The 56137-nt window shown below is 67.2% G+C and carries 55 protein-coding genes (1 of these 55 cut by a window edge); 44 read left to right on the top strand and 11 right to left on the bottom strand.

Going from position 1 to position 56137, the window contains the following annotated elements; all coding sequences use genetic code 11:
* Together groL and ASE70_RS06315 are read left to right on the top strand one after the other, a co-directional pair.
* On the top strand, nucleotides 1-649 hold the end of the coding sequence (gene groL / locus ASE70_RS06320) for a chaperonin GroEL (protein WP_056396342.1). Its footprint begins 995 nt before the window's first position; the window shows 649 of its 1644 coding nt (coding positions 996-1644); the start codon falls outside the window, past its left edge; its stop codon occupies nucleotides 647-649.
* Between the two features lie 206 nt (nucleotides 650-855).
* Complete coding sequence (locus tag ASE70_RS06315; protein ID WP_082450802.1) at nucleotides 856-2037, top strand: acyltransferase family protein; 1182 nt, start codon at nucleotides 856-858, stop codon at nucleotides 2035-2037.
* Here the strand turns inward: ASE70_RS06315 and ASE70_RS06310 are convergent.
* Nucleotides 2000-2410, bottom strand: a complete 411-nt coding sequence (locus tag ASE70_RS06310) for a DUF2147 domain-containing protein (RefSeq protein ID WP_056502600.1) — start codon at nucleotides 2408-2410, stop codon at nucleotides 2000-2002. The genes ASE70_RS06315 and ASE70_RS06310 overlap by 38 nt on opposite strands.
* Complete coding sequence (locus ASE70_RS06305; protein WP_056396358.1) at nucleotides 2407-2688, bottom strand: ETC complex I subunit; 282 nt, start codon at nucleotides 2686-2688, stop codon at nucleotides 2407-2409. The genes ASE70_RS06310 and ASE70_RS06305 overlap by 4 nt, the downstream gene beginning before the upstream one ends.
* 298 nt (nucleotides 2689-2986) lie before the next feature.
* Between ASE70_RS06305 and mdh the strand changes: the two genes are divergently transcribed.
* The 9 genes from mdh to ASE70_RS06260 all read left to right on the top strand — a co-directional run bounded on the left by mdh (nucleotide 2987) and on the right by ASE70_RS06260 (nucleotide 14565).
* The gene (mdh, locus tag ASE70_RS06300; protein ID WP_056502597.1) at nucleotides 2987-3949 is read left to right on the top strand and encodes a malate dehydrogenase; all 963 of its coding nucleotides are present in this window, start codon (nucleotides 2987-2989) and stop codon (nucleotides 3947-3949) included.
* A gap of 101 nt (nucleotides 3950-4050) precedes the next feature.
* Nucleotides 4051-4338: a GIY-YIG nuclease family protein gene (locus ASE70_RS06295; protein WP_056502595.1), complete on the top strand. Its 288-nt coding sequence runs from the start codon at nucleotides 4051-4053 to the stop codon at nucleotides 4336-4338.
* A gap of 38 nt (nucleotides 4339-4376) precedes the next feature.
* Entirely contained in the window at nucleotides 4377-5261 is an 885-nt protein-coding gene (gene sucD, locus ASE70_RS06290) for a succinate--CoA ligase subunit alpha (protein ID WP_056502591.1), read from the top strand.
* 76 nt (nucleotides 5262-5337) lie between these two features.
* Nucleotides 5338-8310, top strand: coding sequence for a 2-oxoglutarate dehydrogenase E1 component (locus tag ASE70_RS06285; RefSeq protein ID WP_082450800.1), 2973 nt, complete (start codon nucleotides 5338-5340; stop codon nucleotides 8308-8310).
* A 42-nt stretch (nucleotides 8311-8352) separates the two neighbouring features.
* A complete protein-coding gene (odhB, locus tag ASE70_RS06280) occupies nucleotides 8353-9621 on the top strand; it encodes a 2-oxoglutarate dehydrogenase complex dihydrolipoyllysine-residue succinyltransferase (RefSeq protein WP_056502587.1) in 1269 nt (422 codons plus the stop codon).
* 23 nt (nucleotides 9622-9644) lie between these two features.
* Entirely contained in the window at nucleotides 9645-10136 is a 492-nt protein-coding gene (locus ASE70_RS06275; protein ID WP_056396374.1) for a DUF1877 family protein, read from the top strand.
* 17 nt (nucleotides 10137-10153) lie between these two features.
* Entirely contained in the window at nucleotides 10154-11554 is a 1401-nt protein-coding gene (gene lpdA / locus ASE70_RS06270) for a dihydrolipoyl dehydrogenase (protein WP_056502581.1), read from the top strand.
* 288 nt (nucleotides 11555-11842) lie between these two features.
* A complete protein-coding gene (locus ASE70_RS06265; protein WP_056396379.1) occupies nucleotides 11843-13363 on the top strand; it encodes a CpaF family protein in 1521 nt (506 codons plus the stop codon).
* A gap of 32 nt (nucleotides 13364-13395) precedes the next feature.
* Nucleotides 13396-14565, top strand: coding sequence for an aspartyl protease family protein (locus ASE70_RS06260; protein WP_156356056.1), 1170 nt, complete (start codon nucleotides 13396-13398; stop codon nucleotides 14563-14565).
* 61 nt (nucleotides 14566-14626) lie between these two features.
* On the opposite strand, the gene ASE70_RS06255 is transcribed toward ASE70_RS06260, so the two are convergent.
* Nucleotides 14627-14818 carry a hypothetical protein gene (locus ASE70_RS06255; RefSeq protein ID WP_056001183.1) on the bottom strand — a complete coding sequence of 64 codons (192 nt, stop codon included), beginning with the start codon at nucleotides 14816-14818 and terminating at the stop codon, nucleotides 14627-14629.
* Nucleotides 14819-14844: 26 nt separating this feature from the next.
* Here ASE70_RS06255 and ASE70_RS06250 point away from each other — a divergent pair, with 26 nt between their 5' ends.
* Nucleotides 14845-15645 (top strand): class I SAM-dependent methyltransferase, encoded by an 801-nt coding sequence (locus ASE70_RS06250; protein ID WP_056396385.1) that lies wholly within the window; start codon nucleotides 14845-14847, stop codon nucleotides 15643-15645.
* Nucleotides 15646-15831: 186 nt separating this feature from the next.
* Here ASE70_RS06250 and phaR read toward each other — a convergent pair whose 3' ends face one another.
* Entirely contained in the window at nucleotides 15832-16413 is a 582-nt protein-coding gene (gene phaR, locus ASE70_RS06245; RefSeq protein WP_056396389.1) for a polyhydroxyalkanoate synthesis repressor PhaR, read from the bottom strand.
* A gap of 91 nt (nucleotides 16414-16504) precedes the next feature.
* On the opposite strand from phaR, the gene ASE70_RS06240 reads away from it, so the two are divergent.
* Nucleotides 16505-17494 carry an alpha/beta fold hydrolase gene (locus ASE70_RS06240; RefSeq protein WP_056502576.1) on the top strand — a complete coding sequence of 330 codons (990 nt, stop codon included), beginning with the start codon at nucleotides 16505-16507 and terminating at the stop codon, nucleotides 17492-17494.
* A gap of 29 nt (nucleotides 17495-17523) precedes the next feature.
* Nucleotides 17524-18696, top strand: coding sequence for an acetyl-CoA C-acetyltransferase (locus ASE70_RS06235; RefSeq protein WP_056502573.1), 1173 nt, complete (start codon nucleotides 17524-17526; stop codon nucleotides 18694-18696).
* A 64-nt stretch (nucleotides 18697-18760) separates the two neighbouring features.
* Here ASE70_RS06235 and ASE70_RS06230 read toward each other — a convergent pair whose 3' ends face one another.
* Together ASE70_RS06230 and ASE70_RS06225 are read right to left on the bottom strand one after the other, a co-directional pair.
* Nucleotides 18761-19744, bottom strand: coding sequence for a 2OG-Fe(II) oxygenase (locus ASE70_RS06230; protein WP_156356054.1), 984 nt, complete (start codon nucleotides 19742-19744; stop codon nucleotides 18761-18763).
* Nucleotides 19745-19817: 73 nt separating this feature from the next.
* A complete protein-coding gene (locus ASE70_RS06225; protein ID WP_056502570.1) occupies nucleotides 19818-23078 on the bottom strand; it encodes a TonB-dependent receptor domain-containing protein in 3261 nt (1086 codons plus the stop codon).
* 277 nt (nucleotides 23079-23355) lie between these two features.
* On the opposite strand from ASE70_RS06225, the gene ASE70_RS06220 reads away from it, so the two are divergent.
* From ASE70_RS06220 to ASE70_RS06170, 11 genes are all read left to right on the top strand, one after another.
* A complete protein-coding gene (locus ASE70_RS06220) occupies nucleotides 23356-24621 on the top strand; it encodes a glutamate-5-semialdehyde dehydrogenase (protein ID WP_056502568.1) in 1266 nt (421 codons plus the stop codon).
* Between the two features lie 31 nt (nucleotides 24622-24652).
* Nucleotides 24653-24916 (top strand): CopG family ribbon-helix-helix protein, encoded by a 264-nt coding sequence (locus ASE70_RS06215; protein ID WP_156356052.1) that lies wholly within the window; start codon nucleotides 24653-24655, stop codon nucleotides 24914-24916.
* A 50-nt stretch (nucleotides 24917-24966) separates the two neighbouring features.
* The gene (locus ASE70_RS06210; RefSeq protein WP_056502566.1) at nucleotides 24967-25188 is read left to right on the top strand and encodes a type II toxin-antitoxin system RelE/ParE family toxin; all 222 of its coding nucleotides are present in this window, start codon (nucleotides 24967-24969) and stop codon (nucleotides 25186-25188) included.
* Entirely contained in the window at nucleotides 25185-25808 is a 624-nt protein-coding gene (locus ASE70_RS06205; RefSeq protein ID WP_056396414.1) for a nicotinate-nucleotide adenylyltransferase, read from the top strand. The genes ASE70_RS06210 and ASE70_RS06205 overlap by 4 nt, the downstream gene beginning before the upstream one ends.
* A gap of 35 nt (nucleotides 25809-25843) precedes the next feature.
* Nucleotides 25844-26197 carry a ribosome silencing factor gene (rsfS, locus tag ASE70_RS06200; protein ID WP_056001157.1) on the top strand — a complete coding sequence of 118 codons (354 nt, stop codon included), beginning with the start codon at nucleotides 25844-25846 and terminating at the stop codon, nucleotides 26195-26197.
* 12 nt (nucleotides 26198-26209) lie between these two features.
* Nucleotides 26210-26632, top strand: a complete 423-nt coding sequence (locus tag ASE70_RS06195; protein ID WP_056001154.1) for a 23S rRNA (pseudouridine(1915)-N(3))-methyltransferase RlmH — start codon at nucleotides 26210-26212, stop codon at nucleotides 26630-26632.
* Entirely contained in the window at nucleotides 26629-27780 is a 1152-nt protein-coding gene (locus ASE70_RS06190) for a murein hydrolase activator EnvC family protein (protein WP_056502563.1), read from the top strand. The genes ASE70_RS06195 and ASE70_RS06190 overlap by 4 nt, the downstream gene beginning before the upstream one ends.
* 216 nt (nucleotides 27781-27996) lie before the next feature.
* A complete protein-coding gene (locus ASE70_RS06185) occupies nucleotides 27997-29343 on the top strand; it encodes a S41 family peptidase (protein WP_056396423.1) in 1347 nt (448 codons plus the stop codon).
* Nucleotides 29344-29347: 4 nt separating this feature from the next.
* A complete protein-coding gene (locus ASE70_RS06180; protein WP_056396426.1) occupies nucleotides 29348-29827 on the top strand; it encodes a disulfide bond formation protein B in 480 nt (159 codons plus the stop codon).
* Entirely contained in the window at nucleotides 29824-30363 is a 540-nt protein-coding gene (locus tag ASE70_RS06175) for a demethoxyubiquinone hydroxylase family protein (RefSeq protein ID WP_056502560.1), read from the top strand. Before ASE70_RS06180 ends, ASE70_RS06175 begins: the two co-directional genes overlap by 4 nt.
* A 35-nt stretch (nucleotides 30364-30398) precedes the next feature.
* Complete coding sequence (locus ASE70_RS06170; RefSeq protein ID WP_056502556.1) at nucleotides 30399-30797, top strand: hypothetical protein; 399 nt, start codon at nucleotides 30399-30401, stop codon at nucleotides 30795-30797.
* Nucleotides 30798-31120: 323 nt separating this feature from the next.
* On the opposite strand, the gene ASE70_RS06165 is transcribed toward ASE70_RS06170, so the two are convergent.
* Together ASE70_RS06165 and ASE70_RS06160 are read right to left on the bottom strand one after the other, a co-directional pair.
* Nucleotides 31121-32413 (bottom strand): homoserine dehydrogenase, encoded by a 1293-nt coding sequence (locus ASE70_RS06165; protein WP_056002264.1) that lies wholly within the window; start codon nucleotides 32411-32413, stop codon nucleotides 31121-31123.
* Nucleotides 32414-32629: 216 nt separating this feature from the next.
* On the bottom strand, nucleotides 32630-33583 hold the full coding sequence (locus tag ASE70_RS06160) for an isopenicillin N synthase family dioxygenase (protein ID WP_056502553.1): 954 nt from the start codon (nucleotides 33581-33583) through the stop codon (nucleotides 32630-32632).
* Between the two features lie 119 nt (nucleotides 33584-33702).
* Between ASE70_RS06160 and ASE70_RS06155 the strand changes: the two genes are divergently transcribed.
* Genes ASE70_RS06155 through ASE70_RS06140 form a run of 4 tightly spaced genes read left to right on the top strand, consistent with a single transcriptional unit; the run spans nucleotide 33703 to nucleotide 36400 of the window.
* Nucleotides 33703-34983: a multidrug effflux MFS transporter gene (locus ASE70_RS06155; protein WP_056502639.1), complete on the top strand. Its 1281-nt coding sequence runs from the start codon at nucleotides 33703-33705 to the stop codon at nucleotides 34981-34983.
* 54 nt (nucleotides 34984-35037) lie between these two features.
* Nucleotides 35038-35379: a hypothetical protein gene (locus ASE70_RS06150; protein ID WP_056502549.1), complete on the top strand. Its 342-nt coding sequence runs from the start codon at nucleotides 35038-35040 to the stop codon at nucleotides 35377-35379.
* Nucleotides 35376-36005, top strand: coding sequence for a hypothetical protein (locus ASE70_RS06145; protein ID WP_056502546.1), 630 nt, complete (start codon nucleotides 35376-35378; stop codon nucleotides 36003-36005). The genes ASE70_RS06150 and ASE70_RS06145 overlap by 4 nt, the downstream gene beginning before the upstream one ends.
* The gene (locus tag ASE70_RS06140) at nucleotides 36002-36400 is read left to right on the top strand and encodes an acyl-CoA thioesterase (RefSeq protein ID WP_056502545.1); all 399 of its coding nucleotides are present in this window, start codon (nucleotides 36002-36004) and stop codon (nucleotides 36398-36400) included. The genes ASE70_RS06145 and ASE70_RS06140 overlap by 4 nt, the downstream gene beginning before the upstream one ends.
* Nucleotides 36401-36537: 137 nt before the next feature.
* Here ASE70_RS06140 and ASE70_RS06135 read toward each other — a convergent pair whose 3' ends face one another.
* The gene (locus ASE70_RS06135; protein WP_200925601.1) at nucleotides 36538-37260 is read right to left on the bottom strand and encodes an SIMPL domain-containing protein; all 723 of its coding nucleotides are present in this window, start codon (nucleotides 37258-37260) and stop codon (nucleotides 36538-36540) included.
* 194 nt (nucleotides 37261-37454) lie between these two features.
* Between ASE70_RS06135 and ASE70_RS06130 the strand changes: the two genes are divergently transcribed.
* The 9 genes from ASE70_RS06130 to ASE70_RS06090 all read left to right on the top strand — a co-directional run bounded on the left by ASE70_RS06130 (nucleotide 37455) and on the right by ASE70_RS06090 (nucleotide 48200).
* Nucleotides 37455-38663 (top strand): efflux RND transporter periplasmic adaptor subunit, encoded by a 1209-nt coding sequence (locus tag ASE70_RS06130; RefSeq protein ID WP_056502541.1) that lies wholly within the window; start codon nucleotides 37455-37457, stop codon nucleotides 38661-38663.
* 4 nt (nucleotides 38664-38667) lie between these two features.
* Nucleotides 38668-41865: an efflux RND transporter permease subunit gene (locus ASE70_RS06125; protein ID WP_056502538.1), complete on the top strand. Its 3198-nt coding sequence runs from the start codon at nucleotides 38668-38670 to the stop codon at nucleotides 41863-41865.
* A gap of 101 nt (nucleotides 41866-41966) precedes the next feature.
* Nucleotides 41967-43232 (top strand): DUF445 domain-containing protein, encoded by a 1266-nt coding sequence (locus ASE70_RS06120; protein ID WP_235519633.1) that lies wholly within the window; start codon nucleotides 41967-41969, stop codon nucleotides 43230-43232.
* A gap of 463 nt (nucleotides 43233-43695) precedes the next feature.
* The gene (gene pdeM, locus ASE70_RS06115) at nucleotides 43696-44358 is read left to right on the top strand and encodes a ligase-associated DNA damage response endonuclease PdeM (protein WP_056398679.1); all 663 of its coding nucleotides are present in this window, start codon (nucleotides 43696-43698) and stop codon (nucleotides 44356-44358) included.
* A gap of 103 nt (nucleotides 44359-44461) precedes the next feature.
* Nucleotides 44462-45589: a homoserine O-acetyltransferase MetX gene (gene metX, locus ASE70_RS06110; protein ID WP_056502532.1), complete on the top strand. Its 1128-nt coding sequence runs from the start codon at nucleotides 44462-44464 to the stop codon at nucleotides 45587-45589.
* A complete protein-coding gene (locus ASE70_RS06105) occupies nucleotides 45586-46020 on the top strand; it encodes a GNAT family N-acetyltransferase (protein ID WP_056502527.1) in 435 nt (144 codons plus the stop codon). Before metX ends, ASE70_RS06105 begins: the two co-directional genes overlap by 4 nt.
* 32 nt (nucleotides 46021-46052) lie before the next feature.
* Nucleotides 46053-46640 (top strand): methionine biosynthesis protein MetW, encoded by a 588-nt coding sequence (gene metW, locus ASE70_RS06100; protein ID WP_056502634.1) that lies wholly within the window; start codon nucleotides 46053-46055, stop codon nucleotides 46638-46640.
* A gap of 29 nt (nucleotides 46641-46669) precedes the next feature.
* Nucleotides 46670-47362 (top strand): hypothetical protein, encoded by a 693-nt coding sequence (locus ASE70_RS06095; RefSeq protein ID WP_056502525.1) that lies wholly within the window; start codon nucleotides 46670-46672, stop codon nucleotides 47360-47362.
* 40 nt (nucleotides 47363-47402) lie between these two features.
* Nucleotides 47403-48200, top strand: a complete 798-nt coding sequence (locus tag ASE70_RS06090) for a DUF72 domain-containing protein (protein ID WP_056502523.1) — start codon at nucleotides 47403-47405, stop codon at nucleotides 48198-48200.
* Between the two features lie 3 nt (nucleotides 48201-48203).
* On the opposite strand, the gene ASE70_RS06085 is transcribed toward ASE70_RS06090, so the two are convergent.
* A complete protein-coding gene (locus ASE70_RS06085) occupies nucleotides 48204-49178 on the bottom strand; it encodes an NAD(P)H-dependent glycerol-3-phosphate dehydrogenase (RefSeq protein ID WP_056502521.1) in 975 nt (324 codons plus the stop codon).
* The gene (gene tsaD / locus ASE70_RS06080; RefSeq protein ID WP_056502518.1) at nucleotides 49175-50215 is read right to left on the bottom strand and encodes a tRNA (adenosine(37)-N6)-threonylcarbamoyltransferase complex transferase subunit TsaD; all 1041 of its coding nucleotides are present in this window, start codon (nucleotides 50213-50215) and stop codon (nucleotides 49175-49177) included. The genes ASE70_RS06085 and tsaD overlap by 4 nt, the downstream gene beginning before the upstream one ends.
* A gap of 300 nt (nucleotides 50216-50515) precedes the next feature.
* Here tsaD and hemC point away from each other — a divergent pair, with 300 nt between their 5' ends.
* The 6 genes from hemC to ASE70_RS06050 are packed head-to-tail and all read left to right on the top strand — an operon-like array spanning nucleotide 50516 to nucleotide 55860.
* Nucleotides 50516-51427 carry a hydroxymethylbilane synthase gene (gene hemC / locus ASE70_RS06075; protein ID WP_056502515.1) on the top strand — a complete coding sequence of 304 codons (912 nt, stop codon included), beginning with the start codon at nucleotides 50516-50518 and terminating at the stop codon, nucleotides 51425-51427.
* Nucleotides 51424-52095 carry a uroporphyrinogen-III synthase gene (locus tag ASE70_RS06070; RefSeq protein ID WP_056502512.1) on the top strand — a complete coding sequence of 224 codons (672 nt, stop codon included), beginning with the start codon at nucleotides 51424-51426 and terminating at the stop codon, nucleotides 52093-52095. The genes hemC and ASE70_RS06070 overlap by 4 nt, the downstream gene beginning before the upstream one ends.
* A 30-nt stretch (nucleotides 52096-52125) precedes the next feature.
* Nucleotides 52126-53043 (top strand): hypothetical protein, encoded by a 918-nt coding sequence (locus ASE70_RS06065; RefSeq protein WP_056502508.1) that lies wholly within the window; start codon nucleotides 52126-52128, stop codon nucleotides 53041-53043.
* 11 nt (nucleotides 53044-53054) lie between these two features.
* Nucleotides 53055-54239, top strand: coding sequence for an acyl-CoA dehydrogenase (locus ASE70_RS06060; RefSeq protein WP_056502506.1), 1185 nt, complete (start codon nucleotides 53055-53057; stop codon nucleotides 54237-54239).
* Entirely contained in the window at nucleotides 54239-54751 is a 513-nt protein-coding gene (locus ASE70_RS06055) for a GNAT family N-acetyltransferase (protein ID WP_056502503.1), read from the top strand. Before ASE70_RS06060 ends, ASE70_RS06055 begins: the two co-directional genes overlap by 1 nt.
* Nucleotides 54748-55860 (top strand): CaiB/BaiF CoA transferase family protein, encoded by a 1113-nt coding sequence (locus ASE70_RS06050; protein WP_056502502.1) that lies wholly within the window; start codon nucleotides 54748-54750, stop codon nucleotides 55858-55860. The genes ASE70_RS06055 and ASE70_RS06050 overlap by 4 nt, the downstream gene beginning before the upstream one ends.
* Nucleotides 55861-56137: the final 277 nt, after the last annotated feature.

Below are 56137 nucleotides of genomic sequence, written 5' to 3'. Positions count from 1 at the left end.
GGTCGACGGCGCCGGTGAAGCCGACGCGATCAAGGGCCGCACCGATGCGATCCGTCAGCAGATCGAAGTTACCTCGTCGGACTATGACCGTGAAAAGCTGCAGGAGCGTCTGGCGAAGCTCGCTGGTGGCGTCGCGGTCATCAAGGTCGGCGGTGCGACCGAAGTCGAGGTCAAGGAGCGCAAGGACCGCGTCGACGACGCGCTGCACGCAACCCGCGCAGCCGTCGAAGAAGGCATCGTCCCCGGTGGCGGCACCGCGCTGCTGTACGCGACCAAGGCCCTCGAAGGCGTCACCGGCGCGAACGACGACCAAACGCGCGGCGTCGACATCGTCCGCAAGTCGCTGACCTCGCTGGTGCGTCAGATCGCGCAGAATGCCGGCCATGACGGTGCGGTCGTCTCGGGCAAGCTGCTCGACCAGACCGACACGTCGTTCGGCTTCAACGCCGCGACCGACGTGTACGAGAACCTCGTCGCCGCCGGCGTGATCGACCCGACCAAGGTCGTCCGCACCGCGCTGCAGAACGCGGCCTCGGTCGCCGGCCTGCTCATCACCACCGAAGCGACCGTTTCGGAACTGCCGGACGACAAGGGCGCAGCGATGCCCGCCGGCGGTGGCATGGGCGGCATGGGCGGCATGGACTTCTGATCGAATGTGGCCTGCGCGAGCGATAGCTCGCGCAGGACTCACGTCGATCCGGCCGGCGGGTGCTCATCACCCGACCGACGGACACCGGCTTTGCCGGGGTCGGATCCAGACGCAGAAAAGGCCGGGAAGGGATACCCCTTTCCCGACCTTTTCGCGTTTTGTGCCGACATATCAAATATTAGCACCTGTCGGGTACGACGACGGCAATGACTGCCGCTCCCGCCGCTGCGATCCCCGACGACCGATCCTCGGCCGCGCATTACCCAGCGCTCGACGGTCTGCGTGGCATCGCGGCGCTGCTGGTGGTCGCCTTCCATCTGTTCGAGGCGCATGCGCGCGGCGATGTGCAGCGGCAAATCGTCAACCATGGCTATCTGGCCGTCGACTTCTTCTTCCTCCTGTCCGGCTTCGTTATCGCCCACGCCTATGACCATCGCTGGGGGAACATGTCGGTCGCCGACTTCTGGCGACGTCGCGTCATCCGGCTACAGCCGATGGTCGTGATGGGCAGCGTGATCGGCGGGGCGCTGTTCCTGTCCGGTGCATCGTCCGCGACCGAAGCCATATCCACCGCGCGCGTGATTGGCGTCCTGCTGCTGGGTGTGGCGATGATCCCGCTGGCACCCCATGCCGGTTTGCAACAGGGCGACGCACTCTACCCGCTCAACGGGGCGGCATGGTCGCTCTTCTACGAATATCTCGCTTATGCCGCCTATGCCGCGGGCGTGCGCAACGCCTCCGATCGCATATTGGCGCTGTTGGTCGGCCTGTCGGCGCTGGCGGTGGCGCACCTCGCCGTGTTCGGCCCGCGCGGCGACCTGATCGGCGGCTGGGTGTTCGATGGCTCGGGCGTGCTTGTCGGGCTGACCCGCGTCCTGTTCCCGTTCTTTGCAGGGATCCTCCTGCGCCGCCGGGGCCGCGCGCTGACCGTCCGCCACGGCTTTCCCATCGCCGCGGCGCTGCTGGTGGTCGCGCTGGCGATGCCGAGGATCGGCGGCACCAACCGGCTCTGGCTTAACGGGCTGTACGAGGCAGGCTGCGTTCTGCTGCTATTCCCGCTGATCGTCGCGCTCGGCGCAGGCAGTGGCGCAGTCGCCGGCCGGTCCGGACAGGCTGCCCGCTTGCTGGGCAACCTGTCCTACCCGCTCTATATCACCCATCATCCGATCGTGGCGCTCTACGCCGACTGGATCGAACGAAGCCACCCGCCGATCGTCGCGGGCAGCGGGATCGGACTTGTCGCGTTCGGCACCTGCGTCGCGGTCGCGCTGCTCTGTTTCCGGTTCTACGACGTTCCGGTCCGTCGCTGGCTGTCGCGTCCGTCGCGCGCCCGCCGGCGCGAGACCGGCCCTACCCCACGGGCTTCCACAACTGCGTCTGGCAGATGAAGGCGATACATCCCTGCACCTTCAGCGTGCCGTCGCCGTTGCGCGACACGATCGACTTGTAGCTCTTGCCGTTGCGCGGGTCGTAGATGCGGCCGCGCCAGTCCTTGCCGCCGTCGGTGAAGCCGCTCAGGATCGGCATCCCCAGAACCGGCCGCGAGCGGAGCGCCGGATCGCTGTTGTTGACATCGGTCTTGGGCGCATTCGGCTCGGACTTCAGGATACGGACCAGCCTGCCGCATACGGTCGCGCCGCAGCGGCCGATCTCGATCACGCCCGATCCGTCCTCGGTCACATATCGCCCGGCGATCGGTGTCGCTGCCAACGCGGGCACGGCCAGCAGCATCGCGCCGGCGACGAACGAAGCACGGATCATTTGAAGTTGTCCGCATAGGCTTGCAGCTTCAACTTACGCTCGGGTGCTGGCACGACATGAAAGTCGATCCCTTCGCGCGTGGCGTAATCGGTCGCGGCGTCGAGCGACGGAAAGCGCAGCTTGACCTGCTCGCGCGTATCGCCCGACCCTGCCCAACCGGTCAGCGGATCGGCCTGTTTCGGCTCGGCCGGCTCGAATTCGAGCATCCAGATCTGCGTCTTGGCACGACCCGACTGCATCGCGTTCTTCGGGTACTGATAGATACGGGCATTGGGCATCGACGAAACCTTAGCAATCGGAATTCCACGCCTGCATAGCAAAGCCCACGCCGGTTGCCAGCAGAGTCGCACCGCGGACCACTACGAATCGCGGTTTGTTATCCCGGCCGGTCGCGATGACGGCAGATTTTTAGCGGTTGTCCGGCAAGAAGCCCCGGTTTTCAAGCCAAATGTCCTCTATTGCATTTGCGATCTATTATCATTAAGACGCGCTTTAGGGTTGTTTCTCGTTGGAAAACACCGTACAGCGCCCCCGTCGCGGCAGGACCGCGCCCGACTTGCTACGGAGAGAGACGTCTTGGCTCGCAAGAAGATCGCGCTGATCGGCGCTGGCAACATCGGCGGCACGCTCGCCCACCTCGCTGCCCTTAAGGGGCTGGGTGACATCGTTCTGTTCGACGTCGTCGAAGGCGTGCCGCAGGGCAAGGCGCTCGACCTGTCGCAGTGTGGACCCGTCGAAGGGTTCGACGCGACGATCACCGGCACCAACGACTATGCCGACATCGCCGGTGCGGACGTCATCGTCGTCACCGCCGGCGTCGCGCGCAAGCCCGGCATGAGCCGCGACGACCTGCTCGGCATCAACCTGAAGGTGATGAAGGCGGTCGGCGAGGGCATCAAGAACAACGCCCCCGACGCGTTCGTCATCTGCATCACCAACCCACTCGACGCGATGGTGTGGGCGCTGCGCGAATTCAGCGGCCTGCCGCACAACAAGGTCGTCGGCATGGCCGGCGTGCTCGACAGCGCGCGCTTCAGCCACTTCCTCGCGGACGAGTTCAAGGTGTCGGTCAAGGACGTCAACAGCTTCGTGCTGGGCGGCCATGGCGACACGATGGTCCCGGTCCTCGAATATTCGACCGTTTCGGGCATTCCGGTCACCGACCTGATCGACATGGGCATGTCGACGAAGGAACGCGTCGACGCGATCGTCAAGCGCACCCGTGGCGGCGGCGGCGAGATCGTTGGCCTGCTTAAGACCGGCTCGGCCTTCTACGCCCCCGCGACCAGCGGCATCGCGATGGCCGAAGCGTATCTCTACGACCAGAAGCGCGTCCTGCCCTGCGCGGCGTATCTGTCGGGCGAGTACGGCATCGACGACCTGTATGTCGGCGTGCCCGTCGTGATCGGTGCCGGCGGCGTCGAGAAGATCGTCGAGGTCAAGCTGGGCGACGAAGCCAAGGCGAACCTCGACGTCTCGGTCGATGCGGTCAAGGAACTGCTGGTCGCCTGCAAGGGGATCGACGAGAGCCTCGCCTGACACAAATGCGTACCCCCGCGCAGGCGGGGGTCCAGGGTAATGGAGCGTGACGCTCTTGGCTCTGGATCCCCGCCTGCGCGGGGATACGGCGGGAGCGGAAGGTGAAGACCGGATTTGTCTACATCGTCGCCAGCCGCCGCAACGGAACGATCTATACCGGTTCGACCAGCAACCTGGTTCAACGAATTTACCAGCATCGCACCGGCACGGTCGAAGGGTTCACCAGCGAACACGACTGCACCCTCCTGGTCTGGTACGAATGCCATGACGATCTGCAAGAGGCGCGGCTTCGCGAACGGCGGATCAAGAAATGGAACCGTGACTGGAAGTTGCGGCTGATCGAAGAGAACAACCCCGGCTGGTACGATCTGTTCGGACAGCTGACCTGATTTTCGCTCCATCACTCGGAGCAGCAAGGGAAACGAAGATGAGCATCCTCGTCAACAAGAACACCAAGGTCATCACCCAGGGGATGACCGGCGAAACCGGCAGCTTCCATACCAAGGCGGCGCTGGAATATGGCACACAGATGGTCGGCGGCGTGACGCCGGGCAAGGGCGGCACCGAGCATCTCGGCCTGCCGGTCTACAACACCGTCGCCGAAGCCAAGTCGAAGACCGGCGCCGACGCCTCGGTCATCTACGTGCCGCCGCCCTTCGCCGCCGACTCGATCCTCGAAGCGATCGACGCCGAAATCCCGTTGATCGTCGCGATCACCGAAGGCATTCCGGTGCTCGACATGGTCAAGGTCAAGCGCGCGCTGTCGGGTTCGAAGTCGCGACTGATCGGCCCGAACTGCCCGGGCGTGTTGACGCCGGGCGAGTGCAAAATCGGCATCATGCCGGGTTCGATCTTCAAGAAGGGCAGCGTCGGCGTCGTCTCGCGCTCGGGCACGCTCACCTATGAGGCGGTGTTCCAGACCTCGAACGCTGGCCTGGGTCAGACGACCGCCGTCGGCATCGGTGGCGATCCGGTCAACGGCACCAACTTCATCGACGTGCTGGAACTGTTCCTGGCGGACGAGGCCACCCAGTCGATCATCATGATCGGCGAAATCGGCGGCGACGCGGAAGAACAGGCTGCACAGTTCCTGATCGACGAAGCCAAGCGCGGTCGCAAGAAGCCGATGGCCGGCTTCATCGCGGGCCGCACCGCTCCTCCGGGTCGTCGCATGGGCCATGCCGGCGCGATCGTGTCGGGCGGCAAGGGCGATGCGGAAAGCAAGATCGCGGCGATGGAAGCCGCCGGTATCAAGGTTGCGGCTTCCCCAAGCGAACTGGGTTCGACGCTGCTCGCAGTGCTGAACGGTTGAAGGTGACTTGCCCCGTGCGACCACCCGCACGGGGCACCGCCCGGTTCGACCGGGCAGAAGCGGACAGGATGTGACCATGGGCTACGAAGGCCAGGATTTCGACATCGCCGCCGGCGTCAGCCCGGCATTCGTGGAAACGCTTTATGGTCGCTACCGCGAGGACCCCTCGTCGGTCGATGCCGGCTGGCGTCAGTGGTTCGACGGTCTGGAGGGTGCGACCCAGCATCCCAGCTGGCAGAGCAAGCGCTGGCCGCTGACCGAGACCGACGCGCTGACCGCAGCGCTCGACCCGACGCAGATGGAGCCCGCCCCCAAGCCTGCCCGGGGCGGCAAGCCTGCCCCGGCCGCCGCTGCCGCGCCCGCCCCGAAGGTCGATGTCGCCAAGGCCGCCGGCGATGCGATCCGCGCGCAGTTGCTGATCCGCACCTATCGCGTGCGTGGTCACCTCGCCGCCAATCTCGATCCGCTCGGCCTTGCCCGCCGCGAACTGCCCGAGGATCTGCGTACCGAATATCACGGCTTCTCCGATGCCGAGATCGATACGCCGGTCTATCTGGGCGGGACGCTCGGCCTCGAATGGGCGACCGTGCGCGAGATCGTCGACATCCTGCGCGCCAATTACTGCGGCAATGTCGGCCTCGAATATATGCACATCGCCGACGTGGAGGAGCGCAAGTTCCTGCAGGACCGCATGGAGGGCGGCGACAAGGCGATCCAGTTCACCCCCGAAGGCAAGAAGGCGATCCTCGCCAAGGTCATCGAGGCGGAACAGTGGGAGAAGTTCCTCGGCCGCAAGTATGTCGGTACGAAGCGCTTCGGCCTCGACGGCGGTGAATCGATGATCCCTGCGCTCGAAGCGGTCATCAAATACGGTGGCCAGCTTGGCGTGCGCGAGATCGTGTACGGCATGGCGCATCGCGGTCGCCTGAACGTGCTGACCAACGTCATGAACAAGCCGTTCCGCGTCCTCTTCCATGAATTCGCGGGCGGCAGCGCCAACCCCGACGATATCGGCGGTTCGGGCGACGTGAAGTACCACCTCGGCACCTCGACCGATCGCAGCTTCGACGACGTATCGGTCCACATGTCGCTGGTCGCCAACCCCAGCCACCTTGAAGCGGTCAATCCGGTCGTGCTCGGCAAGGTCCGCGCGCAGCAGACGTTCCGCGGCGATCTGGAAAAGCACGAACAGGTCCTGCCCGTCCTGATCCATGGCGACGCGGCATTCGCGGGCCAGGGGATCGTGTGGGAATGCCTCGGCTTCTCGGGCATCCGCGGCTACAATACCGGTGGCTGCGTCCACTTCATCATCAACAACCAGGTCGGCTTCACGACCTCGCCGCAGTTCGCGCGCTCGTCACCCTATCCGTCGGACGTGGCGAAGGGCGTGCAGGCACCGATCTTCCACGTCAACGGCGACGATCCCGAGGCCGTGACCTTCGCGACCAAGATGGCGATCGAATTCCGTCAGGCGTTCAAGCGCGACATCGTCCTCGACATGTGGTGCTATCGCCGCTTCGGCCATAACGAAGGCGACGAACCGTCCTTCACCCAGCCGCTGATGTACGCGAAGATCAAGGGCCACCCCGGCGTCAGCGACATCTATGGCAAGCGGTTGCAGGAAGAGGGCGTCATCGACGGCGACTTCGTCACCGCCAAGACCGCCGAATTCACCCAGCATCTCGAAGGCGAGTTCGAAAACGCCAAGAGCTACAAGCCCAACCGCGCCGACTGGTTCGCCGGTCGCTGGTCGGGGCTGCACGCACCGATGGATGCCGAAGGGTCGCGCCGCTCGGTCGATACCGGCATCGAACAGAAGCTGTTCGACTCGCTGGGCCGCACGCTGACCACCGTTCCCGACAGCATTCAGGTCCACAAGACGCTGTCGCGCGTCCTCGACGCCAAGCGCGGCATGTTCGCCAATAGCGAAGGCTTCGACTGGGCGACCGCCGAGGCGCTGGCGTTCGGTTCGCTGCTGTCGGAAGGCTTCGGCGTCCGCCTGTCGGGGCAGGATTCGGGTCGCGGTACCTTCTCGCAGCGCCATGCGGTGTGGGTCGACCAGACCGACGAGCACAAGTACGTGCCGCTCAACAATATCGAGCATGGCAGCTTCGAAGTGCTCGACAGCCCGCTGTCCGAATATGGCGTGCTCGGCTTCGAATATGGCTATGCGCTGGCCGATCCGAAGGCGCTGGTGATCTGGGAGGCGCAGTTCGGCGATTTCGCCAACGGTGCGCAGATCATGATCGATCAGTTCATCGCGGCGGGCGAAGCCAAGTGGCTGCGCGCCAACGGCCTCGTGCTGATGCTGCCGCACGGCTATGAAGGTCAGGGTCCGGAACACAGCTCGGCGCGTCTCGAACGCTTCCTGCAGCTGTGTGCGGGCGACAATATGCAGGTCGCCAACGTCACGTCTCCGGCAAATCTTTTCCACCTGCTGCGCCGGCAGATGCATCGCAATTTCCGCAAGCCCCTGGTCATCATGACGCCAAAGTCGCTGCTGCGGCACAAGCTGGCGGTGTCGAAGACCGAGGACTTCCTGCCGGGCACCCATTTCAAGCGGTTGCTGTCCGATCCGGCCGCGCCGGCGGATGCGGACACGACCCGGCTGGTGCTGTGTTCGGGCAAGGTCGCGTTCGACCTGATCGAAGCACGCGATGCGGCGGGCGATACCGCGACGCAGATCGTCCGCGTGGAACAGATCTATCCGTTCCCGTCGGACGCGCTGGTCGAGCGGCTCAAGCGCCTGCCCAACCTGACCGACGTGGTCTGGGCGCAGGAAGAGCCGAAGAACAACGGTTCGTGGTTCCTCGTCGAACCGGCGATCGAGGAGGCACTGGCCGAGGCCGGTTCGCAGGTCGCGCGCGCCCGCTATGCCGGTCGTACCGCGGCGGCATCGCCCGCCACCGGCCTGATGAAGCGTCACCAGGCCGAACAGGGCGCGCTGGTCGCCGATGCGCTCGGCCACAATGTTCGCGACGAAATCCGCCGGACCCGTCAGTCCGAAAGCGCTGCCGCCGCCGAAAAGGTCGCCAAGGCCGCGTCGTAACCCAATGTGCTCGCCCCTGACGGGGCAGAGGAGGAATATCCGATGGCTACCGAAGTTCTGGTCCCGACCCTGGGCGAATCGATCACCGAAGCGACGCTGGGCGAATGGTTGAAGAAGCCCGGCGAGGCGGTCGCCGCCGACGAACCGATCGCCAGCCTCGAAACCGACAAGGTGTCGGTCGAGGTGCCCTCGCCGGTCGCCGGCGTCATGGGGCAGCATGCCGTGCAGCCCGGCGATACCGTGTCGGTCGGCGCGATGATCGCGACGATCGAATCGGGCGACGGTGCCGCCGCCGCGCCGAAGGCGGACGCGCCGAAGCAGGACGCCGCGCCGGCACCTGCCGCCGCCCCTGCCCCGGCCCCAGCGGCTGCACAGCAGGCCCCGGCCGGTGGCGACAACAATGTCGACGCCGCCGCGCTGTCGCCGTCGGTGCGTCGCGCGATCCTCGAACACGGCGTCGACCCGGCCAAGGTCAAGGGGACCGGTCGTGACGGTCGCATCACCAAGGAAGACGTGGTCGCCGCCGCGGGTGACAAGTCGGCCGCTGCCGCGCCGGCCGCCGCGCCCGCTGCTGCCGCCGCCGCAGCGCCTGCCGCCAGCACCGCCCCGGCGCGCGGCGAGGAACGCGTGAAGATGACGCGCCTGCGTCAGACGATCGCCCGCCGCCTGAAGGAAGCGCAGGACACTGCCGCGCTGCTCACCACCTTCAACGACGTCGACATGACGGCGGTGATCGAGGCCCGCGCCAAGTACAAGGACCTGTTCGAAAAGAAGCACGGCGTTCGGCTGGGCTTCATGGGCTTCTTCGTGAAGGCCGCGACGATGGCGCTGAAGGACATTCCGTCGGTCAACGCATCGATCGAGGGCGATGAGATCGTCTATCGCGATTATGCCGACATCTCGGTCGCCGTGTCGGCACCGGGCGGCCTGGTCGTTCCCGTGATCCGCGACGCCGACAAGCTGTCGGTCGCGGGCGTCGAAAAGACGATCGGCGATTTCGGCAAGCGCGCCAAGGACGGCACGCTGAAGATGGACGAGATGAAGGGCGGCACCTTCACCATCTCGAACGGCGGCGTGTTCGGTTCGCTGATGTCGACGCCGATCATCAACCCGCCGCAGTCGGCGGTGCTGGGCCTGCACCGGATCGAGGAACGCCCGGTCGTTCGTGACGGACAGGTCGTGGTGCGCCCGATGATGTATCTCGCGCTCAGCTACGACCATCGCCTGATCGACGGTCGCGAGGCGGTGACCTTCCTCGTCGCGCTCAAGAACGCGATCGAGGACCCGACCCGCCTGCTGATCGACCTGTAAGGGACGGGCGAGCACCGATGGGCATGGTGATCTATCTGCGTCGGGCCGGCGATGCCGACATCGACCGGCTGGTCGCCGACCCATCGGTGTTCGAGGACTTCCTGTTCGAGGAAGGCGTCGAGGATCTCGACTTCCTTGATCTGGGCGAGGCGTGGCACGCGGTCCATTATCTGCTGACCGGGTCGGCGGACGATATCGGCGACACGCTGGGCATCATCATCGCCGCGCTGCCCGAACTGGGTGCCGACGAGAATGGCGAGGGCGGGATCGGCCTGATCGCGCCGCCGCTGATGAAGGCGTTCGCCGATGCGCTCGACCGGCAGGACGATGCCGGCCTTGCCCGGCGCTTCGATCCGCGGGCAATGACGAAGGCCGATGTCTATATGGCGGAAACCTTCGGCAATGCCGATGCACTCGATTACGTGATGCGGGGAGTTCCGGCCCTGCGACAATTTGCGGCACAATGCCGCCGTACCGGCGACGGCGCGATCCGCGTGATCGCCCACAACGACTAGGACGGGATGTAAGACCAATGGCTGACTATGACTTCGATGTTCTCGTGATCGGTGCCGGCCCCGGCGGCTATGTCGCGGCGATCCGCGCGGCGCAGCTCGGGCTGAAGACCGCGTGCGCCGAAGGGCGCGAGACGCTGGGCGGTACCTGCCTGAACGTCGGGTGCATTCCGTCCAAGGCGCTATTGCATGCGTCCGAACTGTATGAGGAGGCCACCGGCGGCCACCTCGCCAAGTTCGGCGTCGAGATTCAGGGCGCGACGCTGAACCTCGACCAGATGCACGCCGAAAAGGCCAAGGCGGTCGGCGAGCTGACCGGCGGCATCGAATATCTGTTCAAGAAGAACAAGGTCGAATGGCTGAAGGGCTATGCGTCGTTCGAGAACGACCATAGCGTGAAGATCGGCGATCGCACCGTCACCGCGCGCGACATCGTCATCGCCACCGGGTCGAGCGTTACCCCGCTGCCGGGCGTGGCGGTCGACAACGACGCGGCGATCATCGTCGATTCAACCGGTGCCCTCGCACTGCCCAAGGTGCCCGAGCATCTGGTCGTGATCGGCGGCGGCGTGATCGGGCTGGAGCTGGGCAGCGTATGGCGTCGCCTGGGGGCGAAGGTCACCGTGGTCGAATATGCCGACCAGATCCTGCCCGGCTTCGACGGCGAGGTCCGCAAGGAATCGACCAAGCTGTTCAAGAAGCAGGGCTTCGACCTGAAGACCTCGACCAAGGTCACCGGCGCATCGGTCGACGGCGGCACCGCGACGCTGACGGTCGAACCTGCCGCCGGCGGCGAAGCGACGACGATCACCGCCGACGCCGTGCTCGTGTCGATCGGTCGTCGCGCCAACACGGAACATCTGGCGCTCGACAAGGCCGGCCTGTCGGTCAACCAGCGCGGGCAGGTCGATATCGACGACGAATTCCGCACCAAGGTCGACGGCATCTGGGCGATCGGCGACGTGGTCCACGGACCGATGCTGGCGCACAAGGCCGAGGACGAGGGCGTTGCGGTCGCCGAGTTCATCGCCGGCCAGACCGGCATCGTGAACCATGACGTCATCCCGTCGGTCGTCTATACCATGCCCGAAATCGCCGGCGTCGGCCTGACCGAGGAAGCCGCCAAGGAAAAGGGCGAGGTGAAGATCGGCAAGTTCCCGTTCGCCGCCAACAGCCGCGCCAAGACCAACCGCGACACCGACGGCTTCGTGAAGGTCATTGCGGACGCCAAGACCGACCGCGTCGTCGGCGTGTGGATCGTCTCGTCGCTGGCCGGCACGATGATCGCGCAGGCGGCACAGGCGATGGAATTCGGCGCGACCAGCGAAGACATCGCCTATACCTGCCACGCACACCCGACCCATGCCGAGGCGCTCAAGGAAGCGGCGATGGCGGTGCAGGGCAAGCCGATCCACATCTGAACCATCCTTCGTCGTTCCCGCGCAGGCGGGAACCCATTACCGCCGACGCCCGGTAGTATCCGCAGACGTCGGGTGTATGGATTCCCGCCTTCGCGGGAATGACGACGGAGGCAGCGGCCGGCGCATCCTCGATCAAACCGTTGTCAGGCGGGGCATGGTGACATGCCTCGCCCTTCGCGCATCAGCCGTTCCGGACATGCTTAGGCAATTGTAAAAGCTTCCCCCCTAGCCTGTCGTCTGAGAATCAATGGGGTGGCGAGCGTGAACGCATTCGGGCGGCGGAGCGGCATGGGCGGAGCGGGCGGCGGCAGGCCGTCCTTCGGGGTGGCGCGGCCGATGCAGGGATCGGGACCGGCGCGCGCCGCCGATATCGACATGGGCTCGCAATTTCCACCGCTGACCCAGATACCGCTGTCGGGCGACGATTTCGCACCGATGCCCGGCGAACAGGCAGGCAGCCTGCCACAGGGAGTGGGCGATGCGATGCAGCGGCTTGCCGACCGGCAGGCATTGTCGGGCGAGGCCGGCAACAGCCGCGTCGAGGGGTTCGAATCCTCGATCCACCGGATCAAGGAACAGGTGTTGCCGCGCCTGCTCGAACGCGTCGATCCCGAAGCCGCCGCGACGCTCAACAAGGACGAGCTGGCCGAGGAATTCCGGCCGATCGTCGGGGAGGTGTTGGCCGAATTGAAGCTGACGCTGAACCGGCGCGAGCAGTTCGCGCTGGAAAAGGTGCTGGTCGACGAGTTGCTCGGCCTTGGACCGCTTGAGGAATTGCTGGCGGACCCGGCGATCAGCGACATCATGGTCAACGGACCGGAACAGACGTTCGTCGAGCGCAAAGGCAAGCTGGAGCTGGCCAATATCGCGTTTCGCGACGAAGAGCATCTGTTCCAGATCGCGCAGCGCATCTGCAACTCGGTCGGGCGGCGCGTCGACCAGACGACGCCGCTGGCCGATGCGCGGCTGAAGGACGGCAGCCGCGTCAACGTGATCGTGCCGCCGCTGAGCCTGAAGGGCACCGCGATCTCGATCCGGAAATTCTCGGCGAAACCGATCACCATCGACATGATGTCGGGCTTCGGATCGATGAGCAAGGAAATGGCGACCACGCTGAAGGTCGCAGGCGCCAGCCGGTTCAACGTCGTGATCTCGGGCGGCACCGGATCGGGCAAGACCACCATGCTCAACGCCCTGTCGAAGATGATCGACCCCGGCGAGCGCGTGCTGACGATCGAGGATGCCGCCGAATTGCGGCTGCAACAGCCGCACTGGCTGCCGCTGGAGACCCGCCCGCCCAACCTCGAGGGGCAAGGCGAGATCACCATCCGCGATCTGGTGAAGAACGCGCTGCGTATGCGCCCGGACCGGATCATCCTCGGCGAAATCCGTGGCAGCGAGTGTTTCGACCTGCTCGCGGCGATGAACACCGGTCACGACGGATCGATGGCGACGCTCCACGCCAACTCCCCGCGCGAATGCCTCGCGCGGATGGAGAACATGGTGATGATGTCGGACATCAAGGTGCCGAAGGAAGCGATCAGCCGCCAGATCGCCGACTCGGTCGACCTGATCGTACAGGTCAAGCGCCTGCGCGACGGTTCGCGGCGCGTCACCAACATCACCGAGGTGATCGGGATGGAAGGGCCGGTGATCGTGACGCAGGAGCTGTTCAAGTTCGAGTATCTCGACGAAAGCGCCGACGGCAAGATCATCGGTGAATATCGATCGATGGGGATGCGCCCCTATACGCTCGACAAGGCGCGGCAATATGGCTTCGATCAGGCGCTGCTGGAGGCCTGCCTGTAGCACTTGCGCGACCGTCGCCCTACATCCGGGCGGTGTTGCTCCGCCTGATCCTCGCGCTGCTGCTGTGCGCGCCCGCCATCGCCCGTGCGCAGGGCACGCTGTCCGCCGATGCCGAGGCGCGCTGGGTGCCCTTCACTTTGACCACCGCCAACCATCTGCGGTTCGCGATGACCGTCGACGGGGTCGCGGCGCAGGCGCTGCTCGACACCGGGCTCAACCATTCGGCGGTCAGCCGCGACTTCGCCCGCCGTGCGAAGCTGACCATCGATCCGCAGGGCGCGGCGGCGGGCGTGGCGCTGGGCGGTTCGATCCGCGTCGACTGGGCGGCGACCAAGTCGGTCGCGTTCGGCGCGCTCGACCGCAGCGGCGGACGGGTGGCGGTGATCGACCTGCCCAAACTGCTCGCCAGCGCCTCGGGCGATGCCGATGTGCTGGTCGGCACCGACCTGATCTCTCCGCATGCGCTCGACATCGATTTCGCCAACCGCCGGTTCCGCCTGTTGCCGAGCGGACGGATGCCGTTCACCGGCACCCGCGTGCCGCTGTCGGTCCAGTCGGGCAGCGGCCTGTATCTGACGCAGGCGATGCTGGCGAAGACGCGCCTCCGCCCGCTGCTGATCGATACCGGCGATGGCGGCGCGCTCAGCATTGCGCGGAGCGCATGGCGCACGGCCGCGATCAGGGGCGCGCAGGTCACGTCGACGATCGCCTATGGCGCGGGCGGGGTGGTCGATGCCGGGCTGACCGTCACCGATGCAGTGTCGCTGGGCGGGCAGCCGACCGGGCCGATCGAAGTGCGGATCGAGGCGGATGGCGGCTTTGCCAAACAGGTCCGCGTCGTCGGGCGGGTCGGCACCGGGCTGTTGCTGCGCTACCGCGTGCTGCTCGATCCCGGCGCGGGGCAGATGCTGTTGTCGCCGAACCCCGACGCCCCGCCCGCGCCGCTCAAATCGACCAGCGGCCTGCTGCTGGGGTACGACCGGGCGCGGCTGCGCGTGCTGCACGTCATGGCCGGCGGCCCGGCGGCGAAGGCGGGGTGGAAGGCCGACGACCTGATCTGTCAGGTCGATGGACAGGCCGTGGCGCTGACGGCCAATGGCGGCGTCGACGTCCGCTGGGGCACCGATGCACCGGGACGGGTCGTGCGGCTGACGATGTGCGACGGCGCGGCCCGGACGCTGACGCTGGCCCGCTTCTATTGAGCGGTGGCAGCGGGGGTGCCCAGCGTGCCTTGCCCGGCTTCCGCCGGCCGGATATCGCGCGCTATTTCAGGGCCATCGCGACGCTGAACACCGCCAGCAGCACCGCGATCAACTGGACCAGCGTCCATGGCATCCAGCCGACGCGATCGGGGTCGCGGCGCAGGGTACGGCGACGTTCCGCTAGCACCGACACCGCAAAGAGCATCGCCGCCACGCCCGCGATCGTCCATAACAGCCTGTGTGCGTCGTCCACCCGTTCCTCCCGTCAGGAGTTTTCCCATGCGTCGAACCGCCCTGTTCCTGCCAGTCCTAAGTACCGCGCTGGTCGCGCTGACCCCCGCCCCGGCGCAGGCCCCGCGCGGCCCGCTGGCCGCCGCGGTCGCATCGCCGCTGCGCGATCCGGCGAATACGGCACGCGACCGCTATCGCCATCCGGCCGAGACGCTGGCGTTTTTCGGGGTGAAGCCGACCGACACGGTCGTCGAAATCTGGCCGGGCAATGGCTGGTACACCGAAATCCTGGCACCGATGCTGCGCGAAAAGGGCCGGTATGTTGCCGCCGGCCCCTTGCCGCGCACCGCCGAGATGGTGGCGAAACTGCAAGCGCGCGATGCGACCGCGTTCGGCAAGGTGCAGACGATGGCCTTCCCCGCCGATGCCGGACAGGCCGGCGTGGCGGACGGCGTCGCCGACAAGGTGTTGACGTTCCGCAACGTCCACAACTGGCGCTTCGGCGGGGCCGATCAGGCGCAGGCGGCGTTCGACGCGATGTTCCGGATGCTGAAGCCCGGCGGCGTGCTGGGCGTGGTCGAGCACCGCCTGCCCGAGCGACGCGACGCCGCCGCCGAAGAGAAATCGGGATATATGAAGGAAAGCTCGGTCATCGCCTTTGCAACGAAGGCCGGGTTCAGGCTGGCCGGCAAATCGAACGTGAACGCCAACCCGAGGGATACCGCCGACTGGCCGCAAGGCGTGTGGACGTTGCCGCCGACCTATCGATTGAAGGACGTCGACCGCGCCAGATATGCCGCGATCGGCGAAAGCGACCGAATGACGCTGCGCTTCGTCAAGCCGAAGTAACGTCCATGGGGTGAGGGCCGTATCGCCCTCCCCCCTGCCGTTCGGTCCGGTTCGAGCCGCGATCGGACGACGTACCGCGCGCGCACCGGGAACGGGGTTTCGCAGGGTAGCCGTTCTTGGCGGACGCTTCCCGACAAGTTCGAACCCGACTGCGCGGGCGGGGCACCGAACGGCACCCCCGCCCGCTCATCCCAGCTTGTCGACCTTGTCCTGCAAGCGGGCAAGTTCGGCGCGCAGGGCGGCCATTTCATCGACCTTGACCGGCGTTTCGGTCGTGTTGGTCGCGGGCGTGGTTGCGCCGGGGGTACCGGGCGCACCGGGAGTACCCGGCTTGAACGCATGCGCCGCCGCTTCGAACATGGCGAGGTTGCGCTTGGCGATTTCCGCGAAGGGCGAATGGGCGAAGGCACCCTCGACCGCGGTCTTGAACTGTTCCTGATTCCGGCGGAAGCTGTCCATCGACGCCTCCAGATACCCCGGCACCATCGCCTGCATCGAATCGCCGTACAAGGTGATGAGTTGACGCAGGAAGCTGACCGGCAACAGCGTCTGCCCCCGGCTCTCCTCCTCCATAATGATCTGCGTCAGCACGTTATGGGTGATGTCGTCGTCGGTCTTCGCATCGACGACCTTGAAATCGCGATGCTCGCGCGTCATCGCTGCCAGATGCTCGAGCGTGATGTAGGACGAAGTCTCGGTATTATAGAGCCGACGATTGGCGTATTTCTTGATGATGACGGGGCTGCCGTCGGCCGCTGCCTTCTTCATGCGAAATCCTTGCGCGAAAGATGTTCCTATGGCTACACCGGTTGATACCGCGCCGCAACACGGCCCACGGCCTTTACCGTTGTTTCTCTCGATGTTGCGCAGCGAAACCGCCGACGACCCTAGCCGTCGCGCCCGCGCGCTGACCGGTCTGCGTGCCTATCAGGACGCGCCGCGCCTGCCGCGCACGCCGATGGCCGAAGCGGTCGCGCACGACGGACGGATCGGGTTGCGCGATTATGGCGGGACCGGCCGTCCGGTGGTGGTGATCCCGTCGCTCATCAATCCGCCGTTCGTCCTCGACCTGTCGCCCGAAAAATCGCTGCTGCGCTGGCTGGCCGGACAGGGGCTGCGGGTGTTGCTGGTCGACTGGGGGACGCCCGCGCCTGACGATCGTGCGATGGACCTTGGGCGTCATGCGCAGGCGGCGGCGCGGCTGTGCGCGACGCTGGACGAACCGCCGTTGCTGGTCGGCTATTGCCTTGGCGGGACGATCGCGCTCGCCACGGCGGGGTTCGTGCCGGTGGCGGGCATCGCCCTGATCGCGACGCCGTGGCATTTCACAGGGTTCGACGATGCGACCCGCGCCGGCATCGCCGACCAATGGACCATGGCGCAGCCGACCGCCGAGCGGATGGGCCTCGTCCCGATGGAGTTCCTTCAGGCGATGTTCTGGCAGCTCGATCCGGGGCGCACCGTCGACAAATATGTCGGCTTCGCCGATCTCGACCCGGCATCGGCCAAGGCGCAGGCGTTCATCGCGCTGGAGGATTGGGCCAATGCCGGCGCGCCGCTGCCCTATGCGGCGGGGCGCGAATTGTTCGACGACCTGTTCGATGCCGATCTGCCCGGCACCGGACGCTGGCAGGTCGCCGATCGCATCGCCTCCGCCGACCATCCTGTGCCGATGGTCGAATTCGTCGCGGCGGACGACCGCATCGTTCCCGCCGCCAGCGCGATCGGCCTGCCCGACCGGCGTATCGTGCCCGCGGGCCATGTCGGCATGATCGTCGGATCACGCGGACCAAGCGTCCTGTGGGAACCGCTTGCGCACTGGCTATGCGACGGTTCGCGCACTAGATAGCGCGCGAACCTTTAGGAGAAGGATTGCCCATGACCGACGTCGTCATCGTAGCCGCCAAGCGTACCCCCGTCGGGAGCTTCCTCGGCGCTTTTGCCGCGGTGCCGGCGCATGAACTGGGGCGGCAGGCGATCGCCGCCGCGCTGGATCAGGCCGGCGTCGCTGCGGCGGACGTATCGGAAGTGATCCTCGGCCAGGTGCTGACCGCGGGACAGGGCCAGAATCCGGCCCGGCAGGCGTCGATGGCGGCGGGCGTGCCGAAGGAAGTACCGGCATGGAGCCTGAACCAGGTGTGCGGGTCGGGCCTGCGCGCGGTGGCACTGGCAGCACAGGCGATCCAGACCGGCGATGCGACGATCGTGGTCGCGGGCGGACAGGAAAGCATGTCGCTGTCGGCGCATGCGGTACAGCTGCGCGCCGGCACCAAGATGGGCGACGGCACGATGGTCGACACCATGATCAAGGACGGCCTGACCGACGTCTTCAACGGCTATCACATGGGCATCACTGCCGAAAACCTTGCCGAGCAATATCAGGTGACCCGCGCCGAGCAGGACGAATTCGCCGTCCGCTCGCAGAACCGCGCCGAAGCCGCCCGCAGCGAGGGCCGCTTCGTCGACGAGATCGTCCCGGTGACGATCAAGGGCCGCAAGGGCGACACGGTCGTCGATCAGGACGAATATATCCGTGCCGGCGCGACCATCGACGGCGTGTCGGGCCTGCGTCCGGCGTTCAAGAAGGACGGTTCGGTGACCGCCGCCAACGCGTCGGGCCTGAACGACGGTGCCGCCGCGCTGGTCGTGATGTCGGCCGACGAAGCGGCGAAGCGCGGCCTCGAACCGCTCGCCACGATCAAGAGCTGGGCCACCGCCGGCGTCGATCCGTCGATCATGGGCATCGGCCCCGTCCCCGCCTCGCGCCGGGCGCTGGAAAAGGCCGGCTGGAGCGTCGACGACCTCGACCTGGTCGAGGCCAACGAAGCCTTTGCCGCACAGGCGCTGGCGGTCGGCAAGGACATGGGCTGGACCGCCGACAAGGTGAACGTGAACGGCGGCGCGATCGCGATCGGCCATCCGATCGGCGCATCGGGTGCCCGCGTGCTGACCACGCTGCTCTACGAAATGAAGCGCCGCGACGCGAAAAAGGGGCTGGCGACGCTGTGCATCGGCGGCGGCATGGGCATCGCGATGTGCGTCGAGCGGTGATCGTCTGATCTTCGCCCCGCCCGTGCCGCCGATGGCACGGGCGGGGCGACCCGGTACCGGACCGTCAGATCGGCTGATCGGGTCCGTACCACGGGCTGAAGCGCCGCGCGCGAATCCAGCGGGTCGCCAGCCACTTCATTCCCGATCGTACCGGTGTCCCGGCGTGACGCATCCGCTGGTCGACCCGCCCGTCGGCATCGACATTGCCGAACAGCAGCGCATCGCACCTTTTCGGCCGGATCGTCAGTCCCAGATCGGGGAATACCGTTTCCCCGCCGACGAAATCGTCGTTGAGGTACAGCAGCATCGTGGCGATCCGCTGATTACGCGCGCCGGCGATCGCATCGGAATGTAACCGGAACTCCTGGCCCGGGGCATAGCGCAGCACGGTCAGCGCCTCGCCCTGCGCCGCATCGGTGGCGGATGCCGCCGCGATCCGCAGATTGATCGCACGCACCACCAGATCCTCGCGCGTCGGGCCGACCACGGCCGCATCGGAGGTGCGGACGGGGTTCAGCACCGCGCGACCGGTAGCGGGATCGACGACCGGTGCTGGACGCAGGATGTCGGTCACACCCGTCGCGATATGCGCGCATTCCTGCTCGGTCACGAAATTCGCAAAATAGTGCACGTCCGCGCCCTGATGAAACGGTTCTCCGACCGGTGTCGTCGTCGGCATCCCATCCGGGCCGATCGCCATGGCGGCCAGCAATGCGCGATGCGCCGATGCTTCCGGCAACCAACCCGCCGCCCGTTCGAGCAACGCCTGGGCGGCGCGCCAGTCGGGCGTCCCGCCACTTCCGTTCGCGGTCAGCGCGATTTCGAACATGGCCGCATCGCCGTGCCGGGCTTCGCGCGCCCGCGCCAGCAGCGCGCGGGCCTTTGGCAGATCGCGCGGCAGTGGCGAACCGATCAGGTGCCACAGCGCCATCTGGTACTGCGCAGCGGCGTCCCCCGCCGCGACATGGTGGGTCAGCAGTTGTACGGCCTGATGCACGCGACCGGCGGCAAGCAACTGCTGAACGGTGTCGAGCGAGCGATCGGTCATGAACTCTTCCGTATCGAAAAAGGGGGCCGGCAGATACTGCCGACCCCCATTTCCGTTGTTGGCAGCGCCGGCGTCAGAAGCGCGCGGTGGCACCCGCATAGAAGCGACGACCCACGTTGTCGAAGATCGCGCTGCCCGCGCCGGTGCCGGTCGCGCCGAGCGGCGGCAGACGGTCGGTCAGGTTGTCGACGCCGATGTAGAAGTTCGACCGCTCTCCCACATCGAAGCCCAGCTTCGCCCCGATGTACAGCACGTCCGGATAGAAGGGCACGCTGAAGTCGTCGAGGTTCTGCGGCAGACGGCCCTGGAACCCGATACGGTTCTCGATCGCGCCGACCGACTGCTTGGCGACGTACCGGAACTGGGTATCCAGCGTCAGGATACCGAAATCGGCACCCAGGTTGACGTTCACCTGATCCTTCGGCGAGCCGAGTTCACCCAGACGGGTGTCTGCGAACGCGGGCTGCAACGGGTTGGTGAAGCTGCTCGCCTCGAACAGGTGGGTGTAGATGATCTGCCCGTTCAGCCGCACATCGCCCAGATTGCGGGTGTATGCCAGATTGGCGTCGATACCGCGAACCTTCAGCTGCGCGAAGTTGAACGACGACTGCAACAGGCTGCCTTCGACGATGCGATACGGCTGTTCGCCGTCCGGACCGGTGCCACCAGCAGCAACGCGCTGGAACTGCGAGCAGAACTGGTTGCCGTCGAGCGATGGCGAATCGTAGCAGTTGTTGACGATCGCCTGTGCCGACAACGCGCTGATGACCTGATCGACCGCGATGTTGTAATAGTCGACCGACAGCGACAGGCCGGGGACGTAGCTCGGGCGATACACACCGCCATAGGTCCACGAGTCCGACGTTTCGACGTTCAGGTTCGGATTGCCGCCGCTGGTGATCTCCAGCGACTGGGCATAGGCGTAGTTATAGCTGTTCGGGATACCCGCGGCGAGGCAGTTGGCCGCGCGGAACTGGGTACCACGCGCCAGGTTGTCGGCCGAGCAGGGATCGGCGAAGCCCGGTGCGAAGTTCTGACCGGGGGTCGAGAACAGTTCGCCGAGGTTCGGCGCACGCACCGCGCGACCATAGTTGCCGCGCAGACGCAGATCGCGGAACGGCGAATATTCGACGCTGAAGTTGTACGCATATACCGTGCCGGCGGAGGTGTTGTAGTCCGACACGCGACCCGCCGCACCCAGCGTCAGGTCGTTGATGAGGAACACGTCCTTCAGGATCGGCACCGACAATTCGCCGAACGCTTCCTTCACTTCGAACGCGGGCGGATCGAACTTTGCGAGAGCGTTGTAGAAGGTATAGCCCTGTTCGACGAACGGATCGGCCTGGAAGAAGTTGGTTTCGCGGCGATATTCGCCACCGATCGAGAACTGGACCGCGCCGCCCGGCAGCGTCAGGAACTTCGACGTGTCGCCCGCCAGGGTCGCGAGGACGTCGAACTGCGTGATCTTGCCGAAGGATTCGGTGTTGCGCAGGATGTAATTGATCGACTCCTGCGACGCGCTGCCGACCCCGAACGGGTTGAACGGGCGACAGTTGGCGATGTCCGCCGCCAGATTGGCGTCGTTCCCGCCGATATCGCTGCCGAACGCGAAACGCGTCGGATCGAGTTGCGCACCGCAAACGATCTGACCGGCCGGGTTGCGCACCGCGTCGAGCGCGAGGCTCAGACGCTGTACGTCGATATTGCCGAGCACCTTGGTCCGTTCCTTGAACTCGCCATAGTTGGCCGACACGTCGTATTCCCACGTGTCGTTGAACGTGCCGCGGACACCGCCGACGATGCGATAGGTTTCGCGCAGGGCGTCTTCCCGACGCGAACCCAGATCGGTCAGGTTCTTGCGCAGAATGAAACGATACGAACCATCCGCGATGGCCGCACGAAGCGTCGCCTGCTGCGTCGCGCTCAGCGTCGCCGCAGTATTCGGGTTCAGACCGTTGTTTACCGTTTGAAGCAGCTGTGCCGACAGCGTCGCCCGCGCATCGGCGCTCAGGAACGGGTTGTCGAGCCGGGGGCGCTCATACTGCCCGTCGATCGTGCCGCCGGTGAAGAACGCCGGACCCGAACCGCCGAGACCGACGCTTTCGGTGCGGACATACTTAGCTTCGATATAGGGCACGAACGCTTCGGACACGTCGAAATGGCCGATCAGGTTCGCCGCATAGCGGTCGATCTGCGGCAGCAGCTGCAGCAGCACGCCTTCGCGGCGGGTGTTGCCGTTACCGCCTAAGATCGAGCCACCGGGGGTGTTGGTCAGTGCGGCAGCCGCGATACCGGCACGGGTACCCGTCTGCCGGACCAGCGAACCACCAGGCTGGAACAGATAGTTGCAGGTATACGCACGGCCCAGATAGTCGCGACCACAATTCGCGGCGGTGTTTGCGCCCGGCGCGGCACCGATGATGGTGATGAGGCCACCATCCGAAATGCTGGCGCTGCGGATATCGCGCAGGAACGTGGCATCGGGGATGCCGTCGAAGCTCAGATTACCGTTCAGTCCCGGACCCGCCGAATCGAGGTTCGTGGTAACGAACGCATCATTCTGACGATATTCGCGACGGTCGGCTGCGAAGAAGTCCTGGCTGCGGGTATATTCGAGGTTGACCGCGATGTTGCCGCGACCGTCTGCAAAGTTCTTGCCGCCCGTCGCGCTGACGAAATAGCTGCCCGCGTCACCATGCTGGCTGATCGCGCCCTGGCCACGGACCTGGAACCCGTCATAGTTCGTGCGCAGGCGGAAGTTGACCACGCCGGCCAGTGCGTCAGACCCATATACCGCCGACACGCCGCCGGTCAGGATGTCGACGCCTTCGATCAGGTCGGTCGGAATGGTGTTGATGTCGACCGACACTGCGTTGTTCAGAATGTCCGAACCGACGTGGCGGCGACCGTTGACCAATACCAGCGTGCGCTGCGTGCCGAGACCGCGAAGGTCGAGCAGGTTGAGGCCGGCGGTGCCGAGGAAGCGGGTCGAGTTCGACTGGCTGAAGGTGCTTTGCAGCTGCGGCAGGTCGTTCAGCACGTCGCCGATCGAGGTACGCGCGGTCTGCGTCAGCTCGGCGGCGGTGATCGTCGTGACCGGCGCGGCCGATACGTCGTTCGGCCGGGCGATGCGCGAACCGGTAACGACGATCACACCGTCGTTCGCGGGTTCGCCATCCGCGCTCGTGCGATCTTCCTCGGACATGGTGCCCTGCGACGTACCTGCGCCGGGGGCTGCCGTCGTGTCGGTCGTCTGCTGCGCCATCGCCGTGCCGGCGAACAGCAACAGCGAACTGGCCAGCGCGGTAGAACGCGCCAGAACAGTGAATTTCATAAAACCCCCTTTTTGTAAGCTTTTTACAGCAACCCTGTTTGGAGCAAGCGAAGCACCCTTGTCCCAGCCCCCATCAGAACGTGCGTATACCGTCGTGTGAAGAGGGTTACTGACATTTCGTTGAACCTGTTACCAGTTCGCAACACTTTGCATCATCTGGAAAGATTTGCTTGTTGCTGTTTTATTACAGCAATACACTTGAGAACTACTTGTCTATTGTGCGGGGTATCGATGTCGGGCACGGCACGCAAAACCGTCGGGGAAAGGGCGTAGCGCAATGAATGAACCGAAGGTTAACCTGACAGAAATGTTGACGAATATTGGCAACACTGCCCGTATCGCCGCGCAGGGACTGGCAACCGTCCCGACCACGCTCAAGGCCGCCGCGCTTCGTCACGCTGCCGCCGCGATCCGCGCGGACGGCCCCGCGATCCTGGCCGCCAATGCGCAGGACATTGCCGCGGCCGAAGCGAACGGCCTGTCGGGGGCGATGCTCGACCGGTTGCGACTCGACGTCGCCCGGCTCGAAGCCACCGCCGCCGGGGTCGAGGCGGTGGCCGGACTGCCCGATCCGGTCGGCGACGTCATCGACCGCGCCGAACGTCCCAACGGCCTTATCCTCACCCGCGTGCGCGTGCCGATCGGCGTGATCGGGATCATCTATGAAAGCCGCCCCAACGTGACCGCCGATGCCGGGGCACTGGCGGTGATGGCGGGGAATGCGGCGATCCTGCGCGGCGGCAGCGAGGCGATCCATAGCAACCGCGCGATCCATGCGGCGATGGTCCGCGGGCTGGCGGCCGGCGGATTGCCCGAAGGGGCGGTGCAACTGATCCAGACGACCGACCGGGCGGCGGTCGGGGCGATGCTGGCCGCCGAGGGGCTGATCGACCTCATCATTCCGCGGGGGGGGAAGAGCCTCGTCGCGCGGGTGCAGGCAGAGGCGCGGGTGCCGGTGCTGGCGCATCTCGACGGGCTGAACCACAGCTATGTCGATCGCGCCGCCGATCCGGCGATGGCAAGGGACATCGTCGTCAATGCCAAGCTGCGTCGCACCGGCGTGTGCGGCGCGACCGAAACCCTGCTGATCGACCGGGGCTTTGCCGATCCGCTGCCGATCCTGACCGGGTTGCTCGACGCCGGCTGCGAATTGCGCGGCGATGCGGAGGTGCGGGCGCTGCACCCGGCGATCCTTAAGGCGAACGACGACGACTGGGACACCGAATATCTCGACGCGATCCTGTCGGTGAAGCTGGTCGACGGCGTCGACGCGGCGATCGCGCATATCGCGGCGCATGGATCGCACCATACCGACGCGATCATCACCGCCGACGAACCGACTGCCGACCATTTCCTCGCGCGGGTCGACTCGGCGATCGTGATGTGGAACGCCTCCACCCAGTTCGCCGATGGCGGCGAATTCGGGCTGGGCGCGGAGATCGGCATCGCCACCGGGCGGCTGCACGCACGTGGCCCGGTCGCGCTGGAGGGGCTGACCACCTACAAGTGGATCGTGCGCGGGACCGGTCAGACCCGGCCTTGATGACGGGGCTGGCGCGGCATAGGTTGCGGTAATGGAAAAGCGACCGATCACCACCGCGATCGACGCGGCGACCGACGATGCGATCAGCCGCGTTGCGGCGGCGCGCGGTATTACTCGTGACGAGTTCGCCGCCGACGCGCTGCGCCGCGCGGTGCGTGCCGATGAGGAATTGGCGGCCTTCGTTCAAGTTGGGATCGATGCCGCCGATCGAGGCGAGTTGATTCCGCACGAGGTCGTCATGGCCGAACTCGACGCGATGATTGAGCAGCACCGGAGCCGGAGCCAGAGTCGCTGATCGTCTGGACGGCACCGGCACTGGAGGATCTCCGCCGGATCAACCAATGGATGTCGGTCAACGTGGCACCGGTTGCGGCATCTGAGATGCTGGCTGCAGTGCGTGCGCGGTCGACGATCCTCGACAATTTCCCCGGCATCGGGCGGGCGATCAGCGGAGGAAGTCGTTTGCTTCGGGTACAGGGGACGCCGTACCTCCTGTTCTACCGCATGCTACCCGACCGCGTCGAAATCCTGCGCATCCGGCATGATCGGGAGGATTGGGACGCATGAGCCGCATCGGCCTGCTCGGCGGATCGTTCAATCCCGCGCACAACGGCCATCGCCGGGTGTCGCTTGCCGCCAAACGCGCCCTGGCGCTGGATGAGGTGTGGTGGCTGGTATCGCCCGGCAACCCGTTGAAACCGGCCGCAGGCATGGCCCCGCTCGCCGCGCGGCTGGCGTCGGCGAGGCGGGTGGCACGCCATGCACCGATCCGGCCGACCGCGATCGAACGCCGGCTCGGCACGCGCTATACCGTCGATAGCTTACGCAAACTGGTGCGGCTATACCCGCAGCATCGCTTCATCTGGCTGATGGGGGCGGACAATCTGGCGGAGTTTCATCGTTGGCGCGACTGGCGCGGAATTGCGCGGACTGTGGCGATTGCGGTCGTCGCGCGTCCGGGCTATGACGGGCGCGCCCTCGCTAGTCCTGCGATGGGCTGGTTGCGGCGCCATGCGCGGCCCGCAGGCCAGGCGAGACGATGGACGATGTGGAGTTTGCCGGCGCTGGTCCGTTTACGCTTCCGCCCCGATCCGACTTCGGCGACCGCGATCCGCGCCGCCGATCCCGCTTGGCACCGTCGGGCAATTCCGCCCGTCCGGTCCGGTGCACAGGCCCCTGAAAGCTGACCCCCTTGCCGACTTCTTCCGACCCGACCGATGCCATGCGCGAGACCGAAGCGCTGCACCGCCTGGTGCTCGCCAGCCTCGACGACGACCAGGCGGTCGAGACGGTGTCGATCCCGCTCGCCGGCAAGTCGAGCATCGCCGATTACATGGTCATCGCCAGCGGCCGGTCCAGCCGGCAGGTGGCATCGATGGCGACCAAGCTCGCCGAACGGGTCAAGGCCGAGTTCGGTCGCCCGTCGCGCATCGAAGGGCTGCCGACCGCCGACTGGGTGCTGATCGACACCGGCGACGTGATCGTCCACCTGTTCCGCCCCGAAGTCCGCACCTTCTACAATCTGGAGCGGATGTGGGCGTTCGGCGACACGCTGAACCCGACCGCGCACGCATAACGCCGGCCGCCCGTGCTGCTGCATATCGTCGCGCGCGGGCGGATCGGGCGTGGTCCCGAAGCCGAGCTGATCGACCGCTATCTCAAGCGGGTCGGCTGGCCGACCCGGATCACCGAACTGCCCGATACCGGCGGCAAGATCCCGCCGGTCGATCCGGGCACGCGCATCGTGATGCTGGATGAGAAGGGCCGCGACCTGCCGTCGCTGGCGTTCGCGACGCAGCTTGGCCGCTGGCGCGACGATGGCGTGCGCGAAACCCGGTTCCTGCTGGGTGCTGCCGATGGCTTCGACGATGCGCAGCGGGCGCAGGCCGACCTGTTGCTGGCGTTCGGCCGGGCGACATGGCCGCATCTGATGGCCCGCGCGATGCTGGCCGAACAATTGTGGCGCGCGACCAGCATCCTCGCCGGCCACCCGTATCACCGCGAGGGATGAGGCGCGCCGTCGCCCTGATCGCCGGGCTGGCCGCGCTGGCGGGTGCGGCGGCTTGGGCGCAGGACGACCCGATCGCCACCGGGCGCGCGCGGCTGGAAAGCGCGCGCCGGGCGGCGGCGGCGGCCAGTGTCCGATCACAACAGCTCGACCGCGCCGCCCGCGCCGCCAGCGCCGGGGCCGAACGCAGTCGTGCCGCTCAGGCCGCGCTCGCCGCACGCATCACCGCTGCCGAAGCCGGCCGCCGGGCGGCGCAGGCGCGCGTCGCCCTGATCGGGGAGCTGCTCGCCCGGCGGCGTGGCGAACTGGCGGCCCGGCAGGCTCCGGTCGCGCGGCTGGTCGGCGCGTTGCAGTCGCTGGCCAGCCGTCCCGCATGGCTGGCCGTCGCGCAGCCGGGGTCGACCGACGATCTGGTCCATGTCCGCGCGGTGCTCGGCACCGTGGTGCCCGCGATGCAGCAGCGTACCGCCGCGGTCCGCACCGCCATCGCCGATGCCGCGCGGCTGCGGTCGCAGGCCGGCACGGCGCTGACCGCGCTGGCGGCGAGCAACGCGCGACTGGAGAGCGAACGACTGGCGCTGGTTCAGGCGGAGGCGGCACAGCGGCTGCGTTCGCGGGCGCTGGCGCGCGGGGCGCTGGTCGAATCGGACCGGGCGATCGCGCTGGGCGAACAGGCGCGCGACATCGTCGATTCGCTGGAGGAACTGGGCGAGGTCAGCGATACCCGCGCCGCGCTGGCGGCGTTGCCGGGACCGCTGCCGCGCCCCGAAACCGGCGCTTCGCCCCTGCCCCCGCCCGCCTATCGCCTGCCGGTCGCAGGGATCGTCGCCGCCGGGTTCGGCGAAATCAGCGATAGCGGGGTGCGCGCGCGCGGCGTCACGCTGACGGTTCCACCGGGGGCTGTCGTCGTCGCGCCGGCGGCCGGCACCATCGCGTTCAGCAAGCGGTTTCGTGGCTATCGCCGGGTCGTCATCCTCGACCATGGCGGCGGCTGGACGACGGCGATCACCGGCTTGGCCGCCAGTGCCGGTCCGGTCGGCGCGCATGTCCGCGCGGGAACGGTGATCGGGCGGGCACCGGGCGGGGAGTCGCCGGTGACCGTCGAACTGCGCCGCCACGGCGTCCCCGTCGATCTGGCCGCGATGCTGTAGCGAGGAAGGCTGTTCGAAAACGCGCGGTTGCGCGTTTAGCGGTGCCGGCCCGCTCCGCGCGTTTCCAGACACACTCTCCGGCAACGGCGGAAAACCGCTTGCATCCGCCCCCGCGTCGTCCATCTCCGGTTCAGGCCATCGCCGCTTTGATCGCCGGACGATTTCCAGCTAGTGTGGCTTCCGTACCGCAGTCGAAAGCATCAAGCGTATATGCGTATGTCCCGTCCGTTTCTTCAGGCTACCGCGATCGTCGGCGCGCTGGCGCTGGTCCCCGTCGCGACCGGCGCGATGGCGCAGGCCGATGCCGGCAGCTTTCGCGAACTCGATAACTTCATGGACGTCTATAACCGGGTGAAGGCGAGCTACGTCGACAAGGTCGACGACAAGACGCTGATGGAAGGGGCGATGCGCGGCATGCTGGCCGCGCTCGACCCGCATTCCAGCTACCTCGACGCCAAGGATTTCGAGAATCTCCGCATCGCCACGAGCGGCAATTATTCGGGCCTCGGCCTGTCGGTCACGATGGAGGACGGCGCGGTCAAGGTCATCACCCCGACCGAGGATACGCCGGCGGCACGCGCGGGCATCAAGTCGGGCGACTATATCACCCATGTCGACGGCAAGCTGATCGTCGGCGGCACGCTGGACGAAGCGGTCGCGCAGATGCGCGGGCCGACGGGGTCGAAGGTATCGCTGACCATCGTCCGCCCCGGCCGCGACAAGCCGATCGAACTGACGCTGGTGCGCAGCACGATCGTGCAGAAGCCGGTGAAGTGGGAAGTGAAGGACGGCATCGGCGTCATCAACATCAACACCTTCAGCGAGACGACCGGGGCCGATACCCGCGCCGCGATCGCCGGGATCGACAAGGCGCTGGGCCACAAGCCGAAGGGCTATGTCATCGACCTGCGCGACAATGGCGGCGGGCTGCTGACGCAGGCGATCGAGGTGTCCGACACCTTCCTGGCGCGCGGTGAGATCGTGTCGCAGCGCGGCCGCGACAAGGCGGATACCGAACGCTATTTCGCCGAGGAAATGGTGCCGGGCGATCTGGCGCAGGGGCTGCCGATCATCGTGCTGACCAATCCGGGGACGGCATCGGCATCGGAAATCGTCGCCGGCGCGTTGCAGGACCATCACCGTGCGATCGTAATGGGCGAGCGCAGCTTCGGCAAGGGATCGGTCCAGTCGATCTTCGACCTGTCGAAGAACACCGCGCTGCGCCTGACCACCGCCCGCTATCATACGCCATCGGGCCGGTCGGTCCAGGAAGGCGGCATCGACCCCGACCTGAAGGTACCGCAGATTTCGGACCCCGATTACAAGAGCCGTCCGGTGTACCGCGAGGCCGATCTGCGCCGGCATCTGGTCAACGAAGCCGGCATCGACGACAAGACGCTGACCGAGGATACGAAGGACGATCCGCGCTTCGCCGAAACCGCCGAATCGCTGAAGAAGCGCGGCGTCGACGATTTCCAGCTCTATTACGCGTTGCAGACGATGGGCCGGGTCGGGCCGACGACGCGGATGGCCGCCGCCGCGCCCAAGCCCGGCAAGCGCTGAACCGATGCGCGCCAACGACCTGCCGCTCGCGCGCTGGATCGCGCTGCTGCTGCCGCTCATGCTGATCGCGGGGGCGCTCGGCTCGCAATATCTGGGCGGGCTGTACCCGTGCGAGATGTGCCATTGGCAACGCTGGCCGCATTATGCGGCGATCGTGCTCGCGGCGCTGTCGTTCTTCGCGCCGCGTACCTCGGCGAAACGGCTGCTGGTGATCCTTGCGGCGCTCGGCATATTGACCAGCGGGCTGATCGGGGTGTTCCACGCCGGCGTCGAATATCATTGGTGGCAGGGGGTCACCGCCTGCGCGAACACGCTGCATGCGACCGGCGGCGATTTGCTGGCGGCGATCGTCCGGCAACCGGTGGTACGCTGCGACGTGCCGCAATGGTCGGTGCTCGGCATCTCGCTGGCCGGATTCAACGCGATCTTTTCGATCACCGGTGCGTTGGTGGTGCTGATGCTGGCGACACGGAGGCGGACATGAGCAAGTGGCGACCCGGCGATCCCCGGCCGGGCGGGGTCCGATCGATGATCCGCGTTGATCAGGCGGGTGAATATGGCGCGACGCGCATCTATGCCGGACAGCTGGCGGTGATGGGCGACCGCAGCCCGATGTCGGCGGCGATCCAGGGCATGGCGTTGCAGGAGGCGGAACACCGCGCCTATTTCGACGCGCTGATCGCCGAACGCGGCGTGCGGCCGACGATCATCCAGCCGATCTGGGACGTCGCCGGCTTCGCATTGGGTGCGGCGACGGCGGCGCTCGGGCCGGAGGCGGCAATGGCGTGTACCGCCGCCGTCGAGACCGAGATCGACAAGCATTATGAGGATCAACTCGCCGAACTGGGCGACGACGATCCCGAACTCGGGGCCGCGATCCGGAAATTCCAGGCCGAGGAACTGGAGCATAAGGAAGCGGCGCTGGCGCATGGTGCCGAACGCGCGCCCGCCTATCCGCTGCTGTCGGCGGCGATCCGCGCGGGCTGCCGCATCGCCATCGAAGTTTCGAAACGCATTTGATCGTCGGGGCGTTACCCCGACAGGAGGATTTTGTGATGACCCGCATGTTTCTGGCCGGTGCCGCCGCGATCGTCGCCTTTGCCATGCCGGCGGTGCCTGCCGACGCGCAGGTCCGCAACGGTACGATGGTCATCTATGGCAACGACAAATGCCCGACCAACGCCGATGGTGAAGAGATCGTGGTCTGCGTCCGCCGTGGCGAGCAGGAACGGTTCCGTATTCCCAAGGAATTGCGCGACGTCGAACCGACCCGCGACGGCGAAAGCTGGGCAACGCGCGTTGGCGACAATCTGAACGCGGGTGCAAGCGGGATCGGCAGCTGCTCGACCGCCGGTGTCGGCGGGCAGACGGGATGCTTCGTCCAGCGCGCCAATGCCGCACGGGCGGAACGTCGCGCACGGCGCGATGCCGAGGCGAATGTCCCGCTGCCGTGAAGGCGGTTCGCTGACCGGTAGCTAGGGCCGATCGGCACTCAGTACAGTTTCGACTTCTCCCCTCCCTTGTCAGGGAGGGGAGCAGGTCGCTGGCCTGACAGATGAATGTCGATCGGTCCTAGCTTACGGCGTTACCGGGGATGCCGCACGCTTAACCTCGCGTGCGCCGTACTCCTGCGCAAGCGGGGGCCCGGAGCCGGGCAGCACTACTGCTCGCGCCCGTGGCCCTTTCCCCCGCCTGTGTCGGAGGGCGCCGGTAGGCACCTCCAGACGCCAGCCCGGCACCCTCGACAATCGCGACAGACTACTACGCTGCGCGACGCTCACGCGCCCAGCACGTGCATCCACATCGGTCGGCCAAGCACGCTGGTCGAGCTTTCCAGCTTCTCCAGTGCCTGCGCGACGCTGCGCTCCGGCCCTTCATGGGTGACGATCGCGACCAGCACGCTGCCATCGGCATTCGCGCCGCGCTGGATCAGGCTTTCGATCGATACGCCGGCATCGCGCATCGCTGCGGCGATTTCGGCGAGGACGCCGACCTTGTCGGTGACCTGCAACCGCAGATAGGCGCGGCCGCGACGGTCGCCGGTCGGTTCGGGGGCCGCCGGGGTCAGGTCGGCGACCGGCATGGCATAGGGCGGGCCAAATTCGCCACGGGCGATGTCGATCAGGTCGGCGACCACCGCGCTGGCCGTCGGCCCATCGCCGGCACCGCGCCCCTGAAAGAACAGGCGGCCAACGAAATTACCCTCGGCGACCACGGCGTTCAGCGATCCGGTGACATGCGCCAGCGGATGGTCGAGCGGCACGAGGTGGGGATGGACCCGTTGGAACAGCCCACGCGGCCCCGCTTCCCCCACCCCGACCAGCCGGATGCGATAGCCGAGCGCCGCCGCTTCGGCGATATCGGCGGCCAGCACATGGCGGATGCCGGTGACCGCCACCGCATCGAACGCCGGCTGGGTGTTGAACGCGAGGCTGGCGAGGATCGACAGCTTGTGCGCGGCATCGACGCCGTCGATGTCGAAGCTCGGATCGGCTTCGGCAAAACCCAGCGCCTGCGCCTCGGCCAGCACTTCGGCGAAATCGCGCCCCTCGGCCTCCATCTTCGACAGGATGAAGTTGCAGGTACCGTTAAGGATGCCGAAGACCTGCGAAATCTCGTTGGCCGCCGCGCCTTCGCGCAGGCCCTTGACGACCGGCACGCCGCCCGCGACCGCCGCCTCGAACTTCAGCGCGACGCCCTTGCCCTCGGCGGCCTTCGCCAGTTCGAGGCCGTGATGCGCGATCATCGCCTTGTTGGCGGTGACGAAGCTCTTGCCCGCCGCCAGTGCGCCGCGCGCCAGCGTCAGCGCCGGGCCATCCGATCCGCCGATCAATTCGACCACGACATCGGCATCGCCCGCCTGCACCAGCGCGGCGGTGTCGTCGACCCATTGGTAGCGCGACAGGTCGACGCCGCGATCCCGACTGCGGTCGCGCGCCGATACCGCGACGACTTCGATCGGGCGACCGGCGCGGCGGGCGATCAGCGCGCCGTTGGTCTCGATCAACCGAATCACGCCCGCACCCACGGTTCCAAGGCCGGCGATGGCGACGCGGAGCGGTTCGGTCATGATATCCTCGGTTCGTTACGACATAAAATTGCGGCCGGAGGGATGCTCCGGCCGGTTTCGTGTCTCTAATGGGTGGGACACGGAAGGGGAAGGGCGTTGGGTACACCCATCGTCATCCCCGCGCCGGCGGGGATCCATAGACGCCGGCGTCTCGAACGAATCGCGACGACAGCGTTCATGGATTCCCGCCTTCGCGGGAATGACAGGGAGGACGGCTTATGGCTTGATGAGACCGATCTCCACCAGCCGCTGATACAGATAGTCGTGCGCGGTGATCGGCGTTTCGTAGCGATTGGAGCGTTCGTCCGAGACACAGGCCGGCAGCGTCTCGATCAAGAAATCGGGCGCGGGGTGCAGGAAGAACGGCATCGAATAGCGCGAATGGCCACGCCGTTCGGGGGCCGGATTGACGACGCGGTGAGTGGTCGAGGGCAGGACGTGGTTGGTCAGCCGTTGCAGCATGTCGCCGACATTGACGACCATCGCGCCGGGCGGTGGCGCGACCGGCAGCCAGCGACCATCGCGGTCGAGCAGTTCGAGACCCGCTTCCTCGGCCCCCAGCAACAGGGTGATGAGGTTGATGTCCTCATGCGCGCCGGCGCGCACCTCGGGCGCATCGGCCGCAACCGGCGGATAGTGCAGCAGGCGCAGCACCGAATTGCCGTCCTTCACCGCAGGGTCGAACCAGTTCGGCTCCAGCCCGAGATAGCGCGCGATCGCCGACAGCAACCGGTCGCCCGCCGCATCCAGCGCGGCGAACAGGTCGAGGAATGCCTCGCGAAACCCCTCCGGCCGGTCGGGCCAGACATTGGCGGGCATGACGTCGCCATAGCGGTGGCCGGCCACGAGTTCGCGGCCGACATGCCAGAACTCCTTCAGATCGACATGGGTCGCGCCCTTGGCGATCTCGGTCTTGAACGGGGTATAGCCGCGCGCGCCGCCGCCGCCCTCGACGAAATAGCCGCGCTTTTCGTCCTCGGGCAGGTCGAAGAACGCCTTGGTCATCGCCCACGCACGGTCGATGACGTCCTGATCGACGCCATGGTCGGATACCATCGCGAACCCGAAGCGTTGGAACGAACCGCCGAAATCGCGGGCAAAGCCATCGGGGTCCCGATCCGCCTGCGCCATCGAAATCAACGGAACCTGCGAAAGCGGCGTGTCGGCCATGGGTCTCAAATCCTGAAAGATACCGGAACGTAGCCATGAAGATAGACGCCCGGCCCGCCCACGAACAGGGTCATCCTTTGCGTGACGCAGCGCGCGAGTTCCGGCATGGGGATGATGCGATGCAACAACGATCCGATCCCCTGTCGCCCGACACCGCCGCCGCGCTGACCGACGCCGCCACCGGCCCCGAAGGATCGGCGGACCGTTCGCCGCTGCCGTTCGGCGAGTTCGTGACGCTGATCGCGGCGCTGATGGCGCTGACCGCGCTCGGCATCGATTCGATGCTGCCCGCGCTGCCCGCGATCGGCGATGCGCTGGGCGTCGCCGAACCCAATACGCGGCAGTTCGTCGTCACCTCGTTCCTGCTCGGCTTTTCGATCGCGCAGCTGGCCTATGGTCCGCTCGCCGATCGCTATGGCCGGCGGCCAGTGCTGATCTTTGCGCTGATCGCCAGTACGATCACCAATCTTGTCGCGGCGGTATCGGGCAGCTTCGTGCTGCTACTGATCGCACGATTCGCGTCGGGCGCGGCGGTGGCGGGCGGACGCGTGGTCACCGTGGCGCTGGTGCGCGACTGTTATTCGGGGCGGGCGATGGCGCGGGTCATGAGCCTCGCCTTCATCTTCTTCATGGCTGCCCCGGTGCTGGCCCCAACCTTCGGCCAGTTCGTGCTGGCCTTCGCATCGTGGCGCTGGATCTTCGGCGGGATCGCGATCGTCACCGCCGCGGTGTTCGCGTGGTTCGTGCTGCGCATGCCCGAAACGCTGGCCGAATCGGACCGCGCGCCGCTCGACCCCCGCCGGATCGTCTCCGGCTATCGCATCGTCCTCCGTGATCGGTATGCGGTCGGCTATACGGTCGCGGCGGCGCTGCTGTCGGGCGGGCTGTTCGGCTTCGTCGGATCGATCCAGCAGATCATGGAAGTGACGTTCGGCAAACCCAAGCTGCTGACGGTCGTGTTCGCCTGCGTCGCGGGCACGATGGCGGCGGGGTCGTTCTTCAATTCGCGGATCGTGATGCGCTTCGGCACGCGGCTGATCTCGCACGCCGCCCTGCTGGGGCTGGTCGCGGTCGCGGCGGTCCATCTCGCGATCACGCTCGCCGGTCTCGAATCGCTGACCAGCTTCATCATCCTGCAGGCGATCATGATGGCCTGTTTCGGTCTTGCCTCGTCCAATTTCTCGGCGATGGCGATGGAGAATATGGGGTCGATCGCCGGCACCGCCTCGTCGTTGCAGGGATTCGTGTCGATGCTGGGCGGGGCGGTATTGGGCGCGCTGATCGGTCAGGCCTTCGACGGCACCACCGTACCGCTGTATGGCGGGTTCCTGTTCCTCGGCATCCTCGCGCTGCTCGTCGTGTTTCGTACCGAACATGGCCGCCTGTTCCGCCGGGGATAGGAACCGGGGCGCGATCCGGCGGGTTTCCCTGTCCTAACCAGCAGGAGTCACGCGATGGGTGGTCATCAGGTAAATGGTCAGGGGTCGGGCGACGACGGCTATGACGAGGACGGCTATGACGAAAGCCAGCGCGCCGAAATCCTCGAAGCGACCCGCGACGGACCCAGCGACGGCACGATCCTGACCGACCTCGAACCCGATCTCGGCCTGTCCGACGACGAGGACGAGGACGAACTCGACATGGTCGACGACGAACTCGCCGAAGAGGACGAGACGGTGACGATCACCGGTCAGGGCGATCAGGCCGAAGACGAGTTGCAGGAAGATTTCGACGAGGACAATCTGCCCGAGGATGGCGACCTTGCCGATGCCGATCGGGACGCGATCGAACCGTGAGGATAGCGGCGGTCGTCGGGCTGGCGGTGCTGCTGTCGGCGTGCGACGGCGGCGACGCGGGTAACGAGATGGCGGCGGCGAACGACGCCGCCGTCGCTGCCGCCGAACCGACCCCGGTTTCCGGTGCGCCGACACCGGTGACGCCGTCGACCACGCTGCCGCCCGGCGACGGCATTCCCGGCGTATCGGCCCCGCCCCCGGCCAACGAAGTCCGCTCGGTCGCCACACCCGACCCCGTCGCGACCGAAGCGGGTCCACAGGAAGCGGTGGCGGTGCTGAACCAGTATTTCGCGGCAATCGGCAGCGGGCGATATGACGACGCCTACCGCCTGTGGAACGGGCGTGGCGAGGCAGCCGGCATGACGGCGAAGGCGTTTGCTGATTCCTTCGCCAGATATGCTGATTATCGCGCGACGATCGGAACGCCCGGCCGGATCGATGCCGGGGCCGGGCAACGCTATATCGACATACCGGTCCGGGTGACCGGACGGCTGCGGGACGGGACGCCGGTATCGCTCGCCGGACCGATCACGCTGCATCGGACCGGCGATATTGACGGCGCGACCGCCGAACAACGGGCATGGCGTATCCAGACCAGTGGCCTGAAGCCGCGTCCGGCACCATGAGTGCGCCCCGCTACACCCGACAGATCACCGCCGGTCCCGACGACATCGATGAGCTGGGCCATGTCAACAACGCCGTCTGGGTCCGCTGGATTCAGGACGTGGCGGTTGCGCACTGGCACGCGTTGGCCACGCCCGAACAGCATGCCGCCTATGTCTGGGTCATCACCCGCCACGAAATCGACTATCGCGGCAGCGTCCTCGCGGGCGAGACGGTGACGGCCGAAACCTGGGTCGCCGATGCGCCGAAGGGGGCGAGGTTCGACCGGCTGATGCAATTCACTGGCGCGGATGGGCGGGTAAAGGTCGAGGCCCGCACGACATGGGCACTGCTCGACCGTCGGAGCGGGCGACTGCTCCGCGTGCCGGCCGAGGTGGTCGAGCGGTTTACGCGATAACCGTCCGTCACTCCCGCGAAGGCGGGAGTCCATACACGCTACCGGCGCGGCCCTTGTCGCCAACGTAAGCGCCTATGGATTCCCGCCTTCGCGGGAATGACGAAGGAAGCTTCCCCGGTTGAGAGAACCGTCTGCGATCACCGCAGCAGGAACCGGACCGATACGTTGACCGTCAGATCCTGCTCGCCCGCCGCGACCGGCGTCGAATCGGCCATCTTCATCATACGCGCCATTTGCAGCATCGGCATCGGCGGCTGCGGCAATTGCCCGCCATCCTCCGAAATTAGCAGGATACGGTCCACCCGCAGCCCGGCGGCGCGGGCATAGAGATCGGCACGGGCGCGCGCCCGGCGGATCGCGTCGGTGCGGGCTTCGTCGAGCGCGGCATCGGCGGCATCGACCGACAGCGTCGGCCCGTCGATCTGGTTCGCGCCCTGCGCGACAAGGGCATCGAGGATCGCGCCGCTCTTCGCCACGTCGCGGAACCGGACCGCGACACTGTTGCTCGCCTGATAGCCGGTGATCGCCGGGGGCTGGTTTTCGGCATAGCGATATTGCGGCTGCAACTGGATCTGCGCGGTCTGGAGATCGCGGTCGGCGACACCGGCGCGGCGCAGCGCGGCGACGACGCGGGTCATGCGCTGGCTGTTGTCCGACAGCGCCGCCGCGGCCGTCGCCGCCTGACTGACCACGCCGGCGCGGATCGTGGCGATGTCGGGCACGCGCGTCGCCTTCCCCGTCGCGCTGACGTCGAGCAGCGTCCCGTCGGTCAGGACCGGTGCCGACACCGGCACCGCCTGTTGCGCGGCGGCGGGAAGCGCGGTGCCGATGGCGGCAAGGATCAGGACGGAACGGAGCATCGACAATTCCTTTTCGACTATAGTGACGACGAACGAACGGTCGTTACGCATCCGCCGCAAAACGTCGCATGAACGCAATCGATGCAGCCCTTGCCGTGCTTATCGAAAAACGCGATGTCTATGCTTGAGGGCAGTGCTGTATTCGGGTAATACAGCATCGAATTGGCTGGGGGCCTTCCAACAGGATGGGGTGGATGAATTACGAATCGACGTCGATCGCGGGTGACCGCCAGCTGCTGACCGGACCCGACGGCGCGAAGCGTTCGCGCCGCCGTGCCGTCATCGTCGGGATCGTGATCGTCCTGCTCGTCCTGCTCGGTGCCTACTGGGCATTCGGTCGCAAAGGTGGCGACGCGCCGGCCGCACAGGGTGCGCCGCCCGCCGCCGCCGGCGGCACGCTGCCCAAGGTGACGGTGGTCGTCCCCGGTCGCGACACGGTGACCCGTGCGGTCACCGGCACCGGATCGCTCGCCGCCCGCCGGGAAATGCCGGTCGGCGTCGTCGGCGAAGGCGGTCTGGTCACACGGGTGTTCGTCGAGCCGGGCAGCTGGGTAAGCGCCGGACAAGTGCTGGCGACGGTCGATCGGTCGGTTCAGGCGCAGACCGCCGAATCGCTGTCGGCACAGGTGCGGGTCGCCCGCGCCGATGCGCAGATCGCGCAGACCGAACTCGACCGGTCGAACCAGCTGGTCGAACGCGGCTTCGTGTCGAAGGCCGATATCGATCGCAAGACCGCGACCCGCGACGCCGCCAACGCGCGCGTCCGGGTGGCGCAGGCGCAGCTGGCCGAGACGCAGGCGCGCAACCGCCGCCTCGATATCCGCGCGCCCGCCGCCGGCCTCGTCCTGACCCGCGCGGTCGAACCGGGTCAGGTCGTCGGCAGCGGCAGCGGTGTGCTGTTCCGCATCGCGATGGGCGGGCAGATGGAAATGCGCGCCCAGCTGTCCGAGGCCGATCTCGCCAATGTCCGCGCCGGTTCGCTGGCGCAGGTCGTGCCGGTCGGCGATACCCGCGTGTTCAAGGGGCAGGTGTGGCAGGTCGCGCCGATCATCGACCCGCAGACGCGACAGGGCATCGCCCGCATCGCGCTGAACTACGACCCGGCGTTGCGCCCCGGCGGTTTCGCCAGCGCGCGCATCGGGGCCGGTGCCTCGACCGCGCCGCTGCTGCCCGAATCGGCGGTGCTGAGCGACGACAAGGGCAGCTATGTCTATCTGGTCGACGCCCAGAACAAGGTGCTTCGCCGCGACGTCCGCGTGGCCGAGGTGTCGGACGAAGGTGCGCTGATCGCCTCCGGGTTGATCGGTGACGAACGCGTGGTCGCAAGCGCCGGCGCGTTCCTGAATGTCGGACAGGAGGTGGTGCCGGTCCGCGCCGCCGCCGCTTCCGCTCGCAAGGAGTAGCGCCATGGGCTTTCGCAACATTTCGGCATGGTCGATCCGGAACCCGGTACCACCGCTGGTGCTGTTCCTCGCGCTGACGATCGCGGGGATCGTCAGCTTCATGCGGATGGACGTGAACCAGGACCCGGACATCGAATTTCCGGTCGCGATCGTCGTGATTACCCAGCCGGGTGCTGCGCCCACCGAACTCGAAACGCAGGTGACGCAGCGCGTCGAGGCGGCGGTCCGGTCGTTGCAGGGCATCGACCAGATCGAATCGAGCGTTACCGAAGGGTCGTCGCAGACCGTCATCCAGCTCGATATCGGCACGCCGATCGACCGCGCCGTCAACGACGTGCGCGAAGCGGTGAACCAGATTCGCGGCCAGTTGCCCGACGGCATCCTCGAACCGCAGGTCTTCCGCGCGAACACCACCGACAAGGATCTGGCGTCGTGGACCGCGATCGCCGACGACATGACCGCCGAACAGCTCAGCTGGTATGTCGACAATACCGTCGCCAAGGAATTGTTGAGCGTCGAGGGCATGGCGACCGTCGAGCGCGTCGGCGGCGTCGACCGCGAGATCCGCGTGACGCTCGACCCCGCCCGGTTGCAAGCGCAGGGGCTGACCGCGAGCCAGGTCAATCAGGCGCTGCGCCAGGTCAATCTGAACGCGGCGGGCGGTCAGGCGGAAATCGCCGGCACACAGCAATCGGTCCGCGTGCTGGGCAACGCCGCCACCGCCTATGCGCTGTCGCAGACGCAGGTGCCGGTCGGCGGCGGCCGCTCGGTCCGGCTGGCCGACATCGCCGACGTCCGCGACGCCTATGCCGAACCCACCAGCCGCGCCGAATATAACGGTCGCCCGGTGCTGGCGTTCGATATCAAGCGCGCCAAGGGCGCATCGGACGTGACCGTCTTCCACGAAGCGGAAAAGAAGCTCGCCGACCTGCAGAAGCGCAACCCGCAGGTCCGCTTCGCGCTGCTGTCCAATTCGGTCAAGTTCACCGAAATCCAGTATCATTCGGCGATGAACGCGATGGTCGAGGGCGCGCTGCTCGCGATCGTCGTCGTATTCCTGTTCCTGCGCGACTGGCGCGCGACGCTGATCTCGGCGCTGGCCATCCCGCTGTCGGCGATTCCCGCCTTCTGGTTCATGGACATGCTGGGCTTCACCCTGAACCAGATGACGCTGCTCGCGCTCAGTCTGGTCGCGGGGGTGCTGGTCGACGATGCGATCGTGGAGATCGAGAATATCGTCCGCCACATGCGCATGGGCAAATCCGCCTATCAGGCATCGATCGACGCCGCCGACGAGATCGGCATCGCGGTGCTGGCGACGACGATGGCGATCGTCGCGGTCTTCCTGCCCGTCGGGTTGATGCCGGGCATTTCGGGCCAGTTCTTCAAGAATTTCGGCCTGACCGTCGTCGCGTCGGTGTTGATGAGCCTTGCCGTCGCGCGGCTCATCACGCCGATGATCGCCGCCTATTTCCTGAAGGCGCACGGGTCCGCCAGCCATGGCGAGGGCTGGCTGATGGACCGGTATATGGGCGTGCTGCGCTGGACGCTGCGCCATCGCTGGTCGACGATCGTCGGCGGCGTGGTGGCGCTGACGCTGACCGTCATCATGTTCATGGTCCTGCCGCAGACCTTCCAGCCGCCGCAGGACCGCGACCGCGTGACCGCCAGCGTCGAAATGGTGCCCGGCACCACCCTCGAACAGACCGCGGTCGTCGTGAAGCGCGTCGAGAATCTGTTGCGGGCGCAACCGCTGGTCAAATCGGTCTATTCGTCGAGCTATGCCGGCAACGGCCGGGTGACCGCCGAACTGCTCGACAAGCCGAGCTTCGGCGAAAGCGTCCGCCACACCTTCGGGCTGGTCGACGATGCGACCTATGACGCGATGCGCCAGTCCAAGAGCACCGAGTTCGAACGCGGCCTCGCCCCGCAGCTCGCCGCGATCCCCGATGCGCGGGTATCGTTCCGGTCGCAATTCGGCTGGGGCGGATCGAGCCGCGACCTTTCGATCACGATGGGCGGCGACGATCCGGTCAAGCTGAACGAAACCGCGAACCAGCTGGTCAAGGAGATGGAAAAGCTGCCGATGGTCGTCGCGCCGCGCGTGTCGGGCGATCTGAAGCGGCCGGAGATCATTATCCGTCCGCGCAGCGACCTCGCCGCCAGCCTCGGCGTCACCACCGCCGCGCTGTCGGGGGCGATCCGCATCGCGACGCTGGGCGATATCGACCAGAACAGCGCGCGCTTCTCGCTGTCCGACCGGCAGATCCCGATCCGCGTCGCCCTGTCGCGCGATGCGCGGTCGCGGCTGTCGACGATCCAGAACCTGCCGGTCCCCACCGGCAATGGCGGATCGGTGCCGCTGTCGGTCGTCGCCGATATCGGCTTTGGCGCAGGCCCGACCAAGATCGACCGCATCAACCAGCAACGTCGTCTAGTCGTCGGTGCCGATCTGGCCCCCGGCGTGGTGTCGGGCGTCGCGCAGGAGGCGATCCACAAGCTGCCGATCATGCAGAACCTGCCGCTGGGCGTCACCGAACTGACCGTCGGTCAGGCGAAGTGGCAGGGCGAGATGATCACCAACTTCATCGTCGCGGTGATTTCGGGCATCTTCCTCGTCTTCGCGGTGCTGGTGCTGCTGTACAAGCGGGTGATGCCGCCGTTCGTGAACATGGGATCGCTGTTCCTGGCACCGCTGGGCGGGCTGCTGGCATTGTGGATCACGGGCAACCCGATCTCGATGCCGGTATATATCGGGCTGCTGATGCTGCTGGGCATCGTCGCCAAAAACTCGATCCTGCTGATCGATTTCGCGCTGGAGGAGATGGAGAAGGGCGTCGACAAGGAGGTCGCAATCCTCGATGCCGGGCACAAACGGGCGCAGCCGATCGTGATGACCACCGTCGCCATGGTCGCCGGCATGGTGCCGACCGCGATGGCGCTGTCGGGCGACGCATCGTTCCGCGCGCCGATGGGCATCACCGTGATCGGCGGGCTGGCCCTGTCGACGCTGTTGACGCTGCTGATCGTGCCGGGCGCGTTCAGCCTCGCGGTCGGGCTGGAACGCTGGGTCGGTCCGCGCCTGTCGCGGCGGCTGCTTACCTATCGTCCGGGCGATGGTGACCGGCCGGCGATCGAACACCAGCCGGGTGGGCAGTTGCCGCCGGGCGACGGGCCGAAGTCGCTGCCGGCGGCGGAATGACCCGCCCCCCGTCCGGTTCGCGCCCGTCGCGAACCGGACGGGACCGGTAGCCCGCACGGGTAACGATTGAACTTTCGCCGCAGCCGGCGATTGTTTCGCTGATGCCACGATCTTCCACCATCGCTGGGACCGGCGATGCGGTTCCCCTGCCCCTACGCCGGATGCGGCGGCTCGCCACCTTCATGCTGGTGGCGATGGCGGCGCTGTTCCTGCTGTCGCGGCGGCTGGAGGGGGTCCACCCGGCATGGAGCTTCGTCCAGGCCTTTGCCGAGGCGGCGATGGTCGGCGGTCTTGCCGACTGGTTCGCGGTCACCGCGCTGTTCCGCCATCCGCTCGGCCTGCCGATCCCGCATACCGCGATCATTCCGCGCAACAAGGACCGGATCGGCGACACGCTGGCCGCGTTCCTGCGCGACAATTTCCTGACCGCGCATGTCGTCGCTCGCCGTATGCACCGTGTCGACGCCGCCGCCGTCGCCGGCAAATGGCTGGCCGATCCGGCGACGCGCAGCGGGCGGCTGCGGCACGGCGCGTCGCGGCTGGCGGTCAACGTGCTGGAGGGCCTCGACCCCGATCAGTTCGGGACGATGGTGCGCGGTGCCCTCGCCAACCGGCTGCGCGCGATGCGGGTGTCGCCTGCGCTCGGCCGCACGCTGGAAGCGGCGATCGCCGAGGATCGCCACCTGCCGCTGATCGATGCCATCATCCGCTGGACGTCCAAGACGCTCGACGCGAACGAGGAACTGGTCCGCACGATGATCCAGAAGCGCGCGGGTGCCGTGCTGCGCTGGACCGGGCTGGACGCGACGCTGGCGACGTCGGTGCTGAACGGCCTGCACAAGATGCTCGCCGACGTCGCCGAAGACCCGACCCATCCGCTGCGCGCCAAGGCGAACGAGGGTCTCGCGCTGCTGGCCCACGACCTGCAACATTCGCCCGAGATGCAGGCCAAGGTCGAACGGCTGAAGAACGAGCTGATCGAAAACCTGGCGCTGGCCGGCTGGTGGATGGGGGTGTGGGAAAAGATCCGCGGCGGCCTGCTCAACGCCGCCCGCAATCCCGACCGCGCGCTGGCCGGCCCGATCGGCGATGCGATGCGGCAACTGGGACTGACGCTGCAATCCGATCCGGTGCTGAAGGCAAAGGTCAACCGCTTCGTCCGCCGTGCCGTGGTCGGGGCAGTCGCCGATTATGGCGACGGCATCGTCCGGCTGGTGTCGGACACGGTCCGCGGCTGGGATGCGCAGACCATCACCGGCCGCTTGGAGAACGCGGTCGGGCGCGACCTGCAATTCATCCGGATCAACGGCACGCTGGTCGGCGGCACGGTCGGGCTGGCGATCCATGTGGTCGATATCTGGCTATAGGTTCGGCCACGGTTGCCCGGTACATCTTGCCCGTAGCAATCTACGGACCGACATTTGACGCCGCTCGTCGCCCCGGACTTGATCCGGGGCCCCGCTTCTTGCTGCGGCTGACCGAAAAAACAGGGCACCGGGTCAAGCCGGGACCTCTGTTAAAGTACTGATTCCGGCCCCTGCCGTACCCCCGCGCAGGCGGGGGTCCAAGGTTCCAAGCGCAAGCCGCTGTTATCCGGGGCTCTGGACCCCCGCCTGCGCGGGAGTACGGTGAGTTTTTGGGCTAGGCTTGCGACTTTCGCAGATGTCCCGATCAAGCCCAAGGCGACGGTTTCACCAATGGCCAGCGACTTGTCGGACGCAGGTCCTAGCGATCGCGGCGATGCCTCCGCCAACGCGGCAACCACTCCCCCGAAATCGTTACGCCCCCCATGGCTTGAGCATCCCGCCGGCTTGCGTCATAGGCGCGGCCATGGTTCGCCTTTCGTTCGCCGGTCACGCTTTCGATGCCCTGTCCGCGGGTGCGCTGTTCTGGCCGGCGCGGCGCGCGCTGCTGCTCGCCGACCTGCATTTCGAAAAGGCGAGCTGGTTCGCGCAATTCGGACAGATGCTGCCGCCCTATGATACGCTGGAAACGCTGGCGGGGATCGAGGCGGTGGTGGCGCGGACCCGGCCGGCCGAGATATGGTGCCTCGGCGACAGTTTCCACGATGTCGGCGGCTGCGACCGGCTGGGCGACGAGGCGCAGACGCGGCTGCGCGCGCTGACGGCGGCAAGCGACTGGACGTGGATCACCGGCAATCACGACCGGATCGTCGCCGACCATTGCGGCGGCCGGGTGATCGACGAAGCGGTCGTCGACGGACTGGTGCTGCGCCACGAAGCCGACCCCGCCGAAGCGCGCCCCGAACTATCGGGCCATTTCCACCCCAAATTGCGGGTCAGGCTGCGCGGACGGGGCGTGTCGCGCCGCTGCTTCGTGGCGACCGCGACCAAGCTGATCCTGCCTGCCTTCGGCTCGCTCACCGGCGGTCTCGACGCGGATCATCCCGAAATCGTCCGCGCGGTCGGCGGCCGGGCAGAGGCGTTGATCGCGCTGGAGGACCGGCTGCTGCGGTTTCCGCTGGCCGCCTGACGGCGGTTTGACGACACGCGGCAGCGCGCGTTTCGCAGGCAGTGCCGACCCGATCCCACCGCAACGCTTGAACCCGGTGCCGTGCGCAATTACCGCAACGCCCATGGATTCCCGTTTCGGTCCCGATCGCCGCGCGACACTGGCCACCCCGCTGGCACTGGATAGTGGCGCGACCCTGCCCGCGATCGACATCGCCTATGAAACCTATGGCACGCTGTCGCCTGCGCGCGACAATGCGATCCTGATCTGCCACGCGCTGACCGGTGATCAGCATGTCGCCTCCACCCATCCGCGCACCGGCAAACCCGGCTGGTGGTCGCGCATGATCGGGCCGGGCAAGCCGATCGACCTTAACCGCCATTTCGTCATCTGTTCGAACGTGCTCGGCAGTTGCATGGGGTCGTCGGGACCGGCCAGCATCGACCCCGCGACCGGCAGCCCGTGGGCGATGCGCTTTCCGGTGCTGACCATTCGCGACATGGTGCGCGCGCAGGGAATGCTGCTCGACCATCTCGGCATCGACCGGCTGCGCGCCGTGGTCGGCGGGTCGATGGGCGGAATGCAGGCGCTGTCATGGTCGGCGACGCTGCCCGACCGGGTACAGGCGGTGGTGGTGATCGCCTCCACCGCACGCCATTCGGCACAGAACATCGCCTTTCACGAAGTCGGGCGACAGGCGATCATGGCCGACCCCGACTGGCGCGGCGGCGACTATTATGCCGATGGATCACCACCCGCCGCCGGGCTGTCGGTGGCGCGGATGGCGGCGCACATCACCTATCTGTCCGAAGCGGGCCTGACCGCCAAATTCGGCCGCAAGCTGCAGGCGCGCGCCGATGGCGCGGCCGGGACCAAGACCTTCGGCTTCGACGCCGATTTTCAGGTCGAAAGCTATCTGCGCCATCAGGGGCTGGCCTTCACCGATCGGTTCGACGCCAATTCCTATCTCTACATCACCCGCGCGCTCGATTATTTCGATCTGGCGGAGGAACATGGCGGGGTGCTGGCCAACGCGTTCCGCGCGACGAAGGCACGGTTCTGCGTCGTCAGCTTCGATACCGACTGGCTGTATCCGACCGCCGAATCGCGCAGCATCGTCCATGCGCTGAACGCCGCCGGCGCACCGGCCAGCTTCGTCGAACTGTCGTCGCCGTTCGGCCATGACGCGTTCCTGCTCGATTCGCCCGAACTCGACCGGATCATGCGCGGCTTTCTGGAGGCGGACGCATGACCTTCGCGCTTTCCGACGATCGCGACCGGCTCGATATCGCGCGCATCCATGGCTGGCTGGCATCGAGCTACTGGTCGCCCGGCATCGAGCGCGAGCGGGTCGAGCGTGCCATCGCCGGGTCGCACCCGATCGGCGCCTATCGCGACGGCGTGCAGATCGGGTTCGCCCGCGCGATCACCGACCGGGCGACCTTCGCGTGGATCGCCGATGTGTTCGTCGACGACCGCGCGCGTGGGCAGGGCATCGGGCGGGCGATGGTCGGCTGGTTCGTCGATCATCCCGATCTGGCCGGTATCCGCCGCATCGGCCTCGTTACGGCGGACGCGCATGGCGTGTATGCGAAACTCGGCTTCCACCCCCTTTCGCGGCCCGATCGCTATATGGAACGGTTGTCGGCGGAAGCGACGGCGATGCTGGAGGCAATGCCATGACCATGATCGCCGGATCACCGCGTCGGACCCCGATGGCCCTGCGCCCCGACCTTGCGATCATCGCGGCCAATATCACGCCCGGTTCACGCATCCTCGATGTCGGTTGCGGCGACGGGCAGTTGATGGCCGCGCTGCGCGATGAACGCGGCGTCGATGCGCGCGGGTTGGAAATCGATCCGGGCAATGTCGCCGATGCGATGGCGCGCGGGCTGTCGGTGATGCAGGGCGATGCCGATCGCGACCTTGTCGACTATCCCGACGCCAGTTTCGACTATGCGATCCTCAGCCAGACGTTGCAGACGGCGATGCGGCCGCATGTCGTGCTCGACCATCTGTTGCGCATCGGTGCGCAGGCCTTCGTATCCTTCCCGAACTTCGCGCACTGGCGGGTGCGCGCGTCGCTGCTATGGGGCGGGCGGATGCCGGTGACGGCGCTGTTACCGCTCGAATGGTATGAGACGCCGAACATCCACCACGTCACCATCGACGATTTCCGGGCGTTCGTCGCAAAGCGGGGGATTACCGTCGTCGATGCGTGGTTCCTGTCGGGGGGCAAGCGTACCACGGCGGCGGCGGCCAATTTCCGTGCCGAACACGCGGTGTTCCTGCTGCAACGCTGAGCCTGCGGGAACGAAGGAGAGTGAGGAAGATGCGTAGCCGCCTGCTGCTGGTCGTCGCCTGCGGGATCGCCCTGCTTGCCGGCTGCGCCCGCAGGACGCCGGAGGTGGCGACCGTCACCCCGCCGACGATTCCGGTCCCGCCGCCCGCGCCCAAACCCAAACCGCCGCAGGGGGCCGCGCCGAACCTCGTCATCCCGGCAACGACGCCCGATGGCGGCTATGCCACGCTCAACCGGGGCCTTTCGCCCGATGCCGCGCTCTGGCACCTGCGCGCTGCGCTGAACGTCGCGGCGCTACAGTGCAATATCGGCGATCCGGCCGGGGTCGCGGCCTATAACCGGTTGCTCAAAGTACATGCCACCCGCTTCGCTGCCGCGTTCAAGGCGCTGGAGGCGGAGTACAGGCGCGGCGGCGGCGACTGGCAGGACCGGTTCGACGACGCGATGACCCGCGTCTATAATTACTTTGCGCAGCCGCCGGTCCGCGATGCCTTTTGCGCACGCGCGCTGCCGATGTTGACACAGGTGGCCGAACTGCCCGCCGGCGGGCTGGATGTCGTCGCCGCCCCGGATATCGAGGCGCTCGACCAGCCGTTCGTCGATTTCTACCGCGCCTACGACCGCTATCGCGCCGACCTGTCAACCTGGACCGCCGCACAGCCCCCGGTGCTGACCGTCGACCCGCAAATTCTGACGGCATCCAGCGACGTTACCGCCCACTGACCCCTTGCCAGCCCCCTCGCTACGCGACACCTTCGTCACCATGACCCACGCTCCCATTCGCATCGGCATCGGTGGCTGGACCTTCCCGCCGTGGCGCGGCAGCTTCTACCCTGAAAAGCTGCCGCAGAAGCGGGAGCTGGAGTTCGCGTCGCACGCACTGACCGCGATCGAGATCAACGCGACCTATCACGGCACCCAGAAGCCGGCGAGCTTCGCCAACTGGGCCGCGACCGCACCCGACGATTTCGTCTTCGCGGTAAAGGCCTCGCGCTTCTGCACCAATCGCGAGATACTGGCGGAGGCCGGGGAATCGATCGCGAAATTCGTCGGCTCCGGCATCACCGAACTCGGCGACAAGCTCGGCCCGATCCTGTGGCAGTTCATGGCGACCAAGAAATTCGACGCCGACGACTTTGCTGCCTTCCTCGCAATGCTGCCCGCAACCGAGGCAGGCGTGAAGCTCCGCCATGCCATACAGGTCCGCCACGACAGCTTCCATGTTCCCGAATTCGTGGCGATGGCCCGCAAAGCGGGCGTCGCGATCGTCCATGCCGACTCGGCCGACTATCCCGCCATCGCCGACGTCACCGGCGATTTCGTCTATGCCCGGCTGGAAAACGCGGTCGAGGACGTGGCCACCGGCTATGACGACGCCGCGCTCGATCGATGGGCAGAGGCGGCACGGACGTGGGCGGCGGGTGGTGCGCCGGACGGTCTGCCCTATGCCGACCCGGTCCAACCGCCGAGAAAGCCTCGGGAAAGCTTCATCTTCTTCATCAACGGCGCAAAAATCAGGGCCCCGGCCGGCGCACAGGCACTGATCGACCGCGTCCAATAGCCGCTACATACCCTCGCGGCGTAGCGGACGGCTGAGCAGTGTATCGATCACCTGCCCCACCGGCATGCCGGTCAGCAGCGCGCCGACCGCCGCTGTTACCGGCATGTCGACGCCGGCGTCAGCTGCCGCCTCGCACAGCACCGGCGCGGTGAACGCGCCCTCCGCGACGGTCCGACGGTCCGCTAGCAGGTCGGCAGCGGCGCGCCCCTGCCCCAGTCCGACGCCCAGCGAATAGTTGCGCGACGCGGTCGACGAACAGGTCAGCACCAGATCGCCCAGTCCCGACAGCCCGGCCAGCGTCTCGGCGCGCGCCCCGCGCGCCAGACCGAAACGGGTCATTTCGGCAAAGCCCCGCGCGATCACCGACGCACGGGCATTCTGGCCCAGCCCGGCCCCCTCGACCACGCCACAGGCGATGGCCAGCACGTTCTTGACCGCCCCGCCAATCTCCGCCCCGATCACGTCGTCGCTGGCATAAGGGCGGAAACCCGGTGCCGCCAACCGCTCGGCCAGCCGGTCGCGCAGCGCGGCATCGGCACAGGCGAGGGTGACGGCGGTCGGCTTGCCCGCCGCGACCTCGTGCGCGAAGGTCGGGCCGGACAGCACCGCCACCGGCGCCTGCGGATGGACGGCACGCGCGACCTCGCCGACCAGCATCCGGCTGCCTGCCTCGATCCCCTTGGCACACAGCACCAGCGCACGGTCGCCGACGTCGATCGTCGACAGCACGGCGCGGACATGCTGGGCGGGGGTCACCACCAGCAGCGCGTCGGCCGAGTCGAGATCGGCGCTGTCGGTCGTCGCCCGAATGGCCGGTGACAGCTTCACGCCGGGCAGGAACACCGGATTTTCACGGGCATCGTTGATCGCATCGGCGACGGCAGTCTCGCGTACCCACAGCGTCACCTCGCCCCCGCGCGCGGCGACCTGTGCCAGCGCGGTGCCCCATGCCCCGCCGCCGATGACCCCGATCTTCATGCCTTCACTCCTGCCCCGCGTACTTTTTCCGCCGACGGATCGAGCGGCCAGCGCGGGCGCGCCGCCACGTCGAGCGGATCGCTATGGCCCGCTATGAACCGCTCCGCCCCGGCCCATGCGATCATCGCCGCATTGTCGGTACACAGCCACAGCGGCGGCGCGACGAAGCGCAGACCGTTGGTTCCGGCCAGCCCCTCCAGCGCGCCGCGCACCGCGCGATTGGCTGCGACCCCGCCGGCCACGACCAGCGCACCGACCGGCCCCGCCAGCGTCAGCGCCAGCCGCGTCCGGTCGAGCAGGCAATCGACCACCGCCTGCTGAAACGACGCCGCGATATCCGCCACCGAATAGCTGCCGGCGTCATGCGCACGCAGTACCGCGCTCTTGAGTCCGGCAAAGGAGAAATGCGGATCGGGCGTACCGAGCAGCGGGCGCGGCAGCGGCACCGCCCGCGCATCTCCGTCCAGCGCCGCCGCCTCGACGCGCGGGCCACCGGGATAGCCTAGTCCCAGCACCTTGGCAGTCTTGTCGAACGCTTCCCCCGCCGCGTCGTCGATGGTCGTGCCGAGCCGGCGATAGCTGCCGACCCCGTCGACGCGCAGCAATTGGCAGTGCCCGCCCGATACCAGCAGCAACAGATAGGGGTAGGCGAGATCGGGATCCGTCAGTCGGGGCGACAGCGCATGCCCCTCCAGATGGTTGACCGCGACCAGCGGCTTGCCCGCCGCCAGCGCCAGCGCCTTGGCCATCACCAGCCCGACCATCACCCCGCCGATCAGCCCCGGCCCGGCGGTTGCGGCAATCGCATCGACATCGGCCAGCGCCACGCCGGCATCGGCCAGTGCACCCTCGACCAGCGACGGCAGAATCTCGACATGCGCGCGGGCGGCAATTTCGGGAACGACGCCGCCATAAGGGGCATGCGCCGCTTCCTGTCCGGCAAGGCGGTGCGACAGGATCGTGCGGTCGCCACGGACGAGCGCCACGGCGGTTTCGTCGCAACTGGATTCGATACCGAGGATCAGGGGGGTGGACATCCGGTCGGCCTTAGCGCGGATTGGGGGGTGGTAGGAAGATTGGTTCACGCGGAGACGCGGAGAAGAACTAGAAAGGGTTTTGATCGCGCAGAGGCGCAGAGGGCGCAGAGAGTGTGTGCGCCTGTCGCCGCGGCAGCGGCTTTCAGCCAGGCGTCTCCCGATCGCGAGCCATTTACCCCGAACACACTCCCTCTGCGCCTCTGCGCCTCTGCGCGAAAACAATCTTCTTCCTCGCGCCTTCGTGGCCCCGCGTGAACCAACCTTCTTGCCCCGGTCGAAAGCGGCGGATAGCGAGCAGCCATGACGTTCAAACTAGGCACGCGCGGATCGCCGCTGGCGCTGGTACAGGCGCATGCCACGCGCGATGCGCTGGCGATGGCGCATCGGATCGATCCGGCGGAAATCGAGATCGTGACGATCAAGACGACCGGCGACCGGGTGCAGGACCGTGCGCTGGCCGAGATCGGCGGCAAGGCGCTGTGGACCAAGGAACTCGACCGCGCTTTGTGCTGCGGCGAGATCGATGCGGCGGTCCATTCGATGAAGGATGTCGAGACGATCCGCCCGACCGAAATCCGCATCGCCGCGATGCTGCCGCGCGCCGACGTCCGCGACCGGCTGGTCGGGATCGCGTCGCTGGCAGAATTGCGCGAGGGCGGCGTCGTCGGGACCAGCAGCCCGCGGCGCGCGGCGCAGGTGCTGCACCACCGCCCCGACGCCAGGATCGTGCTGTTCCGCGGCAATGTCGACACCCGGCTCGGCAAGCTGGCGGCGGGCGAGGTCGACGCGACCCTGCTTGCCGCCGCCGGCCTCGCCCGGCTGGGGCGGCCCGATGTCGGGACGGCGATCGCGATCGACGACATGCTGCCCGCCCCGTCACAGGGCGCGGTCGGCATCGAAGTGCGCGCCCAGGACGACCGCACCCTCGCCTTCGTCCGCGCCATCGACCATGCGCCGACGCATCAGGCGGTGCGGGCCGAGCGCGGCTTCCTCGCGGCGCTGGGGGCCGATTGCCATTCGCCGGTGGCGGCGCTGGCGACGATCGCGGGCGATGTGCTGACGCTGACCGGGCAATTGCTGGCTCAGGACGGCAGCGCGCAGGTACGGGACAGCGTCAGCGGCGCGATCGACGATATCGACCTGCCGCGCGGGCTGGCCGAACGACTGCTCGCCGTCGCGCCCGAGAATATCGCCAAGCTGTTCGCGCAATGACCGTGCCGATCGCGGTGTTGCGCCCCGAACCGGGCAATGCCGCGACCGCCGCCGCCATCGAGGCGCTGGGCAGATGCGCGATCCGCCTGCCGCTGTTCGTGGTTCTTCCGCTGGCATGGGACGGCCCCGATCCGGACGCGCACGACGCGCTGGTGCTGACCAGCGCCAATGCGGTGCGCCATGCCGGACCGGCGCTGTCGCGCTATGCCGCGCTGCCGGTCCATGCGGTTGGCGCGGCAACGGCCGCGGCGGCAGGCGCGGCGGGACTGCACGTCGTCGCGACCGGCGGCAGCGATGGTCGGGCGTTGCTCGACGCCGCACTGGCCGATGGCGTACGCGCGGCATTGCTGCTGACCGCCCGCGACCGGGCGGTGACGGCGCATCCGGCGGTCACCGCGATCGAAGCGGTCTATGCCAGCGAGGCCGTCGACCCGGTCGACCCCGCCCCCCTGACCGGATCGGTCGCGCTGATCCATTCGCCCCGCGCGGCGCGGCGGCTGGCCGAGATCGTCCCCGATCGCAGCCGCATCGCCGTCGCAACGATTTCCGCTGCCGCCGTCGCGGGCCTCGGCAGCGGCTGGCGGGCGGTGACGGTGGCGGCGCGGCCCGACGACGCGAGTGTGATCGCCGTCGCCATCGCGCTGGCCGACACGCTCGCGCGCGATTGACCCGGCGGACGGGCGCGGGGATAAGGCAGCATGATGAGCGAAGATGCGTCCTTTGCGACGACCAGCGGCCCGTACCGGCAGCGACGAAGCCGCGGATGGCTCCTTGTCGCCGTGCTCGCCTTTCTGATCGGCATCGGCGCGACGCTGGCGGTGCTGCGCTATGTCGCACCCCGGCTCGGCTGGGGCGGGTCGACGCAGGCCGCCGCGCCGGTCGCGCAACCCATCCCGACCCCCGCACCGCAGCCGGTCGCGGCGGTCGCGCTGCCGATCCTGTCGGCGCGCGAGGCGGCACTGGCGGCGCGGATCGCCGATCTGGAGACGCGGATCGTCGGCCTCGACAACAGCGCGCGCAACGCCGCCGGCTATGCGACGCGGGCCGAGGACATGATGGTGGTCGTCGCCACCCGCCGCGCGCTCGATCGCGGTCGGCCGCTCGATTATCTGGAAGGGCAGTTGCGCGAGCGGTTCGGCGACAGCCGTCCCGATGCGGTCCGCACGCTGATCGCCGCCGCACAGGCACCGGTCACGCTCGACGACCTGCGCACGGCACTGGACGCGGTGGCGACACCGCTGATCGCCGGCCCGACCGGCGAAGGTTTCTGGAACGGGCTGCGTCGCGAATTCGGCCAGCTGATCGTCCTGCGGCAGGGCGCGACGCCCAGCAGCCGCCCGATCGACCGGCTCGATCGGGCGCGACGGCGGCTCGACACCGGTCAGGTCGAACAGGCAATCGCCGAGATCGAGCGGATGCCCGGTGCTGCCAGCGCGCGGCGCTGGACCGCCGCCGCCGAACGCTTCGTCGCGGCGCGCAAGGCGTTGATCGACCTCGAATCGGTCGCACTGACCATGCCGCGGCCCGCCCCCGTTACCCAACCCGCACCGGTGCCCGCCGCACCGCCGCCATCCGAATCCCCGGTCGCCGCCGATCCGGTCGACCCGACGCTGTAAGGACATTTATCATGGCCGATATGGGCCGTTTCGACTGGCAGGACCCGTTCGCGCTCGACGCGCAGTTGACCGACGAAGAACGCATGGTCCGCGACGCGGCGCATGGCTATGCCCGCGAAAGGCTGTTGCCGCGCGTTACCCGCGCCTTCCTCGATGAGGATTTCGCGCGCGAGATCATGTCGGAAATGGGCGAGCTGGGTCTGCTGGGGCCGACGATCGATCCCGAATATGGCGGGGCGGGCCTCGGCTATGTCGCCTATGGTCTGGTCGCGCGCGAGGTCGAGGCGGTCGATTCGGGCTATCGCAGCGCGATGAGCGTCCAGTCGAGCCTCGTGATGCACCCGATCAACGCCTATGGATCGGAGGAGCAGAAGCGGAAATATCTGCCCAAGCTGGCGAGCGGCGAATGGGTCGGCTGTTTCGGGCTGACCGAACCCGATGCCGGATCGGACCCGGCGGGGATGCGGACGCGTGCCGCGAAGATCGACGGCGGCTATCGCATTTCGGGCACGAAGATGTGGATCACCAATTCGCCGATCGCCGATGTCTTCGTCGTGTGGGCCAAGTCCGATGCACATGACGGCAAAATCCGCGGCTTCGTCCTCGAAAAGGGCATGGCCGGGCTGTCCGCGCCGAAGATCGAGGGCAAGCTGTCGCTGCGCGCGTCGATCACCGGCGAGATCGTGATGGACGGGGTCGAGGTCGGCGAGGACGCGCTGCTGCCGCATGTCGAGGGGCTGAAGGGGCCGTTCGGCTGCCTCAACCGCGCCCGCTATGGCATCGCATGGGGCACGATGGGCGCAGCGGAATTCTGTATGCAGGCGGCGCGGCAATATACGCTGGACCGAAAGCAGTTCGGGGTGCCGCTGGCGTCCAAGCAGCTGGTCCAGCTGAAGCTGGCCGATATGCAGACCGAGATCGCGCTGGGGCTGCAGGCGGCACTGCGCGCGGGACGGATGTTCGACGAGGGGACGCTGGCCCCCGAAGCGATCTCGATCATCAAGCGCAACAATTGCGGCAAGGCGCTGGCCATCGCCCGCGTCGCGCGCGACATGCATGGCGGCAACGGCATCGCCGCCGAATTCCATGTGATGCGCCATGCGATCAACCTCGAAACGGTCAACACCTATGAGGGGACGCACGACGTCCACGGCCTGATCCAGGGCCGGGCGATCACCGGGATCGCCGCCTTCTGATGAACCGGCAGCCGGTGTTGCAGGGGGCGCTGGTCCGGATCGCGCCGACGGTGCCGGAGGACTATGCCGCGCTCTTCGCGGTCGCGTCGGACCCGGCGATCTGGGACCAGCATCCGGCGCACGACCGCTGGCAGGAGCCGGTGTTCCGCGCGTTCTTCGAAGAAGGGCTGGCGGGGGGCGGGATGCTGACGATCCGCGATGCCGGCGACGGCAGCGTGATCGGGTCGAGCCGCTATGGTCCCTATGACGGCCATGCCGACGAGATCGAGATCGGCTGGACCTTCTTTGCGCGCGACCGGTGGCGGCGCGGCTATAACCGCGAGACCAAGCGGATGATGATCGACCATATCGCGCCCCATGTCGCGGCGATCACCTTCCATATCGGTCAGGAGAATGGCCGGTCGCGGACCGCGGTGGCGGCACTGGGCGCGACGTTGCGGCCCGGCACCGTCGACGTGCTGCGCGGCGGGCGGATGGTACCGCACGTGATCTACGAACTGCGCCGCGCGTGAAGCCGCTGGCCGGGGTTCGCGTGGTCGAACTGGCGCGTATCCTCGCCGGGCCATGGTGCGGGCAGTTGCTCGCCGATCTGGGCGCGGAGGTGGTGAAGGTCGAGCGCCCGGGGGCAGGCGACGACACCCGCCATTGGGGCCCACCCTTCGTCACCGCGCCCGACGGCTCGGCGCGTGACGCCGCCTATTTCCACGCCGCCAATCGCGGCAAGCGGTCGGTGGCGATCGATATCTCGACGCCGGAAGGACAGGCCGAGGTCCGCGCGCTGGTCGGCGAGGCGGATATCGTCATCGAGAATTACAAGGTCGGCGGCCTCGCCCGATATGGTCTCGACCACGCCGCGCTGTCGGCGGTGCGGCCGGGGCTGATCACCTGTTCGATCACTGGCTTCGGGCAGGACGGCCCCTATGCCCATCGCGCCGGATACGACTTCATCATCCAGGCGATGGGCGGGGCGATGTCGCTGACCGGCGAGCCGGACGGGCCGCCGCAAAAGGCGGGCGTCGCCTATGCCGACATCTTTACCGGCACCTATGCGGGGGTCGCGATCCTTGCCGCGTTGCGCCGTCGCGACCTGACCGGTGAAGGCGCGCATATCGACATGGCGCTGCTCGACACGCAGGTCGCGGTGCTCGGCAATCAGGCGCTGAACTGGATGGCGAGCGGCATCGTGCCGACGCGCATGGGCAATGGCCATGCGAACCTCTCCCCGTATCAGGCGTTCGAGACCGCCGACGGTGCCCTGATCGTCGCGGTCGGCAACGACCGGCAATTCGCGCGGCTGTGCGGCGTGCTGGGGCTCGACCTGCACCACGACCCGCGCTTTGCGACCAACCCGGCGCGGGTGGTCCATCGCCGCGATCTGGTGCCGGCGATCCAGACGGCGGTGGCGAATTGGGCGAAGGCCGATCTGTACGAGGCGCTGGAGGCCGCCGGCATTCCCGCCGGCCCGATCAACGCGCTGAACGACGTGTTCGCCGACCCGCAGGTGGTGGCGCGCGGGATGGCGATCCGGCCCGAAGGCCTGCCCGGCCTTGCCAGCCCGATCGTCATCGACGGCGAGCGGATGGTCGCCGACCACGGCGCACCGGCACGGCCCGACGCCTGACCACGGCGGCAAAGGTCACGAAAGTCACACTCGCACGCGGATCGTTTGCCACGGTTCGAACGGACGGCGCGATACCCCGAAGCAACCGGGACCTGTGCGAACGTCGCAAACTTGGCTAAAAAATCGCCGTGCCCCCGCGCAGGCGGGAGTGTTCACTTCGGACTCTGTAGACGTTTTCTGGCGAGGAAGATGTCGAGGGTGATCTCGAGCATTTGTTGGGTCTTGGAAGCGCGTTTGGTTCGGCGGTTGAAGCGGGCCAGCATGTCGCGGAACGAGG

Origin of the sequence: Sphingomonas sp. Leaf22 (genome assembly GCF_001421715.1) — a bacterium.
Taxonomy (GTDB): Bacteria; Pseudomonadota; Alphaproteobacteria; order Sphingomonadales; family Sphingomonadaceae; genus Sphingomonas.
This window is presented reverse-complemented; position numbering and strand designations above follow the sequence as displayed.

What these genes read in the sequence shown, in the direction of transcription:
- ASE70_RS06315 (WP_082450802.1), top strand. Translation starts at nt 856, where the DNA reads ATGACTGCCGCTCCCGCCGCTGCGATCCCCGACGACCGATCCTCGGCC.
- ASE70_RS06310 (WP_056502600.1), bottom strand. Translation starts at nt 2,410, where the DNA reads ATGATCCGTGCTTCGTTCGTCGCCGGCGCGATGCTGCTGGCCGTGCCC.
- ASE70_RS06305 (WP_056396358.1), bottom strand. Translation starts at nt 2,688, where the DNA reads ATGCCCAATGCCCGTATCTATCAGTACCCGAAGAACGCGATGCAGTCG.
- sucD (WP_056502591.1), top strand. Translation starts at nt 4,377, where the DNA reads ATGAGCATCCTCGTCAACAAGAACACCAAGGTCATCACCCAGGGGATG.
- ASE70_RS06285 (WP_082450800.1), top strand. Translation starts at nt 5,338, where the DNA reads ATGGGCTACGAAGGCCAGGATTTCGACATCGCCGCCGGCGTCAGCCCG.
- odhB (WP_056502587.1), top strand. Translation starts at nt 8,353, where the DNA reads ATGGCTACCGAAGTTCTGGTCCCGACCCTGGGCGAATCGATCACCGAA.
- ASE70_RS06275 (WP_056396374.1), top strand. Translation starts at nt 9,645, where the DNA reads ATGGTGATCTATCTGCGTCGGGCCGGCGATGCCGACATCGACCGGCTG.
- lpdA (WP_056502581.1), top strand. Translation starts at nt 10,154, where the DNA reads ATGGCTGACTATGACTTCGATGTTCTCGTGATCGGTGCCGGCCCCGGC.
- ASE70_RS06265 (WP_056396379.1), top strand. Translation starts at nt 11,843, where the DNA reads ATGGGCGGAGCGGGCGGCGGCAGGCCGTCCTTCGGGGTGGCGCGGCCG.
- ASE70_RS06250 (WP_056396385.1), top strand. Translation starts at nt 14,845, where the DNA reads ATGCGTCGAACCGCCCTGTTCCTGCCAGTCCTAAGTACCGCGCTGGTC.
- phaR (WP_056396389.1), bottom strand. Translation starts at nt 16,413, where the DNA reads ATGAAGAAGGCAGCGGCCGACGGCAGCCCCGTCATCATCAAGAAATAC.
- ASE70_RS06240 (WP_056502576.1), top strand. Translation starts at nt 16,505, where the DNA reads ATGTTGCGCAGCGAAACCGCCGACGACCCTAGCCGTCGCGCCCGCGCG.
- ASE70_RS06235 (WP_056502573.1), top strand. Translation starts at nt 17,524, where the DNA reads ATGACCGACGTCGTCATCGTAGCCGCCAAGCGTACCCCCGTCGGGAGC.
- ASE70_RS06230 (WP_156356054.1), bottom strand. Translation starts at nt 19,744, where the DNA reads ATGACCGATCGCTCGCTCGACACCGTTCAGCAGTTGCTTGCCGCCGGT.
- ASE70_RS06225 (WP_056502570.1), bottom strand. Translation starts at nt 23,078, where the DNA reads ATGAAATTCACTGTTCTGGCGCGTTCTACCGCGCTGGCCAGTTCGCTG.
- ASE70_RS06220 (WP_056502568.1), top strand. Translation starts at nt 23,356, where the DNA reads ATGAATGAACCGAAGGTTAACCTGACAGAAATGTTGACGAATATTGGC.
- ASE70_RS06215 (WP_156356052.1), top strand. Translation starts at nt 24,653, where the DNA reads ATGGAAAAGCGACCGATCACCACCGCGATCGACGCGGCGACCGACGAT.
- ASE70_RS06210 (WP_056502566.1), top strand. Translation starts at nt 24,967, where the DNA reads ATGTCGGTCAACGTGGCACCGGTTGCGGCATCTGAGATGCTGGCTGCA.
- ASE70_RS06205 (WP_056396414.1), top strand. Translation starts at nt 25,185, where the DNA reads ATGAGCCGCATCGGCCTGCTCGGCGGATCGTTCAATCCCGCGCACAAC.
- rsfS (WP_056001157.1), top strand. Translation starts at nt 25,844, where the DNA reads ATGCGCGAGACCGAAGCGCTGCACCGCCTGGTGCTCGCCAGCCTCGAC.
- ASE70_RS06190 (WP_056502563.1), top strand. Translation starts at nt 26,629, where the DNA reads ATGAGGCGCGCCGTCGCCCTGATCGCCGGGCTGGCCGCGCTGGCGGGT.
- ASE70_RS06185 (WP_056396423.1), top strand. Translation starts at nt 27,997, where the DNA reads ATGTCCCGTCCGTTTCTTCAGGCTACCGCGATCGTCGGCGCGCTGGCG.
- ASE70_RS06180 (WP_056396426.1), top strand. Translation starts at nt 29,348, where the DNA reads ATGCGCGCCAACGACCTGCCGCTCGCGCGCTGGATCGCGCTGCTGCTG.
- ASE70_RS06175 (WP_056502560.1), top strand. Translation starts at nt 29,824, where the DNA reads ATGAGCAAGTGGCGACCCGGCGATCCCCGGCCGGGCGGGGTCCGATCG.
- ASE70_RS06170 (WP_056502556.1), top strand. Translation starts at nt 30,399, where the DNA reads ATGACCCGCATGTTTCTGGCCGGTGCCGCCGCGATCGTCGCCTTTGCC.
- ASE70_RS06165 (WP_056002264.1), bottom strand. Translation starts at nt 32,413, where the DNA reads ATGACCGAACCGCTCCGCGTCGCCATCGCCGGCCTTGGAACCGTGGGT.
- ASE70_RS06160 (WP_056502553.1), bottom strand. Translation starts at nt 33,583, where the DNA reads ATGGCCGACACGCCGCTTTCGCAGGTTCCGTTGATTTCGATGGCGCAG.
- ASE70_RS06155 (WP_056502639.1), top strand. Translation starts at nt 33,703, where the DNA reads ATGCAACAACGATCCGATCCCCTGTCGCCCGACACCGCCGCCGCGCTG.
- ASE70_RS06150 (WP_056502549.1), top strand. Translation starts at nt 35,038, where the DNA reads ATGGGTGGTCATCAGGTAAATGGTCAGGGGTCGGGCGACGACGGCTAT.
- ASE70_RS06140 (WP_056502545.1), top strand. Translation starts at nt 36,002, where the DNA reads ATGAGTGCGCCCCGCTACACCCGACAGATCACCGCCGGTCCCGACGAC.
- ASE70_RS06135 (WP_200925601.1), bottom strand. Translation starts at nt 37,260, where the DNA reads ATGCTCCGTTCCGTCCTGATCCTTGCCGCCATCGGCACCGCGCTTCCC.
- ASE70_RS06130 (WP_056502541.1), top strand. Translation starts at nt 37,455, where the DNA reads ATGAATTACGAATCGACGTCGATCGCGGGTGACCGCCAGCTGCTGACC.
- ASE70_RS06125 (WP_056502538.1), top strand. Translation starts at nt 38,668, where the DNA reads ATGGGCTTTCGCAACATTTCGGCATGGTCGATCCGGAACCCGGTACCA.
- ASE70_RS06120 (WP_235519633.1), top strand. Translation starts at nt 41,967, where the DNA reads ATGCCACGATCTTCCACCATCGCTGGGACCGGCGATGCGGTTCCCCTG.
- pdeM (WP_056398679.1), top strand. Translation starts at nt 43,696, where the DNA reads ATGGTTCGCCTTTCGTTCGCCGGTCACGCTTTCGATGCCCTGTCCGCG.
- metX (WP_056502532.1), top strand. Translation starts at nt 44,462, where the DNA reads ATGGATTCCCGTTTCGGTCCCGATCGCCGCGCGACACTGGCCACCCCG.
- ASE70_RS06105 (WP_056502527.1), top strand. Translation starts at nt 45,586, where the DNA reads ATGACCTTCGCGCTTTCCGACGATCGCGACCGGCTCGATATCGCGCGC.
- metW (WP_056502634.1), top strand. Translation starts at nt 46,053, where the DNA reads ATGGCCCTGCGCCCCGACCTTGCGATCATCGCGGCCAATATCACGCCC.
- ASE70_RS06095 (WP_056502525.1), top strand. Translation starts at nt 46,670, where the DNA reads ATGCGTAGCCGCCTGCTGCTGGTCGTCGCCTGCGGGATCGCCCTGCTT.
- ASE70_RS06090 (WP_056502523.1), top strand. Translation starts at nt 47,403, where the DNA reads ATGACCCACGCTCCCATTCGCATCGGCATCGGTGGCTGGACCTTCCCG.
- ASE70_RS06085 (WP_056502521.1), bottom strand. Translation starts at nt 49,178, where the DNA reads ATGAAGATCGGGGTCATCGGCGGCGGGGCATGGGGCACCGCGCTGGCA.
- tsaD (WP_056502518.1), bottom strand. Translation starts at nt 50,215, where the DNA reads ATGTCCACCCCCCTGATCCTCGGTATCGAATCCAGTTGCGACGAAACC.
- hemC (WP_056502515.1), top strand. Translation starts at nt 50,516, where the DNA reads ATGACGTTCAAACTAGGCACGCGCGGATCGCCGCTGGCGCTGGTACAG.
- ASE70_RS06070 (WP_056502512.1), top strand. Translation starts at nt 51,424, where the DNA reads ATGACCGTGCCGATCGCGGTGTTGCGCCCCGAACCGGGCAATGCCGCG.
- ASE70_RS06065 (WP_056502508.1), top strand. Translation starts at nt 52,126, where the DNA reads ATGATGAGCGAAGATGCGTCCTTTGCGACGACCAGCGGCCCGTACCGG.
- ASE70_RS06060 (WP_056502506.1), top strand. Translation starts at nt 53,055, where the DNA reads ATGGCCGATATGGGCCGTTTCGACTGGCAGGACCCGTTCGCGCTCGAC.
- ASE70_RS06055 (WP_056502503.1), top strand. Translation starts at nt 54,239, where the DNA reads ATGAACCGGCAGCCGGTGTTGCAGGGGGCGCTGGTCCGGATCGCGCCG.